Here is a 53,846-nt window from a genome sequence, read left to right as displayed (position 1 = left end):
GCGACGCCGAGGCGCGGCTGCGCAAAGGTGGGCCGCCGACGCAGCTCGGGCTGATCGAGGTTTCCGGCCTGCTGGCGCCGGACCTCCATGCCGCCATCGCCACCCGCGTCGGCCCCGCGGCGCTCACGGCCGAGCTGGGCCCGGGGCGCTTCGGCCTGCTGCCGGCCCTCGGCGACACGGGGCTCGATCTCGCCGCCGTCACCGAGCGGCTGGAATCGCTGCTGGCCCCGGGGGGCTCCATCAGTGGCTCGGTGCTGCCGCTCGATGCCGGCGCGCTCTCGCCGCTCCAGGCCGTGCGCGCGCTGCGCCACGGGCTCGCCACCTTCACGCGCGGCGGCCGCGAGCGGCTGGAGGGCGCGGGCTTCTCCGAGGGGCTGTCCGGCTTCGTCCACCAGATCACCCAGCGCGCGGGAAACATCCGCCGCGCCATCGCCCAGCGCCGCTTCCGGCTGGACTACCAACCGATCGTGGGTCTCGCGGACCGCCGGGTGCATCACTACGAGGCGCTGCTGCGGCCGGAAAAGGGGCTGCTCGGCCAGGGCGAGGGTCCCCAGGATTTCGTGACGCTGGCGGAGACCATCGGCCTCACCGAGGAGCTCGACCTCGCCGTGGCCGAGGCGGCCGCCGCCGACACGGGTGGCCTCGGCGCCGGGCAGCGGATCGCGGTGAATGTCTCCGGCCTTTCGATCCAGAGCGGGACCTTCCGCGCCGAGTTCCTGGCGCTTCTGGACGGCCGCCCCCAGGCCTCGAAGCGCCTCATGGTAGAGCTGACGGAGAGCGCCGAGATCGAGGACGAGGCCGCCGCCGCCCGCAGCATCGACGCGCTGCGCGAGCGCGGCATCCCCGTCTGCCTGGACGATTTCGGCGCCGGCGCGGCAGCCTTCCGCTACCTCAAGGCCTTCCGCGTGGATTTCGTGAAGGTGGACGGTGCCTTCGTGGAGGCCGCTCTGCGCACGGAAAGGGACCGCAGCTTCGTCGCCGCCATGGTGGACCTCTCCGTCGCCGTCGGTGCGAAGGTGGTGGCCGAGCGCATCGAGACGAAGGAAGCAGCCGAGATGATGCGCGGCCTCGGCGTGCATCTGGGCCAGGGCTGGTTCTTCGGGAAGCCGGGGCCACTGCCGAAGGTCGCGCCTGTGGCGGCCCGGCGGAGCGGCCAGTTGCAGGAGAGCTGGGGCTGACCCGGGGCGCATCTGCCGCTACAGCTTGGGGGTGATTGCGCGGGGAACGATGGGGATGCCCGACATCCTGGGCTGGCGGAAAAAATTCGGCGTGCTGGGCCCGTCCACCAACACCGTGGTGCAGCCCGATTTCGACATGATGCGCCCGGCCGGCGTCACCACCCATTACAGCCGCATCTTCACGCCCGACGCCGACGCCGTCAGCAACGAGACCTTCCGGGCCGGCGTGGAGGTCATCGGCAACAACACGCTCGACGCCGTGCGCAGCGTGATGACGGCCAAGCCCGACTACCTCGTGATGGGCATGAGCTCCGTCACCTTCTTCGACGGTGTCAAAGGCGCCGACCGCTTCGTGCGCAGCGTCGAGGAGGAGAGCGGCGTGAAGATCAGCGTCGGCTCGCATTCCAGCGCGGCCGCGCTGAACGCCTATGGCGGGATCCGGCGCATCGCGATCCTCTCGCCCTACTGGCCCAGCATGAATGCCGAGGTCATCAGCTATTTTTCCGAAATGGGCTTTTCCGTCGTGCGCGACCGTGCGTTGCAATGCGCGCGATGGACGGCCATCGCGGAGGTGCCGCCCTCCGTCCTCGTGAAGGAGCTGCGGGCCCTGGACGGCGACGACGTCGACGCCATCCTCCAGGTCGGCACCAACCTCTCGATGGTGCGCCTCGCGGCCGCCGCCGAGCTCTTCCTCGACAAGCCGGTGGTCGCGATCAACACGGCCACCTGGTGGCACGCGCTGCGCGCCAACGGCATCCACGACAAGCTGGACGGCTTCGGCCGCCTCATGGCGGAGTTTTGAGCATGCGTTTCGACGAGATCACCGCCCCCAGGCCGACCGCGGAATCCCTGGCCGCCGAGGCGAAGCATGTCGCCGAGCTGCTGCATGCCGGCCCTCGCGACAAGGCGGTCGCCGAATGGGATGCCTCGCGCCGCTCCACCGACACCTGGAGCGCGCTGGTCCACCTCCGCTTCGCGCAGGACACCAAGAGTGCCGAGGCCAAGGCCGCGCGCGAATATGCCGACGCCCTCGCCCCCGTCGCGACGGAGCACGAGGTCGCGATCAAGAAGCGCCTGATCGACGACCCCGATCGCGCCGGCGTGGAGGCGCTGGTCACGCCGCATGTGCTGAAGCTCTGGCAGACGGACATCACCACCTTCGACCCCGCTATCGCCGGCGATCTCGAGGAGGAGTCGAAGCTCACCGCCGTTTACACCGAGCTCCTGGCCTCGGCGAGCTTCGAGATCGACGGCGCGACGGTGAACCTCTCCGGCCTCGCGCCCTACGCCGAAAGCCCCGATCGCAACATGCGGCATCGCGCCGAATCCCTGCGCTGGGCCTTCTTCGAGAAGAACGGCGCCGAGCTCGATTCCCTCTACGATTCGCTGGTGAAGCTACGGCACGGCATGGCGCGCAAGCTGGGCGACGAGAGCTTCATCCCCCTCGCCTATCGCCGCATGCGCCGCACGGACTACGGCCCGGCTGACGTCGCGCGCTACCGCGACCAGGTGGCCGAGCATGTCGTGCCGCTCATCGCGAAGCTGCTGGAAGCGCGCCGTGCCGAGTTCGGCTGGGACAAGGTGATGTACTGGGACGAGGCGCTCATAGACCCCGCCGGCAACCCCAAGCCCATCGGCGACCACGACACGCTCGTCGCCGCCGCGCAGACCATGTTCGACCGGATGGACCCGCGCCTCGCAGGCTTCTACCGGATGATGGCGGCCGGCGGCTTCCTCGACCTGAAAAACCGTCCGGGCAAGGCCGGCGGCGGCTTCTGCACGAGCTTCCCGAGCGTCGGCCTGCCCTTCATCTTCGCCAACTTCAACGGCACGCATCACGACATCGGCGTCTTCACCCACGAGATGGGCCACGCCTTCCAGTGCTGGGAGAGCCGCAACCTGCCGGGCGTCGATCAGCTCTGGCCGACCATGGAGGCCTGCGAGATCCACTCGATGAGCCTCGAGTTCCTCACGCATCCGCAGATGGGCCTGCTGGTCGGCGACACCGCGGCCGACCGCTTCCGGCGGATGCACCTGATCTCCTCGCTGGCCTTCCTGCCCTACGGCGTCTGCGTGGATCACTTCCAGCACGAAGTCTTCGCCAATCCCGATGCCACGCCGGAGGAGCGCAACGCGATCTGGCAGCGTCTGGAGGCTCGCTACATGCCGTGGTCCGACTACGGCGATATCGCCTATCTCGCGAAGGGTGGCCGCTGGCAGGCCAAGCACCACATCTACAACAGCCCCTTCTACTACATCGACTACACGCTGGCGCTCTGCTGCGCGCTGCAGTTCTGGGTGAAGTCGCTGCACGACCCGAAGGCGGCGCTGGATGCCTATGTGGCGCTCTGCGAGCGCGGCGGCTCCGCGCCCTTCCAGGAGCTGGTGAGGTCGGCGGGTCTGGTCTCGCCCTTCGCGCCGGGCGCGCTCGCGGAGGTCGTCCACGAAGCCGAGGCCGTATTGGCGGGGTGAGCGCGATCCCCGAAGCCGTGAATCGCTCCCCCGGTCTTACGCCGCGCGGAACTCGATCGCCTTCGCGCCATCCCACAGCACCGAGCGGCCCACATTCGCCAGCCGCTCCAGGTCGTCGCGAATGGTCAAAAAGTGGTTGCCCGCGAGCTGCCCCGCCTTGCTGGCGAAGCAGCAGGGGCCATAGGCCACCAGGATCTCCGTCTCGCTCACGCCGCTGACATGGCCGGGATGCACGATCACTTGGCCAGGCGCGGGATAACTCGTCGCGTTCTCGTAGCCGATGGACAGGTCACGCTCGCCCATCGGGATCCAGCAGGCCTCGCCGCTCCAGCGGACATGGATGATCCTGTCGCGGTAGGGCAGCAGCGCGCGGAAGCGCGCGACAGTCTTCGGCGCGTCCTTGGCTTCGAACTCCGCCCGGAAGAGCTCGCCGCCGATGTCGATGATGATGTCCGTCACGTTGCCGTTCCCTCGCTGAGCGCCGCCCCAAAGCACGGGAGCCGCGTCACGTCGAGTCCGCGATCCAGGCCGTCACCCGGGCCGAAAGCTCCGCGGGATCGCCGGAGAGCTCCAGCAGCTTCAGCCGCGCCTTCTCCCCCGAGACGATCGCGATCTCGGATTTCCGCAGCCGCAGCGCCTTGGCCAGGAAGGCGACGAGTGCCGCATTCGCCGCCCCATCCACCGGCGGCGCGGACAGGCGGAGCTGCAGCATCCGCCGCCCGTCCGGCCCCTGCACCACCCCATCCACGCCCTCGCGCAAGGCGCGCGGCGTCAGGCGCACAGCGAGGCGGATCCCCTTCGCGACGAGCGTGACCGGCATCAAACCGCCTGGCCGACGAGCCGCCCGATCAGCGCCGTGAGACCCATGGCGAGCGCGCCCCAGAAGGCCACGCGCATCGCCGCGTACCGCATGTCCGCGCCGCCGGCCCAGGCGCCGACCGCGCCCAGCAGCGCCAGGAAGCCCAGCGAGGCCACCGACACCACCGGCCCGACGAAGCCCATCGGCGTGAGCAGCGCCGCCGCCAGCGGCAGGGCCGCGCCCACCGCGAAGCTCGCCGCCGAGGCCAGCGCCGCCTGGATGGGCTGCGCCGCGGTCAGGTCGGTGATGCCGAGCTCGTCGCGCAGATGCGCACCCAGCGCGTCCTTCACCATCAGCTGGTCCGCGACCTGCCGCGCCAGCGCCGCATCGAGCCCGCGATGCATGTAGATCTGCGCCAGCTCCTCGCGCTCGAAGGCGGGGTCGTCGCGCAGCTCCTGGGTCTCGCGGGCCAGCTCGGCCTTCTCGCTGTCCGACTGCGAGCTGACGGAGACATATTCGCCGGCCGCCATGGAGGTCGCGCCCGCGACCAGCCCGGCGAAGCCGGCGATGAGGATGCTGGATCGCGAGCCCTCCGCGGCCGCGACCCCGACGATCAGGCTCGCCGTCGAGACGATGCCGTCATTGGCCCCCAGCACGGCCGCCCGCAGCCATCCGATCCGATCGACCCGGTGGCGTTCGCGGTGCGGCAAGGGGCCTCCAAGGAAGGGTTAGATTCGTCCCATCACCATGAGCACGATGAGGATGATCAGCACAACACCCAGCACGCCGACGCCGCCATGGCCGAAGCCGTAGCCGTAGCCGCCGAAGCGGCCGCTGAACCCGCCCAGCAGGGCGATGATGAGGATGATGATCAGAATGGTTCCGAGCGACATGAAGCTTCTCCGCCGTTGATGCCGATCGGGTAAGGTCACCCCATCGCCGCCTCGCACGCGGCGAGGTGGTTGGCCAACGCGCGATCCCCTGCGGGGTTGCCCTGCCTGTCAGGGTCTCAGCGTGAAGCGCACCGGAACGACCAGCTCCACCGGGTCGCCCGGCATCTCCGCCGGCGGCGCGGGCAGCGGCGAGGCGCGGCGGATCATGGTGGCCACCGCCTGGTCGAGATCCTCATGGCCCGAGCCGCGCTCGATGCGCCAGTGGGCGACCGTGCCGTCGCGCCGCATGGCGAAGCGCAGCACGACGGTGCCCTCCGCGCGACGCGTGCGCGCCGAGAGCGGGTAGTCCTTGTGACGCTCCAGCGCGGCCATCAGCAGGCCGATGTAGCTTGCGGGCGGCCGGGCCGGTGCGGCCGGTGCCGAGACGGCAGGAGCGGGCGCGGCCGCCGCGGGCGGCGCCTCCTGCTGCACGGGGCGCGGAGGGGCGGCCGGCCGGGGACGCGGCGGTGGAGGCGGCGTCGGCGCGACGGCGCGCACGGTCTCCATGTCCGGCGTGGGCGGGGGCGGCGGTGGAGGCGGCGGCGTCTCGACGGCCTCCTCCGGCGGCGGAGGCGGCACGACGTCCTCGGAATCCGGGGGCTCGACGGCCAGCGGCTCGATCAGCGGGGTCTGCGCGATGGGCTCGGGCGGAGGCGTGTCGGGTGGCGGCGGCTCGGTGACTGCCTCGGGCGGGGGCGGAGGCGCATTGTCCGGCGGCGGGGGCTGGGCGGCGTCCGGCGGGGGCGGCGGGGCGTTGTCCGGCGGCGGAGGCTGCACCGCGTCCGGAGGCGGCGGGGGCGCGTTGTCGGGCGGGGGCGGCTGCACCGCGTCCGGCGGGGGCGGCGGCGCGGCCTCGGGCGGCGTTTCCGCCGGCGCCGCCTCGGGCTGCGCGGCCTGGGTCTCCTCGGTCACCTCGGTGGGCTCCGAGGCTTCGGAGGGCGCGGATTCCGCCAGAGGCGAGATCTCGATCTCGGCGGATTGCGGCTCGGGCGGCCTGGAATTCGTCCACCACACCATCGGGCCGACCACGGCCGCGTGGAGCAGGATCGCGGCGGCCGTCGGCAAGGCGAAGCGGCGCGCATGGCTCTGCTGCCGCACGAGCACGGCTTCCTCGGGCAGCAGGTGCTGGGCCGAGAAATCGGGCATGGGTCAGCGGGCCTGCACGGCGGGGCCGGAGGGCTCGGCCTCGGCGATGAGCGAGACGCGCGAGACGCCGGCCGCCGTCACCTTGCCCATGATGCGCATCACGTCGCCATAGGGAACGCTGCGGTCGCCGCGGACATAGACGGGCGCGTCGTTCGCCTCCGCCTCGCGCAGCGCGCGGATGCGGTCGGTGAGGTCGGCCTCGGCGACGGGCTCGGAGCGGAGGAAGACCTGGCCCTCGCGGCTCACGCTCACCACCACGGGCGGCGCGGTCTGCGCCACGCGGGCGGCGGAGGTGCGCGGCAGCTGCACGGGCACGCCGACCATCATCATCGGCGCCGCCACCATGAAGATGACGAGCAGCACCAGCATCACGTCGACGAAGGGCGTGACGTTGATGTCGGACATCGCCGTGCCGGTGCTCTCCTCGTCGTCGTCGCCGGACGGGCCCGAGGTGCTCATCGCCATGGCGCGCTACTCGGCCGGCTGCTGGCGCGGGGCGCGGCTGAGGCGCAGCGCGAGGTCGGAGGCCGCGCTCAGCGCCTCCTGCCGGGCGCCGGTCAGCCCGCCCACGAAGCGGTTGTAGGCCATGACCGCCGGGATGGCGGCGACCAGGCCGACCGCGGTGGCGAAGAGCGCCTCGGCGATGCCGGGCGCCACGACCGCGAGGCTCGTGTCGTTGCTGGCGGCGATGCCGGTGAAGCTGTTCATGATGCCCCAGACGGTGCCGAACAGCCCCACGAAGGGTGCGACCGAGCCGGTGGTGGCGAGGATCTGCAGCCCGGGCTCGGAGCGGCGCACGGCCTTCAGCACGGCCTTGCGCATGGCGCCGTCGAGCCGCGCACGGAACTCGCCGTCCGTCTCCTGCGCGCCCTGGCCGATGCGCCATTCCGGCAGGCCCGCGCGCAACGCGACGGAGGTGAGGTCCGCCGCGCCCTCGTGCAGGATCGAGGGGTTCACGGTGGCGGCGGCCAGGGCCTTCGCCTCGCGCCGCAGCCGGCCGAGGGCGAAGCTCTTCTCGATGATCACGGCCCAGCAGGCGATGGAGGCCAGCGCGAGGCCGATCATGACAGCCTTGACGACGGGGTCGGCCGCGAGGAACAGGCCGAGGGGCGAGAAGTCGTGCGGAACCGGGTTCATCCGTCGGCGATCACTTCTCGAAGGTCACGCCGCTCACGCGGGAGGCCAGCGCGGCCCGGGCGACGCAGGCGTTGCGCGCATCGGCCTCCTGGCTGCCGCAGGCGAGGATGTCGTTCAGCAGCACGCTGCCCACCGTGTCGCAGCCCTGGCCGGTGAGGTCGAAGAGGCGCACCACGGTGCGGCCGGCCGGCAGCGGGCCGGCGTCCACGGCCAGGCGGCGCGATACCACGCCGTCCTTGCCGAAGATCACGAGGTCGAGCCGCAGCGGGTCCACCGCCTCGCCGCCGCCGTTGTTCAGCACCATCCAGACCCGGCAGGCGCCCTCGCGCACCTCAAGGCGGTTCAGCTCGACGCGGAGCGGCGAGGCGGTCTGCGCCAGCGCGTTCCGGGCGGCCAGGGGCGAGAGCCCCGCGAGCAGGAAAAGGGCGGTGAGAAAGCCGCGAAGCATGGCGAGGGTCCTTCGGCCGGGCGGGTCGGCCGGCAGATAGCCTCAATTGCGAACCGATTGCAATTCGCCGCGCCGCAATATGACAGGCTATTTGCCGTTCCTTCAGTATTCGTATTCCCAGGTGACGCCGAGCCGGTCCCCGCCCGGGCCCGTGGAAGTCTGCGCGTCCAGCCTGAGCCGCGGCGTGAGCTCGACCTGCACGCCCACGCCGGGCGTGCCGCCGCTGGTGCCCTGCTGCACCCCGACATAGACGCCCGGCGCCACGTAGCGGCCGGCCTCGACCGAGGCGCCGCGGCCGCCGTCGCTGCCGACGCCGAGCCGGTCCAGCCCCGCCGCGCTGCGGAGACGGTCGAGCACGCCGCCGCCCGCCGGCATGACGCCCGCGAGCTGCGCCACCGCCTGCGCGATGCCGGCCAGCTCGAAGGGCGAGAGCCGGCTGGTCTCGCGGTCGAAGAGCAGCCGGGCCAGCGCGTCGTCCTGCGGCAGCTCGGGCTCGGCGGTCACCTTGATCTCGGGCGCGGCGGGCGTGCCGGTGACGGTGAGGTTGATGGTATGCGTGCGGCTGCGCGAGGTCGCGAGGAAGTCGAGGCTGGGCAGGAAGGTGCCGGTGTCGAAGCCGATATTGCCGCGCGTGAACTGGATCTGGCGGCCGATCAGGTCGAAGGTGCCGCGCCGCATGCGCAGGCCGCCGGAGGGGACGGGCGCCGCGACCGTGCCGCCGATGGTGATCTCGCCGCCCAGCTCCGCCTCCAGCCCGCGTCCGCGGACGAAGACGGCGCGAGGCGCTGATATCACGAGGTTGAGCGCCATCGGCAGCGCCGGCCGCGCGGGGGCGGCGGCCTGGCGCGGCGGCGGGGGCGGACGACGGCCGGGCGGCAGCGGCCCGATCTCACGCACGGGCCCGACGCTGGGGATGCTGCCGCCGAGGGTCTCGGGGATGCGGATCTCGGCGCGCTGGATGGTGACGCGGCCGGCGAGGCTGCCGCCGTCGGTGAGCGGGCCGCGGAGCGTGATGTCAGCGTCGATGGTGGCGTCGCCGGTCTCGCCCGTGACGGGCCGGGCGTTATGGGCGGACAGGCGGATCTCGGCGGGGATGCCGGCGCCCATCGGCTCCACCCAGCCCTGGGCCGAGATGGTGCCGCCGCCGACCGTGCGGCCGGAGAAGGAGGAGATGACCAGACGCTGGCCCTGCGCCGTCAGCCGGGCCGCCAGCGCGTCCAGCCGCACGCCGTAGAGCGGGTTGGAATAGCTGCCCTCCGACAGCACCATGGTCCCGGCCAGCTGCGGCTCGGCCGCGGTGCCGCTGGCGCGCAGGTCCAGCTGGGCGCGGCCGGCGAAGCGGTCGGCGCCGCCGGCCAGGAAGGGCCGCGCGAGCTGGCCGAGGTCCAGCCTTCCGCGCACCGCCGCTTCGAAGGGCGCGGCGGGGCCGAGGCCGCGCGACTGCGACGCCTCGACGTTCAGCTGCACGCTCGGGCCGGCATTCACCTGCGCCTGGGCGCGGAAGGCCTGGCCCTGCATGCGGGCGGTCGCGTTGATGTTCGCAGCGGGGATGGAGGCCATCGAGGGGTCGGCCGCCCGCAGCCCGGCCACGCGGATGGTCGCGTCCACCTGCGGCGCACCGCTCGGCCCCGCCGCGTTAACCTGGCCCGAGACGGTGCCGGTCACAAGGCCGGCGCTCAGCGGAGCGAGCGGGACATTGGCGATGTCGGCGCGGGCGGTCACGTTGCCACCGGCCAGCTGCCCGTTCAGCGCCAGCGTGCCGCCGCGCCGGCTGGTCAGCCGCGCCGGCTGGAGCGTGAGCTCGCCCGTCTCCGTCACGAGGATGCGCGCGGGCGCGGCGAGGCGCAGCGCGTCCTGCGCGGCGCGCGCCTCCAGCCGGGTCAGAGTGATGACGTTGAGCGCGCCCTCCTGCCCCAGGTTTCCCGCGAGATCGAGCCCATAGGCCGGCGCCGTGACGCCGAGGCGGAAGTTGAGCGCGGCCAGCGTCCCCGTCATCTCCACCTGCGCCGCGGCTCGGGTCGCGCCGACGCCGACGCCGGTGCCGTTCACGCGCAGCTCGACGCCCTGGGCGGCCATGCCCGTGGCCCCCGGGATGGCGCGCGCCCGGAGATCGACGGTCAGCCGCCCGGCGAGGCCCATGCCGAGCGGCGCGAGATCCGGCGCGTCGAGGTGCAGCTCGCCGTCGAAGGGCCCCGTCGGCAGCCCGCCCTCGCCGTTGCCGTTGAAGGCGATTCCGGCATAGCTGCCCTCCAGCCGCGACAGCCGCACGCGCTGGTCGTCGCGCGCCGCCTGGAGGGCCAGGTTCAGCGGCTTGCCGTCGAGCTGGCCGGTGGCCTGGGCGGTCACCTCCTGCAGGCTGGCCTGCGCGGTGAGGTCCAGGTTCTCCACCAGCCGCCCCGAGGCGACGAGGCGTTCGGTGCGGAGCCGCGCCTCGACCTGCGGCGCCTCGGCCGTGCCGGTGAGGCGCCCCTCGGCGGAGACGGTGCCCTGGACGGAGAGCGGGTCGCGCGCCTCCAGGGTGAAGGCGACGTCGAAGGGGCTGGCGGCCGGGCCGCGCACGGTGGCGCGGATGCGCTCCGCCTGGAGGGTGGCGTCCACCCGACGGTCGGCGCCGCGGACGCTGGCGGTGAGCGCGACGGCCTGGCCGAGCATCTCGTCCACCGCCCCTGCCCCGCGGAAGCCGGTGCCGGAGACGCGCAGGTCGAGCTCGGGCACGCTCACCGTGCCGCCGACATCCCCCTCCAGGGACAAGGTGGTCCAGCCGGTGCCCTCGGGCAGCAGGCCCGCGAAGGTCTCGGGCGGCGCAGGATCGACGCGGAAGCGCAGCGCGAGGGCCTGCGCGGCGCTGAGCGTGCCGCTGACCTCGGCGCGGCCGGCCGGCAGGGCGACAGTCAGGCGCTCGATGGTGATGGCGTTGTCCGGCGCGCGGCGCAGCGCGAGGCTCGGCGTGATGCGGTCCGCCAGGGCGCGCTTCGCCTCCGGCACGAAGGGGCCGGGCAGCACCGTGCCGTCCAGCGTGAGCGCGGCATTGCCGTCGGGCTGCACGGCGAGCCGGCCGCCCAGATCGGCGTGGGTCTCGCCCAGCGAGGCCGTCAGCTTCCACTCGGCGCCGGTGAGCGGGCCGTTCAGGTCGATCTTCCCGTCGAAGGGGGCGTCCGGCTGGCCAGCCAGCGCGGCGACCAGCCCGCCTGCCGGCTCGGAGGCCTCGACCCGCGCGGCCAGTGCCCCATCCTGCAGCGAGACATCGGCGGTGACGCTGCCGGGCCGGTCCAGCCGCGCCACGGCCAGCTGCGTCTGCAGGCGCTGCCCCTCCAGCGACAGCGAGCCGCGCAGCGATAGCGCCACCGCCTGCCCCGCCACCGCCTCGCCGATCTCGATGCGCTCCACCTCCAGCGCGTCGATCCGGATCGCGACGGGCAGCTGCGGCAGGCTCGGGATCGCGAGCGGCGTGGGCTCCGATGGCGGCGCGTTCGGATCGCTCGGCGGCGGGCGGTGCAGCGCGATGCGGCCGGCATGCACCGAGGTCAGCGTGGCGCGGCGGTCGAAGAGGTCGCGCCAGGCGAGGTCGATGCGGATGTCCTCGATCTCCACCCAGGCCCCTTCCGCGTCGCGCATGGCGATGCGCCGGGCCGCGAGATGCCCGGGCAGCGGTCCCGAGACGCCCTCCAGCTCCAGCCCCGGCACGAAGCGCATGGCGAGACCCGCCACGGCGTTCAGCCCGAAGGGCGTCGCCAGCGCTGATATCAGCAGGATCGGGATGAGGATCAGGACGCCGAGGAGGATCGCGAGCCAGCGCATCAGAAGGCCTGCCCGATGCCGATGTAGAAGCCGAAGGACCCGCTCCCCTGCTGACGGATCAGCGGGATCGCCACATCCGCCCGGATCGGCCCGATCGGCGTGTAGTAGCGCGCACCCACGCCGGCGCCGATGCGGATCTCGTCGGTCGGCGCCGCGGCGTTGGTGCCGACGGCGCCGGCATCCACGAAGGCCACCGCGCCGTAGGAGGAGCCGAAGCGCTGCCGCAGCTCGACCGAGGCCTCCAGCAGGCTCGCGCCGCCGGCCGGCTTGCCGCGGGAATCGCGGGGGCCGATGGACTGGTAGTCGTAGCCGCGCACCGAGCCGCCGCCGCCTGCATAGAAGCGCTGGGGCGGCGGCACCGTGCTGGCGCTGCCGTTCAGCAGGCTGCCGAAGGCGCCGCGCATCGCCAGGATCGTCCGCCCGCCGCCCGAGAGATCGAAATAGGTCGAGCCCGAGATCCGCAGCGGCACGAAGACCGTGCTCTCCGTGAAGGCGTAGGAGGGCGTGAGGCTGCCCACCGCGCGGATGCCCCGGCGCGGGTCCAGCGCGCTGTCCGTGCTGTCGTAGCGGAGCTGCCCGGTGAAGCCCGCGATCTGATAGGCCTCCAGCGGCGCCTCCGAGGGCGCGGATCGGCCCACCTCGCCCACCGGGCCGGTGGAGAGCGTCCAGCGGTCCGTCAGCCGGCGCTCGTAGAGCAGACTGATGATGGTGGCGTCGCGGTCGTAGCTGTCCAGCCGGTCGCGCACATAGGAGAGGCTGCCCACGAAGGAGCCATTGTAGCCGAGCGGCAGCGGCTGCCGCCAGATCACGGCGGCGCGGGCGTTCATCCGGTCCAGGTCGCTGCCGATCCGGCTGCCCTCGAGCTCCAGGCGCAGGTTCTCGGCCCCACCCAGCACGTTGCGGTGCTCCCAGGAGAGCCCGAGCCTCGCGCCGAAATTGGTCTCGTAGCCGGCCGTGGCGCTGATAGCGCGGAAGGGCCGCTCGCGGACCGTGACGGTGACGGGCAGCCGGCCCCGGGCGTCGAGGGAAGTGGCCTGGTCGACGCGCACCGAGGAGAAGGGACCAAGGGCGGAGACGTCGGCCCGCGCCTGGGTGAGGCGGGACGGCAGGTAGCCGCGCTCGGCGAGGCGCAGGGCGGCCACGCGGCGCACCACCTCGGGGTCCACGCGCTCGGTGCCGGCGACCTCGGGCATGGCGAAGGCGGCGCGCGGGCCGGGCTGCTCCGTGAAGGTGACGTCCATGGCACGGGCGCCGTGGTCCACCGTGACGGAGCGTTCGATGCGGGCGAGCGGGCGGCCGTCCTCGCGCATGGCGGTCCAGGCGGCCTCCTGGGCCGCGATGACCGTCTCGGCCCGGGCCGGTTCGCCGGGGGTGACGGCCACATCAGGGCCGCCGCCGACCGTCCGGATGTTGCGGAAGGTGTAGCGCGGGCCCGGCGTCACGCGGATCTCCAGCGCCAGCGGCGAGGGCTGGGCGGTCAGCGCGGCGGGATCGAGCGAGCCGCCGGGCGCCACGACCTCCACCTGGCCGGCCCAGTAGCCCTCGCTCTCCAAAGCGGGCCGCAGCTTGTCGGGCTCGGCGCCGATGCGTGAGATCACGCCCTCGGCGTCGGTCGGCGCGCGCTCCTGCAGGGCGATGAGGCCGGAGGCGAGGCGCAGCACGCGGTCGAGATTGTCGTCGCCCGTCGGCTTGACGGTCGCGCGATAGGGCAGGTTCGGGGCGTCAGCGGGCGCCGCCTCACTCTCCGGCTGCGCGCGAAGGGTCAGGGTCGCCGAGGCCAGCCAGGCCGCGAGGCCCAGAAGGGGCCAGAAGCGCGATACTCCGGAGGACAAGCACCTCTCCTCTCCCGACGCGCCTTGGGCACGCAGATTGCGGTCAACTTCCAACACCAGGAATGGTTCTGGGTTTCCCGCAAAGCGACAAGCCCATGATCCGCGGCGCGAGGAAAGACGCAAGCGCCGTCCCGTGGGAGGCCCGGGACGGCAGGGCCATCGGTGGCACGGGGCGCACGGCGGCGCCCCGGGCGATCAGTGCCCCTTAGCGCAGCGGGAAGCCCATGGCCTTGAGCACGCCGCTCAGCTTCTCGCGGCCGGCGAGGCCCCTGAGCTTGCCCATGCGGTTCAACACGCGGCCGCTCCAGGTGGTCTGCGCCATCTCGAAGCGGCCGGAGAAGTCGGAGAGCTTCTGATCGTAGGAGGCGACATGTGCCGGCTCCTCGACATGGTCATAGGTGCCGTGGTGCAGGATCGCGGCCTGCGGGAGGCGCGGCTTCACCTCGTTGGTGACGCCATCGGCCGGATAGCCCACGCAGAGGCCGAAGACGCCGACCACGCCCTGCGGCAGGTGCAGCAGCTCGCCTACGCGCGCGGGATCGTTGCGCATGGCGCCGATATAGACGGTGGACAGGCCGATCGCCTCCGCCGCGACCACGGCGTTCTGCGCGGCCATGGCGGCATCGATGGCCGCGATCATGAAGGTCTCGACATAGGGCAGCACCTCGAGCTCGGCGCCGTTGGCCTTGGCCAGCCGCTCGTTGCGCGAGAGGTCGGCCAGGAAGACCAGGAAGAGCGGGCACTGCTCGATGTGCTTCTGGCCCCCCGCGATCCGCGCGCATTCCGCCTTCACGGCGGGGTCGCTCACGGAGACGACGGACCAGGTCTGCATGTTGGAGCTGGTGGCGGCCGATTGCGCGGCGGCGATCAGCGTCTCCAGCGTGCCCTCGGGCAGCACGTCGGGCTTGTAGCCGCGGACGGAGCGGTGCGAGAGCAGCAGCGCGATGTGCTCGTTCCAGGGGCCGGCGGCGGGGATCGCGTCGGCGCCGTAGCGCAGCGCGAGCGCTTGTTCCTTCGACAGGTCGGCAGGGGCGTTCATGTCCATGGGCGTGTTCCCGGGGGGCTGAACCGCCAGTGTGGCGGCGCAGCATACTGGCGGCAAGATGGCAGGATCAGGCCAGCCAGCCGAGGCCCGGCTGCAAGGGCGCGTCCCAGGCGCGGGCGAGCAGCGCCGCGGCCTTCTCCGCGCCGAGCACCGGCGCGGCGAGGCCCGAGAACTTCCGGCCGAGCGCGTCGTCGGACATGGGGTTCTCCAGGCTGCCGAGAGGGGTGGTCGTCTCGGCGCGGCGCTCGCTGCCGTCGCGCATCCGCAGCACGATCTCGCATTGCGTGCGGCGGAAGCCCGGCTCGACCTGGGCGGTGACGCGGCGGCGCATCGCCACGACCTCGGGCGCGAGGACGCGGGCGTCGGAGAACTCGGTCTCGCCGCCATCGCCGTCCACCAGCGCCACGGCGGCGGCGTGGAAGATGCTGAACTTACCCTCCAGCCCGCTCATGGGCTCGCGCTTGCCGGTGAGGTCCATGACCAGCGGGTGCACGCGCAGGCGGACTTCCTCGATGGCGTCGAGCGCGAAGCCCGGCTCGGCGCGGAGCCGCATGCCGAGGTCGATGGCGGGGTGCACCACGAGGCCGCAGGCGAAGGGCTTGTAGGTGTTGCGCAGGATCTCCCAATTCTCGCCGAGGCCGTCGGTGATGCGGCTCTCGTCGAAGCTGGAGGACAGCACTTCGGCGAAGCCGCGCCGGCCCTCGATGCCGTCGGGCGCCGCATCGAAACCCTCGGCGGCGAGCAGCGCGGCCAGGATGCCGTTCTGCGCCGCGCGGCCGGGATGAAAGCTCTTCACCATCGAGCCGAAATGCACGCGCAGGCCCACGGGCTGCGTGGCGCCCATGCCGATGGCCCAGGCGGTGCGCTCGGCATCCAGGCCGAGCAGCCGCGCACAGGCCGCCGCGGCGCCGATGGAGCCGCAGGTGCCGGTGATGTGCCAGCCGGCGTCGTAATGCGCCGGCGAGATCGCCATGCCGGCGCGGCAGGCCGCCTCCACGCCGACGAGAAAGGCCTCCAGCATCGCCTCGCCGCTCGCGCCGCGGTCCTCGGCCAGCGCGAGCGCCGCCGAGAGCACGGGCGAGCTGGGATGGATCAGCGTGCCGTCATGCGTGTCGTCGAAGTCGAGCACGTGGGAGGAGATGCCGTTCACCAGCGCCGCCGAGACCGGATCGCTGCGGCGGCCGAGGCCGAGCAGCGTGGCCGTGGGCGGGCCGGCATAGGCGGTGGCCGCACGGACCGCGGCGGCCACGCCCGGATGCGGCGCGCCGCCCACGGCGCAGCCGAGCCAGTTCACGAAGGAGCGCACGGTCTCGTGCCGCACCTGGGCAGGGACATCCTGCCAGCGGGTCTCGGCGACGAGGTTGGCGAGGAGGCGCGTCACGCCTGGAGTCATGGCGTCCATGGTCAATCGATCCTCGCGCCGGAGGACCGCACGACGGGTCCCCAGCGGTCGCGCTCATTGCGGATGAGGGTGCCGAATTCCATCGGCGTGCTGGAGGCGGCCTCGGCGCCGAGGCCGCCCAGCCGCTCGCGCACGGCGGCATCGGCGAGGGCGTCGCGCGTGTCGGCGGCGGCGCGGGCGACGATCGCGGCATCGGTGCCCTTGGGCGCCAGCAGGCCGAACCAGACGCCCGCTTCCATCTCCTGTCCGAGCCCGGCCGAGAGCGTCCGCACGCCCGGCAGCACCGGCGACGGCGCGCGCGAGCCGATGGCCAGCCCGCGCAGCTTGCCATCGCGGATCAGCTCCGCCGAGGAGGCGGTGTTCACGAACATCGCCTGCACCTGGCCGGCGACGAGATCGTTCAGCGCCGGCGCGCTGCCGCGATAGGGCACATGGGTCATCTGGATGCCGGCGGCCGTGGCGAAGAGCTCCATGGCGAGGTGCGTGGCGCTGCCATTGCCGACGGAGGCGTAGGTGACCTCGCCGGGCCGCGCTTTGGCCAGGGCCACGAACTCCGCGACGTTCTGCGCGCGGACGGAAGGGTGCACCACCAGCACGAAGGCCAGCCGCGCGACGAGCGAGACGGGCTCGAAATCCGCGACGGGATCATAGGCCAGCCGGGCATAGAGATGTGGCGCCATGGCCATCGGGCCGACGTCGGAGATGAGGAAGGTGTAGCCGTCCGGCGCGGATTTCGCGCCGGCATCGGTGCCGAGCGTGCCGCCGGCGCCGGGCCGGTTCTCCACCACCACGGGCTGGCCCCAGGCCGCCTGGAGCTTCTGCGCCAGCACGCGGCCGACGATGTCGGTGCCCGAGCCGGGTGGATAGGGAATGATGAGCTTCACCGGGCGCGTCGGCCAGGACTGGGCCGCGGCGGGCAGACTCAGGGCCGACGAGCCCAGCAGGGCGGCGAGGATGGGGCGGCGATGCATGGCGTGCCTCCGTGGCATTGGGTTGTCCGGAGGGTAGGACAAATGGCGGCGCCAGCCTATCCAGGGCGGGTCGGCATATCCGGTCGACAGGTGTCCGCCTTGGCGCAATACTGGCCGCCGATGACGCCGGGATCGCTCGCAGCATTGGAACGGAGGGTGCGGGAGGAGCTGGCCTTGCTCGATCCGCAGGCCCGGCCGTGGCGCCCGGCCGAGGACGCCGTGCTGGACGCGCTGATCGTCGGCGCCGGCCAGGGCGGGCTTTCCATCGCCTTCGCGCTCCGTCGCCTCGGGATCGCCAACACGCTGATTGTCGACAGGTCACCCTCCGGGATGGAAGGACCATGGCGCGGCTTCGCGCGCATGCCGACGCTCCGGACCTACAAGCACCTCATCGGCCCGGACCTCGGGATTCCGAGCCTCACGCCGCGCGCGTGGTTCGAGGCCGTGCACGGCGCCGAGGCCTTCGCGGCGGCCACGCGGATCTCCACGCTGGACTGGGCGTCCTATCTCGACTGGCACCGCCGCATGACCGGCGCGCGCGTGCGCAACGGCGCCGAGGTCACCGGCCTGCGTCCCGATGCGGAAGGGGTCGCCGTGGAGACCAGCCAGGGCTCTCTGCGGGCACGCCACGTCGTGCTCGCCAACGGCATGGACGGCGCGGGCGCCTGGCATGTCCCGCCCGAGGTGGCGGCAGCCCTGCCCCGGCAGGCCTATGCCCATACGGCGGAGCCCATCGATCTTGCTGCGATGGACGGAAAACGCGTGCTGGTCCTCGGCGCGGGCGCATCGGGTTTCGATGCCGCTCTCGCGGCCGAGGCGGCGGGCGCCGCCACCGTGCGACTGCTGGCGCGGCGGTCGGAGTTGCGGCGCGCGAACCCCTTCATCTGGATGGAGCAGGACGGCTTCCTGAACTTCTTCCGCTCCCTCGACGACGCCACGCGCTGGCGCTTCGCGCGCCATTTCCACGCATTCGGCCAGCCGCCGACCGAGGCCACGCTGGAGGCGGTGGCCGCTTCGCGGAACGTGTCCATCCTCACCGGCGCCCAGGTCGCCCAATGGCGCTGGGAAGCGGGCGGAATCCGCGCCGAACTGGCCTCGGGCGACGTGATCGCCGCCGACTTCCTGATCCTGGGCACAGGCGTCGACTGGGGCCTGCACCTGCGCCCCGAGCTGGCCGAAATCGCGCCGGCGACCCTGCTCTGGCGCGACCGCGCTCCTGATAGCGAGGAGGAGCCGTCGCTCGGCGCGCAGCCCTATCTCGGCAAGTATTTCGAGCTGCTGGAGCGCGAGCCGGGCGGCCTGCCCGGCCTCTCGCGCATCCGCCTGTTCAACTACGCGGCCCTGCCGAGCATGGGCCTCACCGGCTCCGCGATCGCCGGGATCCGCTGCGGCGTGCCGCATCTCGCTGATGGCATCGGGCGCGACTTGTTCCGCGCGGAGGCCGGTGCTCAGCTTCGCTCGCTGGAGGCTTTTCTCCGCGGGGAGGAAGTTCCGCCGTTCGACTCCCCCGCCGCGACCATCGCCTTGGAGGCGAAGCCGCGGATGAGCCGGCCGATCTCCGCCTCGGCCCCCGCGCCGTCGCGCGCGACGATCCGCCCGATCAGCGGCGAATAGGTCCGCGGGTTCAGGAAGGAGGGATCCTGCTCCGACTGGCTGAGGCTGTGGATCAGCCGCAGCTCGGCGGCCAGCGGCTCGAAAGCCGCGGCCAGGCGGGCATTCCCCGTCAGCCGCACGAGGCCGACATGGAAGGCGAGGTTGGCCTCGATCAGCGCGCCGGGGCGCGGATTTGCGAAGGCCCGCGCGTAGTCCGCCTCCAGTGCAGCCAGCCGTTCGGCGAGATTAGGAAGGACGACATCGGGCAGCGCCACCAGCGCGCCCACGGCGAATTGCTGCAGGCAGCGCCGCAGCTCCGCCACCTGCCAGACATCCTCGGGCGTGTAGGCTCGGACGAAGACCCCCTGCCCCGGCACGGCGATGACGAGGCCCTGCGCCTCCAGCCGGCGTAGCGCCTCCCGCAGCGGCGCGCGGCTGATGCCCATCCGCTTGGCCGTGGCGGCCTCGAAGATGCGCTCGCCCGGCTTCAGCGCACCGCCGAGGATGAGCGCGCGCATCTGCGTCTCGGCGCGGTCGGCGAGGTTCGGCGGGAGTGCGTCCATGCCCCCTCATCGGCCATGTCCTTCGCGCCGGTCAAACGAAACCTGTCGACAGGTCGGTCATGATCCGCTTCACTGCGCGCCAGCGAATTCGAGGTGCCGATATGGCCGTGATGTCCCCCGGCGAGTTCAAGCTGGCGACCATGATGCAGCGCTTCCCCATGGAGCCGCTGCCCGTCTTCGAGGACCCCGGCGAGCAGACCTCCGTCTGGGGCGGCGCGTGGGGCTGCAACAGCGACTGGGGCCGGCTGCGCAAGGTGCTGATGCGCCGCCCCGGCGCAGAGATCGCCACCGTGGATACGGCCAAAAACCTCGATATCGGAGGCTTCGGCGACCCGGAGACCGGCTGGTACTGGATGGGCCAGGCGCCGCCCGACCTCGCCGCGATGCAGGAGCAGCACGACAGCTTCGCGGCAGCCTTGCGCGAGGAGGGCGTCGAGGTCGCCTATGTCGACGAGGTCCGCCCCCATCTCATGAAATCCATCTACACGCGCGATGCGATGATCGCCGTGCCCGGCGGCGCCATCGTCTGCCGCCTCGGCCCGCGCGTGCGCCGCGGCGAAGAGCTGGAGATGACGCGCGCCCTCGCCCGCCTCGGCATGCCTATCCTGCGCACGCTGCACGCCGATGCCGTGATGGAGGGCGGCAGCTTCGTCTGGCTGAACGCGAAGACGGCCGCGGTCGGCCTCTCCTGCCGCGGCAACGAGGCGGCGGCGACGCAGATCGAGGAGGTGCTGCGTCCCATGGGTGTGCGCCTCATCCGGGTGCAGTGCCCGGGCTATCGACTCCACCTCGACGGCGGGATCGTGATGTGCGGGAAGGATGCCGCCATCATCAACCAGAACCTGCTGCCCTTCACCTTCCTCGAGGAGGTCCGCGCACTCGGCATCCGCATCGTCGAGCTGCAGGCGGACGATCCGACGGATGCCGGGAATTGCCTCGCCATCGCGCCCGACCGCGTGATCATGTCCGCCGGCATCACCGACGCGACCTGCGAGGCGGTGGAGCGACTCGGCATCCGGGTGCGAAGGCTGGACTACCGCAAGGTCTGGGCGGGTGGCGGCGGCCTGCATTGCTCCACCGCGCCTCTGCTGCGCGATCGCGTTTAAGAAAGGGAGACTGATGAGGATCAGGATTCACCGCCTCGCGGCAGCGCTGCTGCTGACCGCGGGCATCGGCGCATCGGCGCAGGCCCAGGAAGCCGGAACGCTGCGCATCGCCATGACCGCGGCCGACGTGCCGACGACCAACGGCGCGCCCAACAACGGCTACGAGGGGCTGCGCTGGCTGGGCTATCCGGTCTTCGAATCCCTCGTGCTCTGGGACCTCTCGCGCTCCGACACGCTGGCGGGCGTGAAGCCCGGCCTCGCGGAATCCTGGGAGCAGGACGCGACCGACCCAACCAAATGGCGCTTCAAGCTGCGTGCCGGCGTCACCTTCCATGATGGCACGCCCTGGAACGCCGATGCGGCCATCTGGGGCCTCGACCGCTTCTACCGGCAGGATGCGCCGAACTACGACCCGCAGGGCTCCGCCTTCACGCGGCCGCGCACCGCCGGCTTCGCCAGCTACCGCAAGATCGACGACATGACGATCGAGATCAGCAGCGAGCGGCCGCTGAGCTACTTTCCTTACGTTGTCCCCTACATCCTCTTCTCCTCGCCGCGTGCTTTCGAGGCGGCGGGCCGCGACTGGGCGCGCGTCGGCCAGGCGCCGGCTGGCACCGGCCCCTTCCGCGTCACGCGCTTCGTGCCGCGCCAGTCGGTCGAGCTCTCGCGCAACGACAACTACTGGGACACCGCGCGCCGCCCGCGGCTGAACCGCGTGATCCTGCTGCCGGTGCCCGACGCCAACACCCGCGTCGCCGCGCTGCGCTCGGGCCAGGTGGACTGGATCGAGGCGCCGCCGCCGGATGCGCTGGCCCCGCTGCGCTCGGCCGGCTTCAACGTGGTGACGAACTCCTACCCGCATGTCTGGCCCTGGATCTTCGCGGCCGGCAAGCCGGACAGCCCGACCGCCGATGTCCGCGTCCGCCAGGCGCTGAACTACTGCCTCGACCGGGACGGGCTGGTCACCATGCTGAGCGGCATCGCCGAGCCCGCGGTGGGCTTCTACAATGCGAGCAACCCGCTCTTCGGCAGCCCGCAGAACCGCTACCGCCTGGATGCGGCGCGCGGCCGGGCGCTGCTGGCCGAGGCCGGCTACAACGCCCAGCGGCCGCTGCGCATCAAGGTCGGCATCTCGAGCTCCGGCTCCGGCCAGATGCAGCCGCTGCCGATGAACGAGGCCATCCAGCAGAACCTGCGCGAGAATTGCGGCGTGCAGGTCACCTTCGAGGTGGTGGAGTGGACCGTGCTGCTCGGCACGCTGCGCGTCGAGCCGACGGCGCCGGGCTGGCTGGGCGCGGATGCGTCCAATGTCAGCCTCGTCTCCTCGGACCCCTTCCAGATGGCGCGGTGGTTCCTCTCCTCCAACGCCTCGCCGCGCGGCAGCAATGCCGGGCACTGGAGCGATCCGCAGTTCGATGCGGCGATGGCCGAGGTCGAGCGGGCGCGCACGCCGGAGGAGGCCGCGCCGGCCATCCGCCGCGCGCATGAGCGGCTCGTGGATGGCGCGCCCTGGCTCTACATCGTGCACGACACCAACCCGCGCGCGATGAGCCGCCGCGTGAGCGGCTTCGTCTCGGCGCAGTCCTGGTTCCAGGATCTGGCGACCGTCGAGGTTCGCTGACGGCAAGGGTGGTGCCGAAAGTTTCGGCGCCACCCCTGTCCATCGCTCCCGGCCTTGGCGAGGATGTCGCCGGCAGTGGGAGACGGGATTTGAAACTTTCCGATGCGGTGTCCGCGCAGACGCCTCTGGTCCAGCGGCTTCTGGATGGCGTCGCCACCATCGGCGCCGACCCGCCGGGTATCACCCGCGACGCCTATGGGCGAGGCGAGAACGAAGCGGTCGCGCTCATCGCCGAGGCCGGGCGCGGGCTGGGCCTGACAGCCTCCGTTGACGCCGGCGCCAACCTCTCGCTGCGCTGGGTCTCGGGCCATGACGCGCCGCCGGTGCTGATCGGCTCGCACCTCGACAGCATCGTGCAGGGCGGGAATTTCGACGGCGCGGCGGGCGTGATCGCCGGGATCGGCGCCGTCGCCGCCCTGCAGGCCGCGGGCATCGCGCCGCAACGCGACATCGAGGTGCTGGCGCTGCGCTGCGAGGAATCCGTCTGGTTCGGCCTCGGCCTGATCGGCAGCCGCTGCCTGCTGGCCCGGCTGCCCGAAGGCGCGCTGGAGCTGCGGCATGCGCGCAGCGGCCTCACCTTGGCCGAGAGCATCGATGCCTGCGGCGGCGATTCCGCCCGCCTGCGCGAGAACGCGCCGCTGCGCGATCCCCGCTCGCTCGGCGCCTATCTGGAGGTGCATATCGAGCAGGCGCCGCAGCTCATCGAGGCCGGCGCGCCGGTGGCGGTCTGCCTCGCCAATCCCGGCAATGTCCGCCACCCCTTCATCCGCATCACCGGCGAGGAGGCGCATACCGGCCTGCCGCACCGCTTCCGCCACGACGCCGCCCTCGCGGGCGCGGACCTCTCGCTGGCGCTGGAACGGATGTGGCTGGAGGAGGAGGCGCAGGGGCGCTTCATGGCCGTCACCATCGGCCGCTTCCACACACCCGCCGGACGGCACAGCATGACAGCGGTCTCCGGCGGCTTCGAGCTCAGCCTCGATCTGCGGGCCTATAGCGCAGAGCACCTCGCCACGCTGGAGAAGCGGCTCGGCGAGATCGCCGCCGAGGTCGCCGCGCGCCGGAAGGTGGAGATTGTCCTGGGCGAGCGCAGCGCCGCGGCGCCGGGGCCGATGAATCCCGGCCTCATCGAGGGGCTCGCAGCCGCCGCCGCGCGGATGGGCATCGCGGCGCCGCCGCTCAACAGCCCCGGCACGCACGACGCCAACAACTTCGTCGCGTCCGGCGTGCCCGTGGGCATGCTGCTCGTCCGCAACCAGAACGGCAGCCACAACCCCTACGAGGCGATGGACACGCCGGACCTCATGGCGGCGATCGGCGTGCTGGCCGAGTTCATCGCGGCTAGCGAGGGGGGCAAAGCCCCCCTCAACAGCGCTACTTCACCGAGGAGAAGCTCGTCGGCTGCAGGATCAGGTTGCTGAGCGTGGCGACGATCGGGCCGTCCTTCTCCGTCTCGGCGCGCTTGGCGTGCCACTCCGGATCGGCCTGGAAGGCGCCCCACTTCTGCTCGCGCTCGGCCAGCGATTCCCACTCCAGCAGGTAGTAGAGATCCTGGTTGGAATCGCCGATCGCGACCGTCCAGAAGCCAGCCTGGCGGATGCCGTGCTTCTTCCAAAGCTCCAGCGTGATGGTCTCGAAGCGGCGTAGCAGGTTCGGCAGCCGGCCGGAGACGCAGTGGTAGATGCGAAGCTCGTGAATCATGCGGGTCCCTCCCAGGATCAGACCCTGACGATGCGGTCCGGAACAGGAGTTGTCGAGCCGGGGCGAAAGCATTTGGCCCCGGCCCGACCGCGCTGATAGGCTCGCGGCCGAAACGGTCCGATCACGGGAGAAACGTCATGACGGGATGGTCCGCGCTGCGGCGCGCCCTGTTGCCGGCCGGCCTCATCCTCGCCACCCTGCCGGCCCTTTCGGGTCACGCCATGTCCGCCGAATATCCCACGCCGCGCGAAGCCACCTGGATCGCCCGCGACTTCCGCTTCCACACCGGCGAGACGATGCCGGAGCTGCGGCTCGCCTACACCACCATCGGCGATCCCTCCGGCATTCCGGTGCTGGTTCTGCACGGCACGGGCGGCTCGGCGCGCAGCCTGCTGACGCCGGCCTTCGCCGGCGAGCTCTTCGGCGCCGGCCAGCCGCTCGATGCGACGCGCTACTTCGTCATCCTGCCCGACGCGATCGGCACGGGCGGCTCCGCCAAGCCCTCGGACGGGATGCGGGCCGGCTTCCCGCGCTACAACTACGCCGACATGGTGGCCGCACAGCACCTTCTCGTCAGCGAGGGGCTGGGCATCCGGCACCTGCGCCTCGTGCTCGGCAACTCCATGGGCGGCATGCACGCCTGGCTCTGGGGGACGACCCATCCGGAGTTCATGGACGCGATCGTGCCGATGGCCGCGCAGCCCACGCAGATGGCCGCCCGCAACTGGATGCTGCGCCGGCTGCTGGTGGAATCCATCCGGCAGGACCCCGCCTATATGGGCGGGAACTACCGGGAGCAGCCGCCCTCGCTGCGGCTGGCCAACGTCTTCTTCGCCACCGCGACCAATGGCGGCACCCTCGCCCTCCAGGCCGCGGCGCCGACCCGCGCGGCGGCCGACGCGCTGGTCGAGACGCGGCTCGGCGCCCGCGTCACGGCCGATGCGAACGACTTCGTCTACCAGTGGGACTCCTCGCGCGACTATGACCCCTCGCCGATGCTGGGCCGCATCCGGGCGCGCGTGCTCGCCATCAACGCGGCCGACGACGAGCGCAATCCGCCGGAGACGGGCGTCATGCAGGCGGCGATGCAGCGCGTGCCGAATGGGCGCCTGCTGCTGATCCCGGCCAGCGAGGCGACCACCGGCCACGGCACGACGGGCAATGCGCTGCTCTGGCGCGAGGCATTGCGCGAGCTCCTGCGCGCGCTGGAATAGGCACGCCCGGAAAAAAGGCAGCACATGCAAACCTGACGGCGTTGGAGCGTTTGCTGCAAGAGGCGGATGAGAAACCGCCTACGAAACAGGACAATGCCTGATGGACACGCAGTTGGACACCTTCACCCGCATCGTCTCGCCGCGGCAATGGATGGAGATCTATGCTGGGCGGCTCGTCGAGCTTTCCGCCGGGAAGTTCGAGCCGCCGATCTCCGACGAAGAATTGCGCGCCTTCGCTCTCCAATGTGCCCGCGGCGGCTACCCCGCCTTCCGGAACGACGACCCGGCGGAGTGCGCCGAGGCCGAGTTCCTGGAATGGCGGATGAACTCGCTTTGATTCAGCCGGCGAAGGCCGCCGGGATCAGCAGGAAGTCCGGCCCTTCGGGGCCCGTCGGCGGATAGAGCTGGTAGCGCCAGCCCGGCGGGGTGAGTTCGTCGAGGACGGCCCTCGTGATGTCATACCTGTCCGTCGCCGTGTCGCGCGAGCGGCGCTCCATTTCCGCGCGCAGCATCGTGACGATGGCCCGCGAGCGTTCCCAAAGATCCTGTTGCATGTCTGCCCTCCGGCGGCCGGAACGACGCCGGCACCGGAAGGTTTCCGATGTGATCCGGATTTCACGGGGGCGTCAGGCGGCCGGCGGGTAGTTGGATGGGAAGAGCGCGCGCTTCGCCTCCTCGTCGTTCACCTTCTTGAACGCATGGTCCGTGCCCACCGCACGTGCGCGGGCGACCGCCGGGCGCGCATCCACCAGGGCAAAGAAGCGCTTCAGGTTCGGATAGGGCGCGAGCGGGTCGCCCTCGCCCTTCAGCACCCGGGAGGCGCGGTCGAGCCAGCCCCAGGCCGAGATGTCGGCGATGGTGAAGCCGTCGCCCACGAGGAAGTCGCGGCCGGCCATGTGATCCTCCAGGACCTGGTAGTGGCGCTCGGCCTCGCGGCGGTAGCGGTTCACGGCGTAGCCGAGCCCCTCGGGCGCGGCGAACTGGAAATGCACCGCCTGGCCCGAGAAGGGCCCGAGGCCGGAGGCGATGAAGAGCAGCCAGGACAGCAGCTCGGGCCGGTCCTCCGGCGCGCCGAGGAGCGTTCCGGTCTTCTCGGCGAGGTAGAGCAGGATCGCGGTGGAATCGAAGACCCGCGCCTCCTTCCCGCCCGGCCCCTCGGTGTCGACGATGGCCGGCACCTTGCCGTTCGGGTTGACGGCGCGGAAGGCGGGCAGGTGCTGCTCGCCCTTGCTGGTGTCCACGGGGACCGTCTCGTAGGGCAGCCCCGTCTCCTCGAGGAAGAGCGCGACCTTCGCGGGGTTGGGCGTCGGGTGGAAGTAGAAGCGGATCATGGTCGTCTCCTGTTCTTCGAAGTGGACGAAGGGCGCGCCGCCAGCACCACGCCGCCGACGATGGCGGCAAGGGCGGCGCATTCGGCCGCCGTCGGCACTTCGCCGAGGACGGGAATGGCGAGCAGCGAGGCGACGCCGGGCAGCAGCGCGATGATGGCGGTCGCCGCCGCCGGCCCCAGCAGCGCGACGGCGCGGTTGAAGGTGACGATGGCGATCGCGCTCATCAGCACGCCCTGATACGCGGCCTGCAGCGCGATCTCGCCAGCCGAGGCGAGATGCAGGCGGCTCAGCCCGAGCAGCAGATAGGCCGGCAGGAAGAACAGCGCCGACCAGGTGCAGATGAGCGCGGCCGACTGGATCGGCGTCAGCCCGCTGCGGCGGAAGAGCAGCGTGTAGACCGCCCACATGGCCGCGGCAGCGGCGAGCGCGCCGATCCCCGCCGGGCTCGGCGCGCCATGGATCGCAGCCCCTGCCGCGACGAGGCCCCCAAGCCCCGCGACGATCGCCGCATGGCCCAGCCAGCGCACCGCCCCCTGCGGCTCGCGCAGGAAGGCCCAGGCGAAGAGGCCGGCGAAGACCGGCATCAGGGTGGGCGCGATCGAGGCCGCCTGCGCGGCCGAGGTCAGCCGCAGGCCGAGCGCGACCAGCAGCGCGAAGGGCGCCCCCCAGAGCAGCGCGAAGACCAGCCCTTCGCGCCAGGCACGCGATGGCAGCCGCGCGCCGCGGCGGAGCAGGACAGGCGCCAGCAGCAGGGCGCCGATGCCGTAGCGCAGCGCCGTCACGTCCCAGATGCGCAGCTCGCGAGTGACGCTGAACCGCGTCACCACGAACCAGCCGGAGAAGATGGTGACCGAGATCGCCGCCCAGGCGAAGCCGACGAGGAGGGAGCGGGGGAACCTTGCCGGCGCGGCAGGGCGATCGATGGTGGCCGCGGCTTCCAAGGTCTCAGGCCGCCCGTAGCGCGCTCAGCGCCGCCAGGATGTCCTCGGGCGCCAGGCGCCGGCGATAGTCGACGTCCAGGGAGGCGAGCGCCACGCGCCCTTCCGGCGCGATGACATAGGTCGCCGGCACGGGCAGTTCCCAGCTGTCGTCGCCGTTGATGCCGGGAAGAGCCTTGTTGTTGGAGGCCAGCGCGGCGCGCAGCTCGTCGGGCAGCGCGTAGACCAGGCCGAAGCTCCGTGCAGCGGCGTTGCCGAGGTCGCTCAGCACGTCGAAGGTCAGGCCGTTCCTCTCCGCCGTGGAGAGCGAACCGTCGGGCAGCTGCGGCGAGATCGCGACCAGCCGCGCGCCGAGCGCCGTCATCTGCGGCAGCACGGCCTCGTAGGCACGAAGCTGGATGTTGCAGTAGGGGCACCAGCCGCCGCGGTAGAAGGTCACGACCACTGGGCCGGCCCGCAGCAGCGCGGACAGGGTCACTGGCCGGCCCTGGGCGTCCGGCAGGGTGAAGTCCGGCGCGGCCGCATCCACGCCAAGCGCCGACCCGAAGGCGAAGCCGGCGCGCAGCTCCTCGATCTTGGCCTCGTAGAGTGCCGGGCGGCCGGCGGGCGCGGTGCGCACGAACTCCGCCCTGAACTCGGCGAGCTGCTGTTCCAGGCCCATCCCCCGCTCCATCGCTTGAGTTTTAGTTCGATCGTTCTAGAATGCGCCGCAAGCGCGGACGTGGCAAGATGCCGGTCTCGCTGTCACGGAAGACGGAATGGCCAGGCCCAGGGAATTCGACGAGGCGACCGTGCTCGACGCCGCGGTGCAGTGCTTCTGGGCGCGCGGCTACGAGGCGACCTCGGTGCGCGACCTCATCGGGGGCACGGGCATCACGGGCGCCAGCCTCTACAACGCCTTCGGCGACAAGCGCGCGCTCTACCAGCGGGCGCTGGACCATTATGTCGCGGGCAGCATCGCCGACCGCATCCACCGCTGCGAGGAGCTGCCGCCGCGCGAGGCCGTCGCCGCTTTCTTCGCGGAGCTCCTCGCGCGCTCGCTCGGCGATCCCCAGCACAAGGGCTGCATGCTGGTGAACGCGGCGCTCGACGTGGCGCCGCACGATCCGGGCTTTCGCGAGGCCGTCGCCGGCGTGCTGGAGCGGATGGAAGCGTTCTTCCTTCGGTCGGTCGAGGCCGGCCAGGCCGATGGCAGCATCGCCGACGCCCATCCCGCGCCGGTGCTGGCGCGCCACCTGCTGGGCGTGCTCATGGGACTGCGCGTGCTGGCCCGCGTCCGGCCGGAACGGGCGCTGCTGGAGGGCGTGGTCGCCCCCGCCCTCGCGATGCTGGAGCCCCGCGCATGAGACGCTTCGCCACCATCTTCGCGCTCGCCGCCAAGCGAAAGGGCGGCGACGCCGCGCTGGAAGCCCTGCTCGCCGGAACCGCCCCGCGCAGCCCGGCCGAGATCGCCGCGACGCCGGACGACCGCATCCTCGCCGAGATGACGCGGCGCATCTTCTACGCCGGCTTCTCCTCCAAGGTGATCGACGGCAAGTGGCCCGGCTTCGAGGCCGCCTTCGACGGCTTCGATCCGCGCGCCTGCGCCTTCATGACCGATGCGCGCTTCGATGCGCTGACGAAGGACACGCGGATCATCCGCAACGGCGCCAAGATCCGCTCGGTCCAGGTCAACGCCGCCTTCCTGCTCGAGCTCGCGGCCGAGCATGGCAGCGCGGCCCGCTTCTTCGCGGACTGGCCGGACAGCGACCATGTCGGCCTGCTGGAGGTGCTGAAGAAGCGCGCGAGTCATCTGGGCGGCGACGCCGCGGCGCGCTTCCTGCGCGCCATCGGCAAGCCCGCCTTCATCGCCAGGCCGGACGTGGTGGCGGCCCTGATCCGCGAGGGCGTGCTGGAGCGGCCGCCGGGCGGCAAGCGCGACCTCGCCGCGATCCAGGCGGCCTTCAACCGCTGGTCCGCGGAATCCGGCCGCGACCTCACCTCCATCAGCCGGGTGCTCGCGATGAGCATCGGCGAGCAAGCGTCCGGCACGCCGTACTGAGGGCTCCTACGCCCGGCGCGGCGGCCCTTCGGGAGCGACACGCGCGACAATCTGGACGTGCGGCGCGATCATCCTGCGACGATGCATCGGCATCCTTCCCCCGTCAGCCCGTGGAATGCGGGAGAGGAGAAGGACGCCGCACATGCGCGAAGCACTGATGACCGCAGCCAACGAGGCCTATGCCGACCATTTCGAGGATGCGCAGCGGAGCAAGCCGGCCCGCGCGGGCTTCGACGGCTGGCTGACGGCGGTCCGGGCGTTTTTCTTCCTCATCGCGGGCATGCTGTTCATCAGCCTGTTCACGGCGATCTGAAGACTCCGATGCACAGCACGTCATGGCCGTCCGGCCGGAATCTCTGGGGCGCGCTGCGCCAGGACTGGCTCCGAAGCGGCCTGGACGCTGCCGGGTTCGCCGCCCACGAAAGGCGCGACGGCTGCAGCGCATCCTGGGAAGGAACCGGCGGAAGGGATGCCGGCCAGGGCGGGGCTCGCGCCCGCTCCCCGGAGACCGACCTGCAGGCGGCGAGGCTCCTGCACGCCGTCTGAATACCGGGTGCATGCAGTCGCCCGGCCGCTGTGTCGCCCCGCATGGCCGGCCCTTCATCGGCCAGCCGGGAAGGCCGACCGAAAGGTTCCGGAACCTGTCCGATGGGTCCGGGCCTTGGCGAGGCAGCATCAAATTCCGCAACCGCCTCGCCCCAACTTCATGCAAGTATCGAATCGTCCGCAGGAATGAATTTCTTGCCGCGCGGGGGTCCGGTTCATGCTGGAGATCATGTCCACCCAGGATCTGCCCGGAAGGCGGCAATTCGACGCGTGGAGAAGCTGGCTGGAGGGCGTCTTCGACGTCGATCCCCCCACCCCGGAGCATGCCGCGGGATTCTGCGCCGAGAATCGCTTCTGGACGACGGCCGGCTTCACCGTTGCGCTCGCCACAGCCCCCTCCCTGAAGGTCACCCGGTCCCTCGAGCTGGTCCGGCGCAATCCGATCGATCACTGGGTCCTCAGCCTGGCCCGGAAGGACACCCAGGTCACGACGGGGGCCGCGAGCCACCTGGTCCGCGGCCAGATCCCTTTCCTCAGCTCGCTGGCTCACTCCTTCAGTGCCGAGCGGCCTTCCGACCACCGCCTCCACGTCTATCTGCCACGCGACCAGTTCCGGAACCTGGCCCTGCTGGACACCAGGTCCGGGATGGTCCTGGACACGCCGCTCGGGAAGCTACTCGCCAGCTTCCTGCGCAGCTTCGCATCCCGCCTCCCTGAGCTGTCGGAGGTCGAGCTGCCGCACGCGAGCGAGGCGTTGCGCGTCATGGTGAACGCCTGCATCGCGCCCGATGCCGACCGCCTCGCCGAGGCGGCGCAGCACATCCACGAGACACGCCTGCTGCGCATCCGGAGCGTCGTCCGCCGGTACCTGACCTCCGCCGAACTGGACATCGCCATGCTGTGCCGCGCGGCCGGCATTTCCCGGACACAGCTCTACCGCCTGCTGGAGAGCGAAGGCGGGGTGATCCGCTACATCCAGCGCCAGCGGCTGGAAGCCTGTCATGGTCGGCTAGCGGACTCGGCCGACGCAACGCCGATCCACCGGATCGCCATCGAGCACGGCTTCGACGATTCCTCGCGCTTCAGCCGCATCTTCCGGCGGGAGTTCGGCCTGAGCCCAAGCGAAGTCCGCGCAGCCGGACGCCCGGACGACCCCGTCGCCAGACCGCGGCATGATCCTTCGGGCTATGTCCGCCCGTCGCTCAGGGACCATCTGCGGCATCTTTGAGGGACAGGGCCTGAGACGCTTCGGAGCAGGCATGCCCGCGGCGAGACAGCGAACCTCCGTTGGCCGCAGATCAGCGCGCGCCATGCTTTCGAACTCCGCTGCCGACAGGCATCGGGGCCATGGGCCGAGTTGCCGGCAGAGCTGCCTGGGTGCTCTTGTACCGCCGGACGTGATCGAGGGAATGAAACTTGCCAGAACACGGCGCGCCGCTCATCGCGATCATCGCCGCGGGCATGGTCCTCGCCTTCGCTTTCGGTCTCCTCGCCCACCGCGTGCGTGTCTCGCCGCTGATCGGCTACCTGCTAGCGGGGATCGTGGTGGGCCCCTTCACGCCGGGCTTCGTCGCCGACCAGGCGCTGGCCGACCAGCTCGCGGAGATCGGCGTCATCCTCCTGCTCTTCGCCACGGGCCTGCATTTCTCGCTGGCGGATCTGGTCTCGGTCAGGAACACCGCGCTGCCCGGCGCCCTGGCGCAGCTCACGGTGTCGACCCTGCTCGGCATAGCCCTGGCCTGGGGATTCGGCTGGAGCCTCGGGGCCGGCCTGCTGTTCGGCCTCGCCCTCGCCTGCGCCAGCACGGTCGTCCTCACGCGGTCCCTGCAGGAGCATCGGCTCCTCGAGACCGATCGCGGCCGCATCGCCATCGGCTGGGTGATCGTGCAGGACCTCGTCATGGTCGTCGCCCTCGTGCTGATCCCCACCTTGGGCCCCTCGACGAACGGCGCGACATCCTGGGCGCAGCTCTCGACGACCCTCGGCATCACCGTCGCCAAGGTGGCGGCTTTCGTGGCGATCATGCTGGTGGGCGGCCGGCGGATGATCCCGTGGATCCTGCACTACGCGGCCCATACCGGCTCGCGCGAGCTGTTCCGCCTCGCGGTCTATGCGATCGCCCTCGGGGTGGCCTACGGGGCCGCCTCGCTGTTCGGCGTCTCCTTCGCGATCGGTGCCTTCTTCGCGGGCATGGTGCTGGCCGAGAGCCAGCTGAGCCAGCGCGCCACCGAGGAGGCGCTGCCGCTGCGCGACGCCTTCGCGGTGCTGTTCTTCGTCTCGGTGGGGATGCTCTTCAATCCCGCGGTCCTGATCGAGCGGCCCTGGGCCGTGGTCGCCACCCTGGCGGTGATCGTCGGCGGCAACGGCTTCGCGGCCTTCGCCGCGATCCGGTTGCTTGGGCAATCCCAGCCGACCGCCCTCACCGTGGCCGCGAGCCTCGGGCAGATCGGCGAGTTCTCCTTCATCCTCGCCGGATTTGGGGTGTCGCTCGGGCTACTGCCGCCGGATGGGCGCGACCTCATCCTGGCCGGCTCCATCCTGTCCATCCTGCTCAACCCCTTCCTGTTCGCCGCCGTGGAGCGCGGCCAGGTGCGCGTGCTGCCGCGCCCGGCGCCCATGGCCGCGAGAACGGCTGCACCGGTGCCGGACAGGGCGTCGCAGACAGTTCCGGCCCCAGCGCCCGAGGTGGCTGCCGTCGAGCCCGTGGCCGTCACGACGCTGGAGGCCCATGACGTCCTGGTGGGCTATGGCCGCGTCGGCTCGCTTCTCGGTAGCCGCCTGTTGTCGGAGGGCCGGCCGGTGCTCGTCTTCGAGGAGCGCGAGGCAGCAGTCGCCGCGGCCCGGAAGGATGGGGCTGAGGTGGTGGTCGGCAACGCCGCGGATCCGGAAGTGCTCGGAGCCGCCAACCTGCCCGCGGCCCGGCAGCTCTTCGTCACCATTCCCGAGGCGTTCGAGGCGGGCCAGGTCATCCAGCAGGCCCGCGCCGCCAACCCGGACCTTCCGATCGTGGCGCGGGCGCATACGGATGCCGAAGTCGATCACCTCACGCGTCTGGGCGCCGATCTGACGGTGATGGGGGAGCGCGAGATCGCCCAGCGCATGATCGAGCACGCGCAGCGTAGCCATGGGGCGATGAAGGCGGCCCCCCCAACCGGACGGATGATGCCAGCTCCTGAAAGGGCGCGATCCGCGAGTGCAGCGGAGCCGGCCATGCCTTAGATGAGCGTCGGCATGGCCTTCGGATTCCGGGGAGAACACGCATGCGCCTTCCAGCCCTCCAGCGACGCCACCTGCTGACGGCGGCCCTGCCGTCGGCCCCGCCGCTGGCCGCCTCGCCGCCCGCCGCGGCGACCTCCGCGGCGCCGATGCGCCGTGCCGCCCTGGCCCTGCAGGAGGGTGTCGGCGCGGAACGCCGCGCCCAGCTCTGCCTTCCCTTCGACAGTCCGGAGCGGCATCGCTGGTCCTATCTGCCGGGCCGCCGTCGCGCGGGGCTGATGATCGGCACGATGCCGGAGGCCGAGCAGGCCGTGGTCTTCGCCCTCCTCGCGGTCGCGCTGAGCGAGCGGGGCTATGCCAAGGCCGCGGGCGTATTACGCCTGGCCGATGTCCTGCGCCGGACGCGGAGCTTCGGCGGCGAAGGCTCGGGCATCTACGCCGTCGCACTCTTCGGCGACCCCGCGGCGGCGGGCCCCTGGGGCTTCCGCTTCGAGGGGCATCACCTCTCGCTCAACTACACGCTGATCGGCGAGGCGCTCGTCTCCGCCACGCCGCATTGCGTCTGCGCCGATCCGATGTGGGTGCAGGGCGGCCCCGATGACGGCCTCGCGCCGCTCGACCGCGAGGACTACATGGGGCGGGCGCTCGCCCTCAGCCTGGATGCCGGGCAGCTGGCCCGGGCGAGGCGGTCGGGCCGCGTGCCGACCAACATTCTCGCCGGCCCCGGCGAATCGCCTCCCGAGCCGGAAGGGATCGCCTATGCGCAGCTCACGGACGATGCGCAGACGCACCTGATCCTGGGCCTGGCCGAGACCTACCTGTCGAACCTGCCTTCGTCCTACGCGCGCCAGGCCATGTCCCGGCTCCGCGGCGGCGCACGCGACGCCCTGCATTTCACCTGGGCGGGCGGCCTCGAGAATTCGGACGAGCACTATTACCGCCTGCGTGGCCCATCCCTGCTGATCGAGTATAGCACCCGCCACCGGGCCGATCACGTGCACACCGTCTGGCGCGAGCCGGGTCAGGATTTCGGCCGCGCCGCGCTGGAGCAGGCTGGGCTCGGCCCGTTGCCGCCGGTCGGGGCCTGAGGTTGTAAAGTGTTTCGGGCCTTCCGCGATCAAGCGGGAGGCTGCGATCCGGATGAAGGCGCCGTCGTGGCGCGCTTTCCGGCCCGCGCCGCCCCGGAAGGAGCGGCCTCCGCAGTGCCGGCGGCGCCCTCGTCCCTGGGCCGCTCGCGCGCTCCACCGGCATCGGCCTGCGCGACGGAGCGAAGCAGGCGCTCGGCGTTGCGAGGGCTTCGCAGCAGATGGATCGTCTCCGTCATCCCCTCGTGCTCCTCCACCGAGAGGATCACCACATCGCCTCGGCCTTCAGGACGCGTCACCAGCAGGGGGACGCGGCTGCTCACCGTGGCGACGAGATGACGGGCCGGGTTCTGGCGCAGGCCGGTGACCGTGACAGAGGCCATGGGTGCGGCTCCCATAACATGTACGGGATCATGTACGTATTTCCGCAGAGAATGGCAGGCCGCCGCTCCGTCCCATCCCCCGCCGGTGGCATGAACTGCGCGTTAGGTTTAAGAACTTACCCAGCGCATTCCATTCGGAGGAATCCATGGCCATCGCAGACCTGTTCTCCGCGGCAGATGGCATCCTGACCCTCTCGCCCTCGGGCAAGAAGGACCTGCTCGACATGCTGGCGGCCGAGGTGTCCGCCCGGCTCGGCCAGCCCAAGGAGAAGGTTCTCGACGCCATCCTGGCCCGCGAGAAGCTGGGCTCGACCGCCCTGGGCCGCGGCGTGGCGCTTCCGCACGCCCGGGTGGACTGGCTGGACACGCCCGTCGCGATCCTCGCCCGCCTGACCCGCCCCATCGACTTGGAAGCGCGCGACGGCGAGCCGGTGGACCTCGTCTTCCTGGTCCTCTGGCCCGAATCCGCCTCGGAAGGGTTTCTGCCGGCCCTGTCGAGCATCTGCCGCGTCCTGCGCGACAACCAGCTGCCCCGGCAGCTCCGCCAGGCGCGATCCGCCGCCGAGGCGTTGCAGACACTTCAGGCGGCAGACCGCCCCCCTATCTGATCCGGCCGCTATAAGGTCCGATGCCGCCCGGCGCCCCCCTCGGCCGAATCCTGGCCGACGGGGCGCCGCACCCGAACCTGACGGAGAGCCCGGCAAGGATGCCAGACACCCTCTACCTCATCGCCGCGGTCCTGCTTCCCTTTCTCGGTGCCCTGGTCGCGACGATGCTGCCCCAGAGCGCCCGGCTGGAGGCCTGGCTGGCCGGGGCCGTGGCGCTGCTGACGCTGGTGATGGTGATCCTGGCCTATTCGTCCACGGCGGCCGGACGGATTCCGCGCTTCGAGATCCCCTGGGTGCCGGAGCTCGGCCTGTCCTTCGTCCTGCGGATGGACGGCTTCGCCGCCGCCTTCGCCATGATGGTCTCGGGCATCGGCTTCCTGATCGTGCTCTACGCCCGCTACTACATGTCACCGGACGATCCGATCCCGCGCTTCTTCGCCTTCCTGCTCGCCTTCATGGGCTCGATGATGGGGCTGGTGCTCTCGGGCAACCTGATCCAGCTGGTCTTCTTCTGGGAGCTGACCAGCCTCTTCTCCTTCCTGCTGATCGGCTACTGGCAGAACAACGCCGCGGCCCGCGACGGCGCGCGCATGGCGCTGACCGTCACCGCGGGCGGCGGCCTCGCCCTCTTCGCGGGCATGCTGGTGCTGGGCCACATCGTCGGCAGCTACGACCTCGACGCCGTGCTGGGCGCGGGCGACGCGATCCGCGAGCATCCGCTCTACCTGGTGGCGCTGGTCCTGATCCTGCTGGGCGCCATGACGAAGAGCGCGCAGTTCCCCTTCCACTTCTGGCTGCCGCACGCCATGGCGGCGCCGACCCCGGTCTCGGCCTACCTGCACTCGGCAACGCTGGTGAAGGCCGGCATCTTCCTCATGGCGCGGCTCTGGCCGGTCATGGCCGGGACGGATGCCTGGTTCTGGATCCTCTGCCCGGTCGGCCTGATCACCCTGCTGCTGGGTGCCTATGTTGCCATCTTCCAGCATGACCTGAAGGCGCTGCTGGCCTATTCGACCATCAGCCATCTGGGCCTGATCACGCTGCTGCTGAGCCTGAACAGCGACCTCGCCATGGTGGCCGCCGTCTTCCACACGATGAACCACGCGACCTTCAAGGCCTCGCTCTTCATGGCGGCGGGGATCATCGACCACGAGACGGGCACGCGCGACATCCGGCGGCTCTCGGGCCTCAACCAGTCGATGCCCTTCACCGCGCGCCTTGCGCTGGTGGCGGCCGCCGCCATGGCAGGCGTGCCGCTGCTCAACGGCTTCATCTCCAAGGAGATGTTCTTCACCGAGGCGCTCACCGCGACGACCATGCCGGTCATGGTGCAGGTCATCCTGCCCGCCGCGGCGACCATCGCGAGCATCTTCGCCGTCACCTATTCGCTGCGCTTCATCCACGGCGCCTTCTTCGGCCCCGAGACGGACGACCTGCCGAAGCACCCGCACGAGCCGCCGCAGTTCATGCGCGTGCCCGTCGAGGTCCTGGTCTTCACCTGCATGGTCGTCGGCATCCTGCCGGCCGCGACCATCGGCCCGCTGCTCGACATCGCGGTCCGGTCGATCCTCGGCGACGCCACGCCGGAGTACAGCCTCGCGGTCTGGCACGGCTTCAACCTGCCGCTCGCGATGAGCCTCGTCGCACTGGCCGGCGGCGTCGCGCTCTACCGCCTGCTGTTCCGGCACCTGAACGCCGGCATCGACGGCACCCCGCTACTGAGCGGCCTGGACGGCCGCCGCGTCTTCGACCAGGTGATGGTCTTCCTCTCCTGGCGCTTCGCCCGCGCGCTCGAGCGGTGGATGGCCACCGACCGGCTGCAGATGCAGCTGCGCCTCATGGTCTGCGTCGCCTTTCTCGCCGCCGCCCTGGCGCTGCTGCCGCATGGCCTGAGGGCGGGCGAGGTGAGGCTCACCCCCGTCGATCCCGTGGTCGCGCTGATGTGGCTGGTCGGCGGCGCCTGCGCCGTCGCCGCGGCCTACCAGGCCAAGTACCACCGGCTCGCCGCGGTGGTCCTGCTGGGCGGCACCGGGCTGATCACCTGCCTCACCTTCGTCTGGTTCTCCGCGCCCGACCTCGCGCTCACCCAGCTGCTGGTCGAGATCGTGACCGGCGTGCTGCTGCTGCTCGGCCTGCGCTGGCTGCCGCGGCGGATCGAGGCCGCGAGCTCCGGCGAGCTGCTGGCCCGGCTGCGCCGGCTGCGCGACTTCGTCATCGCCGTCGCCGCCGGCGCCGGGCTCACGGCGGTCTCCTACGCCACCATGACCCGCGCCTCGCCCGAGGGCATCTCCCGCCATTTCCTGGAGCGCGCCTATACCGAGGGCGGTGGCACCAACGTGGTGAACGTGATCCTCGTGGACTTCCGCGGCTTCGACACGCTGGGCGAGATCACCGTGCTCGGCGTCGTGGCGCTGACGGTCTTCGCCCTGCTGCGCCGCTTCCGCCCCGCCCCGGAGAGCGTCGGCGTGCCCGACCAGCAGCAGGGCGAGGCGCGCGACTGGCTGCTGATCCCGGCCGTGACCATGCGCCTGCTCTTCCCGGTCATCCTCGCGGTCGCGATCTACCTGCTGCTGCGCGGGCACGACCAGCCCGGCGGCGGCTTCGCGGCCGGGCTCATGCTCGCGATCGGCATCCTGCTGCAGTACATGGCCGGCGGGACACGCTGGGTGGAGGACCATCTGCGCGTGCTGCCGCTGCGCTGGATGGGGATCGGGCTGCTGCTCTCCGCCGGCACGGGGGCCGCGGCGATCGCCTTCGGCAAGCCCTTCCTGACCTCCTACTTCGCCTATGCGGATCTTGGCGTGCTCGGGAAGCTGCCGCTGGCGAGCGCGGTCATCTTCGACCTCGGCGTCTTCGCCTTGGTCTTCGGGGCAACGGTGCTGATGCTCATCGCGCTCGCGCACCAGTCCGTGCGCAGCCAGCGCGCGGCGCCGCCCCTGCCGCCCGAGACCCTCGCCCGGGTGGGAGAAGACTGATGGAACTCATCCTGGCGCTCGCCATCGGCATCCTGGGCGGCTCGGGCGTGTGGCTGCTCATGCGGCCCCGCACCTTCCAGCTCATCATCGGGCTCTCGCTGCTTTCCTACGCGGTGAACCTCTTCATCTTCAGCATGGGCCGCTTCCCGATCGGCGCGCCGCCCATCCTGGAGCCGGGCACCTCGGGCGATCCCGCCGTCTTCGCCGATCCGCTGCCGCAATCGCTGGTGCTGACGGCGATCGTGATCGGCTTCGCCACCACGGCGCTGTTCCTGGTCGTCATGCTGGCAGCCCGCGGCCTGACCGGCGGCGACCATGTGGACGGGAGGCCGCCACGATGACCGGCTGGCCGCAGCACCTCATGATCCTGCCCATCGCGCTGCCGCTGATCGTCGGCGCGATCATGGTCGCGCTGGACGAGCACCGGTCGCGGCTGAAGGCGGCGATGGGCATCGCCTCCATCCTCGCCATGCTCGGCGTCGCCGTGATCCTTGCGCTCAAAGCGCATGCGGGCGGCACGGCGATCGGCGTCTACCGCCTGGGCAACTGGCCGGCGAGCTTCGGCATCGTCCTGATGCTGGACCGGCTCTCCGCCCTGCTGCTGGTCCTGACCTCGCTGCTGGGCCTCGCCGCGCTGCTCTACGCCCTGCCGCGCTGGCAGCGGATGGGCGCACATTTCCACGCGCTGCTGCAGTTCCAGCTGATGGGGCTGAACGGCGCCTTTCTGACCGGCGACCTCTTCAACCTCTTCGTCTTCTTCGAGGTGCTGCTGGCCGCCTCCTACGGGCTCGCGCTGCACGGCTCGGGCGTGGCGCGGGTGAAGGCGGGGCTGCACTACATCTCGATCAACCTGGCGGCGTCGCTGCTCTTCCTGATCGGCGTCAGCATGATCTATGGCGTGGCCGGCACGCTGAACATGGCCGACCTCGCCGCCCGCATCCCCGCCATGCCCGCCGCGAACCGGCCGCTGCTGGAGGCGGGCGCGGCCATCCTCGGCATCGCCTTCCTCGCCAAGGCCGCGATGTGGCCGCTCGGCTTCTGGCTGATGCCGACCTACGCGGCCGCCAGCCCGCCCTCGGCCGCGATCTTCTCCATGATGAGCAAGGTCGGCATCTACGCCGTGCTGCGGCTCGTGCTGCTGCTCTTCGGGCCGGAGACCGGCGCCTCCGCCGGCTTCGGCGGGACCTGGCTGATGGCGGGCGGCATCGCGACCATCGTCTTCGGCGCGGTCAGCGTGCTCGCCACGCAGGACCTGCCGCGGCTGGCCGGCGGCAGCGTGCTCATCTCCTCCGGCACGCTGCTCGCGGCCATCGGTGCGGGACAGGTCGCCGTGACAGGCGGGGCGCTCTTCTACCTCGCGAGCTCGGCGCTCGCGATCGGCGCCTTCTTCCTGCTGATCGAGCTGCTGGAGCGGGGCCGCGAGGTGGGCGCCGACGTCCTGGCCGTGACGCTCGAGGCCTTCGGCGACGGCGAGGAGGAGGACGAGGACGACGACGCGACCGGCGTCCCGATCCCCGCGACCATGGCGGTGCTGGGCGCCTGCTTCCTCTGCTGCGCGCTGCTGCTGGCGGGGCTGCCGCCGCTCTCGGGCTTCATCGCGAAGTTCGCGATGCTGAGCGGCATCCTCAACCCGGCGGGGCTGGCCGAGGGCCCGGCCCTGGTCCCGCTCGGCGGCTGGGCCCTGCTGACCGTGCTGATCCTCTCCGGCTTCGCGACCGTCGTCGCGATGGCCCGCGCCGGCATCCGCAACATCTGGGCCACCTCGGACCGCGCGGTGCCGCGGGTCGGCGCCGTCGAGATCGCGCCGGTGCTGCTGCTGCTCTTCGCCTGCATCGCCATGACCGCGGCGGCGGGGCCGGTGATGCGCTATATGCAGGCGGCCGCGGTCTCCCTGCACACGCCGCAGGACTATGTGCGCCAGATCGTGGAGCGCGGGCGATGAGGCGGGTGCTGCCCCACCCCTTCGTCTCGGGGAGCCTCTTCCTCCTGTGGCTGCTGCTCAACCGGACGGTCGCGCCGGGGCCGGCCCTGGTCGGCCTGGCCGCCGCGCTGCTCGGCGGCTGGGCGCTGGCGCTGCTCGACCCCGGCCGGCCCAGGCTGCGGCGCCCGGGCGTCGCGCTGCGGCTGGCCGGGGTGGTGCTGGTGGACATCGCCCGCTCCAACCTCGCCGTGGCGCGCATCATCCTGGAGCGGCGCCGGGACCGGCAGGCGGGCTTCATCCGGATCCCCCTCGCCCTGCGCGAGCCCCAGGCCCTGGCCGTGCTGGCCTGCATCCTGACCGCGACGCCGGGCTCCGCCTGGGTGGAGTTCGACGCCGAGGAGGGCTGGCTCCTGCTCCATGTGCTCGACCTCGGCGACGAGGCGGAGTGGGTGCGCTTGGTCCGGGACCGCTACGAGCAGCCGCTGATGGAGATCTTCGCATGACCGTGACCCTGCTGAGCTGGTCGCTCCTCCTGGCGCAGCTCATGCTCGGCGCCGCGATGCTCTGCGCGGCTTGGCGCGTGCTGCGCGGGCCGCGCGCGCAGGACCGGGTGGTCGGGCTCGACACGCTCTACGTGAACGCGATGCTGCTGCTGGTGACCTTCGGCATCCGCGCCGGCACGGCGGTCTATTTCGAGGCGGCGCTGGTGATCGCGCTGCTCGGCTTCGTCAGCACGGCGGCGCTGGCCAAGTTCCTCATGCGCGGCGAGGTGATCGAATGATGACGCAGGCGGCCGAGCTTCCCTGGTTCGCGGCGGTGCCGGTGGCGCTGCTGCTGCTGGCCGGCGCGGGCCTCACGCTGGTCGGCTCGCTCGGCCTGCTGCGGCTGCGGAGCTTCTACGGGCGGCTGCATGCGCCGACCCTCGGCACCTCCTACGGCATGGGCTGCATCCTCGTGGCCTCGATGATCTTCTTCACGGTGCTGCAGACGCGGCTCGTCGTCCACGAGGTCGTGATCGGCATCTTCGTGGTCCTGACCACACCGGTGACGCTGATGCTCGTCGCCAGGGCGTCCCTGCACCGGGACCGGCTGGAGAAGAGGGGGGAGATCCCCGCCAGCGCGCGGCCGGAATGAAGCGGGCGCCGCCCGCGGCAGGGCCCGTCCCCGGCGCTACTGCCGCGGCAGGCCGGCGGTCTCCACCACGGTGATCCAGCGCTCTGCATCCGCCGCGATGCGCGCGCGGAGCGCCTCCGGCCCGCGCTCCTCCGGCGCCGGCGCAATGGCGGCCAGCTCTCCCAGGCGCCGGCGCAGCTCGGCATCCCCCAGCGCCGCCTCGATCGAGATGGCGAGCCGGTCGACGATGGGCGGCGGCGTGTCCCGCGGCGCGGCGATGGCGTTCCAGACCACCAGGTCGAAGGCGGGCACGCCCGCCTCCGCGAAGGTCGGCACGTCCGGGATCTGCGGCACGCGCTGCGCGCCGCTGACTGCGAGCGCCACGGCGGTGCGGCCGCGATGCGCGGGGATCATCGTCACCGTCTGGTCGATCACGGCATCCACGACGCCGGCCGCGAGGTCGTTCATCGCCGGCCCCGCGCCGCGATAGGAGACGAGGGTCGCCCTCAGCCCCGTGAGCTGGAGCAGCAGCGCCGGGGCGAGATGGCTGGTCGTGCCGAGGCCGGCGGTGCCGAAGGTCGCGCCCTCCCGCCGCTCCCGGATGCGGTCGAGCAGGCCCTTCAGGTCGGTCACCCCGCCGCGCGGGCTGGTCGCGAGCACCATCGGCACATGCGCCGTCAGGCCGATGGGCGCGAGATCGCGCCGGGGGTCGTAGCCGGCGGTCGGGTTCAGCGCGACGAAGGCGGCCAGGATGCCCATGTTGCCGAAGACGAGAGTGTGGCCGTCGGGATCGGCGCGGGCGAGGCGCTGCATGCCGATGAGCCCGCCCGCGCCGCTGACGTTCTCCACCACCACGCTCCGCCCGAGCGACGGCCCCATCGCCTGCGCGAAGAAGCGGGCGAGCGCGTCGAGCGTCCCGCCCGGCGCGGATGGAACGATCAGCGTGACCGTGCGCTGCGGCTGCCAGGCCGTCCCCTGCGCATGGAGGCGCAGGGCCGGGGCCGAGATGGCCGTGAGGGCGAGGAGCGCGCGCCTGTGCAGGCGCCACCGTTGTGGCGGTCGATACGTCACGGCCGGTTCCTCCCGATCGGGCCTCAGGCCCGTTGATTCCTTATAGTTATCGATATCATGCGCCTTCGCCGGCCGGATGCAACCAATTCCAGGCGGTCACGCCTGGACCGGCCATCGGAACGGGCGACGGGTCAGCCCAATGCGGCCTTGCGGACCTCTTCCCGGATCTCGCCCATCAGCTGCGCCTTGAGCGCCGCGAATTCGGGCGTGGTCTTCATCGTCCAGTCGCGCGGATAGGCCAGCGGCACGGTCACGTCGGCCTTGATGCGCCCCGGCCGCGCCGACATGACGATGACGCGGTTCGCGAGGAAGATCGCCTCGTCGATGTCGTGGGTGACGAAGAGCACGGTCTTCCGATCCGCCTCCCAGATCTCCAGCAGCAGCTCCTGCATCAGCTCGCGCGTCTGGTGGTCGAGCGCGCCGAAGGGCTCGTCGAGCAGCAGGATCTCGGGGTCGTTCGCCAGCGCGCGGGCCAGCGCGCAGCGCTGCTGCATGCCGCCCGAGAGCTGCCGCGGCCAATGGTTCTCGAAGCCCTTGAGGCCGGTGCGGCCGATGAAGCGCGCGGCGATGGCCTGCTGCTCGGCCTCGGGCAGGCCGCGCTCCGCCAGGCCGAAGCGGATGTTCTGCTCCACCGTCAGCCAGGGGAACAGCGTGTAGGACTGGAACACCATGCCGCGGTCCGGGCCGGGGCCGGTCACCTCGGCGCCGTCCAGCGTCACGCCGCCCGCCGTCGGCTGGTCGAGCCCCGCGACGATGCGCAGCAGCGTCGACTTGCCGCAGCCGGAGGGACCGAGGATGGCGACGAACTCGCCGGGCGCGGCGGAGAGGTCCGTCGGCTGCAGCGCGAGGGTCGGCCCGGCCTTCCCGCGGCCGGGAAAGGAGCGCGTGACCCCGGCGACGCGAAGGATCTTGCGGCTCACAGGACGGCCCAGGGGAAGAGCGCCCGGTTCAGTGCCTTGAACAGGAAGTCCGTGATGAGCCCGATCAGCCCGATCACCACGATGCCGAAGATCATCTGCCCCGTGTCGAGCAGCCGCTGGCTGTCCATGATCATGTGGCCGATGCCCGAGGTCGCGCCGATGAGCTCGGCGACGATCACATAGGTCCAGGCCCAGCCGAGCACGAGGCGCAGCGTCTCCATCACCTGCGGCGCGGCGGAAGGGATGATCACGCGGCGCACGATCCCGCGCGACCGCGCGCCGAGGGTATAGGCCGCCTCTACCAGGTCCATTCGCGTGGCGCCGGCGATCAGCGCAACCATGATGACGATCTGGAAGAAGGAGCCGATGAAGATGACGGACAGCTTTTGCGCCTCCCCCACCCCGGCCCAGAGGATCAGCAGCGGGATGAAGGCGGAGGCCGGCAGGTAGCGGGCGAAGGAGACGAAGGGCTCGAAGAAGGCCTCGACGGGCTTGAAGGCGCCCATCATCAGCCCCAGCGGCACGCCGATCGCCGCCGCGATCAGGAAGCCGCCCACCACGCGCCAGATGGTGATGGCGATGTCGCCCGCGAAGCCAAACTCCGTCAGCAGCGACCAGCCGGCCACCAGCGTCTTGCCCGGCGAGGCCAGGAAGAGCGGCGGCACCCAGCCGGAATAGGTCGCCGCCGCCCAGATCGCGATGAACACGGCGAAGAAGCCGGCGCCCAGCAGGATCCGGGCGCCGGCGGAGACGGGGACGAGAGGCTTCACCCGAGGAAGGACGTGTTCAGCAGCGGGCCCAGGTTCACGTCCTGCCGCACCACGCCGGTCTCGCGCTGCACGAGATGCGCCTTCTGCATGAACTGCGGGAGGCCGTCGGCGACGTAGGCCTTGTTCATCGCCTGGTCCTGCCATTCGATGAACTGCGCGCTGGCCTTGAACTGCTCGCCGGTCTGGTTGATGCGGCGGCCCATGATCTCGAAGGAGCGGTCGGGCTCGCTCTTGATCATCGCCAGCGCGTCGTACCAGGACTTCACGATGCGCCTGACAGCCTCCGGATTGGCCTGGATGAAGGCGGGCTGGAAGGCGAGGGTGTCGACCACGCAGGGGTGGTCGAGCGTGGTCGCCAGGATCTTGCCCTTGTCGGCGCCCATGGCCCGCACCTGGGAGAGATAGGGCTCGTAGGTCGAGCAGCCGTCGAACTGCCCGGCCACGAAAGCCTGGGCAGCCGGCTGCGGGGCGAGCGTCGCGGCGGTCACGTCGCGGATGGACATCCCGTTCTCGCGCAGCATGTAGGCCAGCACGAAATAGGGCGTGGTGCCCGCGCCATCCACGGCGATGGTCTTGCCCTTGATGTCCGCCCAGGAATTGATCGCCGGCCGCACCGCCACGCCGTCGCCGCCGCGCGAGCGGTCGAGCACCAGCACCTGCTGCAGCGGCGCCGCGCTGGCCCAGAGGATCATGGTGTCGACTGTCGTCACGACGCAGTTCAGCGACCCGCCGACGAGGGCGAGGTTGCGCTCGCGCTGCGGGACGAACTTCGTCTCCACCTCGATCCCGTTGGCGCGGAACAGGCCGGCCTGCTCGGCCAGGGTCAGCGGCGCGAAGCCGGTCCAGCCGGACATGCCGATGGTGATCTTGGGCAGGCTCTGCGCGCGCAGGGCGGCGGGCGCGGCGAGAAGCCCCGTGCTGGCGGCGCTGAGGAAGAGGCGGCGGTCCATCTGTGTCGCTCCGGTAACGGGATGTTCACAGACTATCCAAGCGGCGCCCCGGGGCAAAGCGCGACGAAGGCGCCCGGCCGGTCGATGCCGCCCGGAATGCCGCGCCCGGCGGCAGCGGCGCCGCGCCATGCGCGCCCCACGGGCAGGCAACCCGACCTCAACCGCCCGGCAGCATCCGCCGCAGCAGCCCGTCGCGCAGCACCAGCACGTGCCGGAGCACGACCGCCAGATGCGCCGCCAGCGCAAATCCCAGCAGGATCGCCGTGGCCACGTGGACGATCCGCGCCGCCCCGCCCAGCGCCTCCCACCGGCCGATCGGGTTGGGCAGCGCCACCGCCCCGGCGAACTCGATGCCGTAGCCGGCCGCCATGGTGAAGACGAAGCCGCTCACCGGCATCAGGAACATCGAGAGGTAGAGCAGCTGTTCCGCGCGGTGCACCAAGCGCTTCTCCGCCTCGGTCAGGGTCGGCGCCCAGTCCGGCAGCGTGCCGGCCCGCCGGACCCAGATCCGCCCCACCGCCACCAGCAGCGCCACGAGGCCGAGGGTCTTGTGCCAGTTGTACCAGTCGTCGCGCCGCAGGCCGATCACGACCCCGCCCTCGTCCATCCGCACCATCAGCAGGGCGGAGAGGAGCTGGAAGGCGAAGATCGCGACCGTCGCCCAGTGGAAGGCCTTGGTCAGCCCGCCATAGGCCAGGGGCGTGTTCAGCAGGGGCATGACGCGAGGCTGCCTCGCCAGACCCCGCGAGAGGAAGCGGATTCGCTGCCAGGCCCGCACGACAGACGCGACACATGGCGCAGCGCAGTGCGATCAGCCGGCGACCCGGCTCCCCCAAAAGACCCTCACCGAAGCCCAGCCGGAGAGACCGAAATGCGCCGCATCCTGCTCACCGCCGTCCTGCTCCTCTCCGCCGCCCCGGCCTTCGCCGCGCCGCCGGCCTTCGACCGCCAGGCCGCCGCCGCGCAATCCTGCCGCGACGCCTGCCGCACCCAGGCCTCGCGCTCCGGCGCCGCCCCGGCCGCGGCCCAGGCCTGCTTCATCCGCTGCGGCGGCGGCACCACCGCCGTCATGGCCCGCCAGGAGGTCCGTCCGCAGCCGCAGCAGTTCACCGGCGTCGGCCGGCCGGTGCAGGCGGTGGCGATGGCCCAGGGCACCTACGGCGTCATCTTCGCCGCCCGCTCGCCCTCGGGCGCCTACGGCATGGTCATCGGCGAGGGCGACCGCCTCGCCGCCCATCGCACCGCCGAGCAGCGCTGCGCCGCCGGCGGTCCCGGCTGCCGCGTGATCGCCGAGTTCACCCAGGCCTGCGGCGCGGTGGCCCAGGGCGTGCGGCGGGCGCAGGGCGCGCTCTTCATGACCTCCGACCCGAACACCTACACGGTCACCTCGGTCAGCGGCGGCGCGGGCGCCAGCCAGGCCGCCGCCGAGGCCGATGCGGTCGCCGAGTGCCGCTCCAAGGACCCGCAGGGCACCTGCCGCGTCGTCGCCGCCCGGTGCGGCGACCGCATCTGAGCCGGCGCAGCGGCCGCCCGGCGCCGGGGAGCCCGCCATGGCGCTGCCGTTGAAGGTCGCCCTCCTCGCGGCGGCGCTGGCCGCCATGACCGCCTCCCCGAGTTGCCGCCCCGCCTGCTGCCGCGGCTTTCCCGGACCCTGCTTCACCTGCTGAGGCGGCCGGCCCCGGCCCGATCGCCTCCTCACCCGCGCCTTGCCCGGCCGCATCCTTGCCCCCTCCGCCGCCGCGAGACCAATAGGCTCTGCCTTTCGCGCCGATCGGTCCTGATAATGATGGGTGCGGGAAAGGGTTCCCGCCTCCGCCGAATGGTGGTTCCCTGACGGCTGGCGCGCAGGCGCAACGATCCCAGGGAACCGCTTCCATGACCAACTTCCCTCCCCGTTTCGGCATCTGGGCCCTGGTCCATGGCAGCCGCGCCGCGCGCCAGGATCCCGAGGAGCCCTTCGACTCCTCCTGGGAGCGCAACAGGAACCTGATCCTCGAGGCCGAGCGGCTGGGCTTCGACAGCACACTGGTCGCGCAGCACACCTTCAACCCGCACAACCCCGCGCTGGGCGAGCTGGAGGCCTGGACCGGCTCGGCGGCGCTGGCCGCGCTGACCAGCCGGATCGAGATCATCGCGGCCATCAAGCCGCTGCTCTACAACCCGGTCGTCCTCGCCAAGATGGCGCTGCAGATCGAGGAGATCAGCGGCGGGCGCTTCGCCATCAACCTGGTGAACGCCTGGAACAAGGCCGAGATGGACAAGTCCGGCCTGCCCTTCCCCGAGCACGACGCGCGCTACACGCTGGGCGACGAGTGGCTCTCCGTGGTCGAGCCGCTGATGCGCGGCGAACGGGTCGACCACCAGGGCGAGCATTTCCAGGTCCAGGGCGCGCAGATCGTGCCGAAGGCGGCGACGCGCTCACGGCCGCGCATCTACATCGGCGGCGAGTCGGAGCCGGCCCGGGCGCTGGCGGCGGCGCAGGGCGACGTCTGGTTCATCAACGGCCAGCCGATCGAGGACGTGAAGGCGCTGATCGCCGACCTCGCGCGGCGCCCGCGCAGGGACCAGCCGCTGCGCTACGGGCTGTCCGCCTTCGTGATCGCGCGCAAGACGGAAGCCGAGGCCGAGGCGGCCTATGAACGGCTGGCCATGCTGGCCGAGCTCGACAAGCCGCAGCTCGCGAAGATGGCGGTCCACACCGACAAGGCCGTGGTGATGAAGCAGACCATGGCGAAGTCCGCGCGCGTCGGCACGAACGGCGGCACCGCGGCGGGGCTGGTCGGCACCTACGACCAGGTGGCCGAGCGCCTGAAGCGCTTCCACGAGGCCGGCATCGAGACCTTCATGCTGCAGTTCCAGCCCTTCGAGGCCGAGATGCGCCGCTTCGCCGAGGAGGTGATGCCGCGGGTGAACCGGGCGAAGGCAGCTTGAAGCCATGGCAGGGTGGAGCCTGAGCGGGCTCCCGTCCGGACCCGCGGGCTGCGCCCTTCAGAGGTCGCAGCCCATGGTGGCCCGGAACGGAGTTCCGCTTCGCTGACGCTCACTCCAGCGTGATGTTCGCGCTGCGGATGACATTGCCCAGCTGCTCGATCTCGCGCTTCGCCAGCGCGTCGAGCTCGGGGATGGTCATCGGCACCACCTGCGCGCCGCCCTCCTCCGCGCGGCGGCGGACGCCGGGATCCTGGGCCAGCTTGCGCAGCTCGCCGTTCAGCCGCTCGAGGATGGGCTGCGGCACGCCCATCGGCGCGAAGAAGGCGAACCAGGCGTCGATGGTGAAGCTCGGCAGCCCAGCCTCGGCCGTGGTGGGCACGTTGGGCAGGCCCGGGCTGCGCCGCGCGCTCGCCATCGCCAGCGCCTTCACCTGGCCGCCCTGGATGAGGCCGATCGCCGAGGAAGGCGTGGTGATGAAGATTTCGACGCGGCCGCCCGCCACGTCCTGCAGGGCCGGCGCCGCACCGCGATAGGGCACGTGCACCATCTGCGCGCCGATCTGGCGCGCCAGCACCTCGCCGGCGATGTGCTGGATCGAGCCGTTGCCGGAGGAGGCGAAGTTCACCTTGCCGGGATTGGCGCGGGCATAGGCGATGAACTCCTGCAGGGTGTTGGCCGGCAGGTTCGGCGCGCCGACGATCACGTGCGGCGCCATGGTCCCCATGCCGACCGGCTGCAGGTCGCGCACCGGGTCCCAGGTGAGGTTGCGCATCATCGCGGGGTTGCCGGCGTGGTAGCCGGAATACTGCATGAGCAGCGTGTAGCCGTCGGGCGCAGCGCGCACCGCGGCCTGGATCGCGATATTGCCGTTGGCGCCGGGGCGGTTGTCGATGACGACGGGCTGGCCAAGGGCCTGGGTCAGCCCCTCGACGAAGAGCCGCGCCGCGAAGTCGCTGCCGCCGCCCGGGGGATTCGGGACGAGGATGGTGATGGAGCGCGTCGGCCACGTCTGCGCGCGGGCGACGGCCGGAAGGGCCAGGGCCGGCGCTGATAGCAGCAGGCGGCGGGGGATGCGGAGCGTCATGTCGTGTCCTCGGCGTGATTCGTTGGCGCGCAGTCTCGCCATAAGGCGCGCGAGGACAAGACAGGTCAGCGCTTCTTCAGCTCGGCGGGCTTGTGCGCGGCCTCGGCACCGGTCCTGTCGCTCTTCACGAGGAATTGCGGCGTCTCGGGCGTCGGCCTGGCGACGTGGCCCTTGATGCGGGTCTCGCGGGTGAGCTTGCGCACGACCTTGCCGGAGGTCTCGCCCTGCGGTGTGTCCCAGCGAACGGCATCGCCGGCCTTCGGCTCTTTCATTGCGGGGCCTCTAGTTCACGAGTTGGCGGATGCGCTTCAGATCCGCGAGGAAGGCCGCATAGGCCTCGCGCCTCCCCTCCGCATCCGGGATGCGCAGCAGCATGGAGGGATGCACGGTGATGTAGCCGCGGCGCTCGCCGAAGCGTGCCTCGCCGCGCGCCTTCATGACCGGGATCGGCTTTCCGGCCAAGGCGAGCGCGGCGGTGGCGCCCAGGGCTACGACGAGGCCCGGATTCACGAAATCGAGCTCGAGGTTCAGCCACCAGCGGTAATGCGCGACCTCACCCATGGAGGGCTTGGCATGGATGCGGCGCCTGCCGCGCAGCTCGAACTTGAAGTGCTTCACGGCATTGGTGATGTAGGTCCGCTTCTCGTCGATGCCGGCTTCGCGCATGGCCTGCCGCAGGAGCTGCCCCGCCGGGCCGACGAAGGGGCGGCCCTGGAGATCCTCCTGGTCGCCCGGCTGCTCGCCGACAAAGGCGATGGCCGCGCCGATGGGCCCCTCGCCCAGCACCGCCCGGGTCGCGCCGGGCACGAGCGGCGGCGATTCCGCGATCAGGCGGTTGAGCTCCTCCAGGCTGTGCGGCGCGGTCCGGTCCATGCCCGCATAACGCTTCAATCGAGCCTGACGTTGGCGCTCCGGACGATCTGCTCCCAGCGCGTGTTCTCATGCGCGAGGAAGGCGGGGAGTTCCGGCCGCGGCGTGCGGAACGGCGCCGCGGCCACCGTGGCGAGTCGCTCCGCGAAGCTCGGATCCGTCACCGCCGCATCCACCGCCGCGGCGAGGCGCGCGGTGATCTCCGGCGGCGGGCTGCCGGTCGCGACCATCATGAACCAGGAGGGGATGTCGAAATCGGTGATGCCGAACTCGCCGAAGGTGGGGGTGTCGGGCAGCAGGCTCGTGCGCTCGGGCAGGCCCACCGCGAAGGCCTTGAGCGAGCCCGCGCGCACCAGCGGCAGGCAGTTGGGCACGAGATCCACCATGAGCTGGATCTCGCCCGCGACCAGCGCCGTCACCGCCGGGCCGGCGCCGCGATAGGGCACGTGCACCATGTCGCCGCCGGCGATCTGCGCGAAGATATGGGTGGCCAGGTGCATGCCGCTGCCCATGCCGGAGGAGCCGTAGTTCACCTTGCCGGGATTGGCGCGGGCATAGGCGATGAGCTCGGTGACGTTGCGCGCGGGGACGTGCGGATTCACCGACAGCACATAGGCGACGGAGGCGATGGTGCCGAGCGGCGTGAAGTCGCGGTCCGGGTCGTAGTTGAGGCGGTTGTAGAGGTATTTGTTGAAGACCTGGGTCGCCTGGGTGCCCTGGAAGAGCGTGTAGCCGTCGCCGGGCTGGCGGGCGCAGTACTCGGCGGCGATGAGGCCGCCGGCGCCGCCGCGGTTCTCCACGACAACGGGCTGGCCGAGGAAGTTGCCGATCCGCTCGGCCATGAGGCGGCCGAGGAGATCGGAGGCGCCGCCCGGCGGGAAGGGAATCACGAGGCGCAGGGGGCGGGACGGCCAGGCCTGGGCGCGCAGGACCGAAGGGTTGAGCAACGGGGCCGCGGCCAGACCGGCAAGGGCCGCACGACGGGAGAGCGTCATGTCACATTCCTGATAAGGACCTCGGCATTTCAGCGCGGGCAAGACGCGTCGCCAAGGGCGAAGACGGGGGCGCGGGGAGCGCCGGTCCATGAGCTGGGCGGCGATGCGGCAGGTTCGGCGCGGACGGCGCTTTCGCAGGCAGCCGGTGGCGGGCTGCGATTATGTTAACATAGATCACATTGGCATTTAAGTTTACATTGTAAATATAGGCCAGGGAGCATCCCGACATACTGTTCTTCGCCTTCCTCGCCCTCGTCACCGGTCTTGCCTCCCTGGCCGGCCGCCTCGGCGTCCCTGGCCTCGCGGACGGGCCAAGCCGCATGCGCTGGGGCATGGCGGCCGCCCCGCTCTGCTTCGGGACGGACCAACTGCTGATGCCCACGCGCTACCTGTCTATGCTGCCGGAGGCCCTGCCCGGCCCGGGCGCCATCATCCTCTTCACCGGACTCTGCGAGATCCTCGGCGCGCAGGGCCTGCTCATCCCGCGGCTGCTGCACCTCGCGGGGATCCTGCTCGCGACCTATTTCGTCTGCGTCTTCCCCGCGAATATCCGCAACGCGCTGCAGGGGCTGAGCGTCGACGGGCTGCCAGGGGCCGGCTGGTACTACTGGGTCCGGCTCGCCTTCCAGCTTCTCGCCGTCTGGTGGGCGCTGCGGGCGGCCGAGGTCATCCCCGCCGCGGGCCCTGCCCGCCGGCCTCAGCCTGCCTGAGAGGGATCGACGTGATCGGCCCGCCGCATGAGCCGCGGGCCGACCAGCGCGCCCACCGCCGTCACGGCCAGCACCGCGATCCCGTGCCAGACCAGCACCATGATCGTCACTCTCAGCTCGTGCACCAGGGTCAGGCCGATGCTCGCGAAGGCCGCCGCCGAGAGCCCGCCGAGCGCCGCGACCGGCACCGGCCGCAGCAGCGCCGCATGCCGGGTCAGCCACATGATGCCTAGCGCCATCGGCAGGCCGAGGCCGAGGATGAAGAAGAGGCAGGGCAGGCTCACGCCCAGCCGCAGCCCGGCCCAGCCCATCCGCGCGACGTCGGATGCGCAGCCCCAACCCATCGTCGCGAGCCAGGCCGCCACCGCCGGCAGCGGCAGCAGCGCCCAGCGCCGGTCGCGGTCCGGCAAGGCGAGCTGGAAGGCCGCGAAGCCGGAGAGCAGCGCCACGCAGCCCGCCGTCAGGATGTGCAGCAGATCCACGCGACCCATGGCGTCGCGCAGCAGGTCGTGCCGCATGCCCAGCACCCAGAGCGCCAGCAGGATCACGCCGAAGCAGAAGCCGGTCCACAGCCCCAGCAGCACCAGCGGCGAGGGCAGCCGGCGCACCGGCCGAAGCCCGCAGGCAAGGCGCGAGACCAGCTCTTCCGTCGGCTCAGGGGGCGGCTGCGTCATGGCTCGCCTCCGAGCTTGCGCCGCAGCGACTGCACGGCACGGTGCGTCGCGACCTTCAGGGCCCCGATCGACATGCGCGAGCGCTCGCTGGCCTCGGCCAGCGATAGCGCCTCGATCTTGGTGAGCTGCAGCGCCGTGCGCTGGGATTCGGGCAGCTCCTTCACCGCGCCGCGCAGGTCGGCCGAGAGCAGGCGCGCCTCGGCGTCGCCCGCCACGCCCACATGCTCGGCCGCGTCGAGATCCGCCTCGCGGCCGCGCCGCCGCGCGAGGGCGCGCAGCCGGTCCAGGGCGCGCCGGTCGGCGATGGCGGCGATCCAGGGGCGGAAGGGGCGCGCGGGATCATAGGTGTGGCGCACGCGGTGCAGCGTGAGCAGCGTGTCCTGCACGGCATCCTCTACTTCGGCCGGCTCGCGCAGGCGCTGGCGGCAGATGGCGCGCAACAGGGGCAGGCACTCGCGCAGCAGCGTCTCATAGGCACGCGAATCGCCGCCCTGGGCGGCCTGCATGAGACCCGCCCAGCGGGCGTCGCGTGCCGGGCGATCGTCCGCATCGCTCACGCGGCGGAGCGCCAAATTCGGGAACGGGAGGGAAGCCAGCGACATCGCACATCCAGATAGGCCGCGCCGCAGCCAGGCGCGGGCGGATGGCATGCCCCGCCTGGGTGCCAGGATCGACGCGGGCCGGACATCTGCTCCCTCTACGATGGACCGGCTGCGAAAGTTACTCTGCGGCCGGGCGGTCCCACGATGTTCGCGCCGCAGGCCAGTCGCGTCCAGCGGCTTCGTGCAGGGGCGGATTTTCCGGCGACGGCGCTTGCCCCCGGGCGGCAGTGCCCCTATGGAAGCGGCCGCGCTGGATGGGTGGCCGAGTGGTCGATGGCGCGCGCCTGGAAAGTGCGTATAGGTCAAAAGCCTATCGTGGGTTCGAATCCCACCTCATCCGCCAGAGCCTCCCCCTAACAATCTGAATTCTCTTATATTTCGTCAGCGGCGGCGGCGTCGGTCCACAAATGGGTCCACAAGGCACATCATGGCCGGTCTTCCGCGGTTTCGTCCGGGAGTGAGCTTGTCCGTGCGAAAGCCTGAACCCGGGTGCAGAAATTGCCGTCACATATGCCGGGCGCCGCGGGATTTCCCGAAAAACGAATCAGCCTAATTTCAGGGAGATAGGGCGGCCGCGACGCCAGTTTCCCAATCAAAAATCGTCAACGTCTACTTGCGAGCCGGCCTGTCAGGCGCTCGACACCCGCCACGAACAGGTCGTCCAGAAGCACCATCTCGTCTTCCCACTCGGTGACCATTCGGTCGTAAGTCCGCCACCTCATCCATTTTGGCTTCTCGGAAGGAACATTTTCGGGCCCCGCATAGGCGCCCGCTGCCCTTGCTATCACCACCACTGCCGCAGCCCCTGCCGGACCGCTTTACTGGCCTCGGCCGCCTCCCGCACTATTTGCGGCCAGCCATTCCTCTTCCGTCTCACATGGCTTCGGCCCCACCAGCACCGGCCCGCGATAGCCCGTCCGCTCCTGGTGAGCCCGGATGGCGGTGGCCGTCACCTGTTCCAGGTGCTCATTGCCGTGGGCCCAAGCATCAGCTGGCAGCTCCACGAAGTAAGGCGGCGGCCCTGACCGCCCGCCCTCCATCTTGGCGAGCCGCTGGTCCAGCCTATGCGCCATGGCTCGCGCCCTCCGCGATGGAGCGCACCACGTCCTCGTTGAGATCGGCGAGGGACGGCCCGACATCCAATCCCGTCGTCT

General features: G+C 71.5%; 55 protein-coding genes, 1 tRNA gene and 1 pseudogene (1 of these 57 running past the window's edge). 26 read left to right on the top strand and 31 right to left on the bottom strand.

Going from position 1 to position 53,846, the window contains the following annotated elements; genetic code table 11:
- The 3 genes in view from AC1ROY_RS23090 to AC1ROY_RS23080 are tightly spaced (at most 55 nt apart) and all read left to right on the top strand, a layout consistent with a single transcriptional unit that may run on beyond the window.
- A protein-coding gene (locus AC1ROY_RS23090; RefSeq protein WP_493151248.1) for an EAL domain-containing protein crosses the window boundary here: on the top strand, positions 1-1,178 show its 3' portion. 439 nt of this gene lie to the left of the window's left edge; the window shows 1,178 of its 1,617 coding nt (coding positions 440-1,617); the start codon falls outside the window, past its left edge; it ends in the stop codon at positions 1,176-1,178.
- 55 nt (positions 1,179-1,233) lie between these two features.
- Entirely contained in the window at positions 1,234-1,980 is a 747-nt protein-coding gene (locus AC1ROY_RS23085; RefSeq protein WP_493151247.1) for a maleate cis-trans isomerase family protein, read from the top strand.
- Positions 1,981-1,982: 2 nt separating this feature from the next.
- Positions 1,983-3,650, top strand: coding sequence for a M3 family oligoendopeptidase (locus tag AC1ROY_RS23080; RefSeq protein WP_493151246.1), 1,668 nt, complete (start codon positions 1,983-1,985; stop codon positions 3,648-3,650).
- Positions 3,651-3,686: 36 nt separating this feature from the next.
- Here the strand turns inward: AC1ROY_RS23080 and AC1ROY_RS23075 are convergent, their stop codons facing one another.
- The 13 genes from AC1ROY_RS23075 to AC1ROY_RS23015 all read right to left on the bottom strand — a co-directional run bounded on the left by AC1ROY_RS23075 (position 3,687) and on the right by AC1ROY_RS23015 (position 17,160).
- Positions 3,687-4,109 (bottom strand): DUF3830 family protein, encoded by a 423-nt coding sequence (locus tag AC1ROY_RS23075; protein ID WP_493151245.1) that lies wholly within the window; start codon positions 4,107-4,109, stop codon positions 3,687-3,689.
- A 46-nt stretch (positions 4,110-4,155) separates the two neighbouring features.
- On the bottom strand, positions 4,156-4,470 hold the full coding sequence (locus tag AC1ROY_RS23070) for a DUF167 domain-containing protein (protein WP_493151244.1): 315 nt from the start codon (positions 4,468-4,470) through the stop codon (positions 4,156-4,158).
- On the bottom strand, positions 4,470-5,159 hold the full coding sequence (locus AC1ROY_RS23065; protein WP_493151243.1) for a VIT1/CCC1 transporter family protein: 690 nt from the start codon (positions 5,157-5,159) through the stop codon (positions 4,470-4,472). The genes AC1ROY_RS23070 and AC1ROY_RS23065 overlap by 1 nt, the downstream gene beginning before the upstream one ends.
- A gap of 18 nt (positions 5,160-5,177) precedes the next feature.
- Positions 5,178-5,342, bottom strand: a complete 165-nt coding sequence (locus AC1ROY_RS23060) for a DUF3309 family protein (RefSeq protein WP_131546881.1) — start codon at positions 5,340-5,342, stop codon at positions 5,178-5,180.
- A 108-nt stretch (positions 5,343-5,450) separates the two neighbouring features.
- Complete coding sequence (locus AC1ROY_RS23055; protein ID WP_493151242.1) at positions 5,451-6,527, bottom strand: energy transducer TonB family protein; 1,077 nt, start codon at positions 6,525-6,527, stop codon at positions 5,451-5,453.
- Between the two features lie 3 nt (positions 6,528-6,530).
- Positions 6,531-6,992 carry a protein TolR gene (gene tolR, locus AC1ROY_RS23050; RefSeq protein WP_493151241.1) on the bottom strand — a complete coding sequence of 154 codons (462 nt, stop codon included), beginning with the start codon at positions 6,990-6,992 and terminating at the stop codon, positions 6,531-6,533.
- Between the two features lie 6 nt (positions 6,993-6,998).
- Positions 6,999-7,664 carry a MotA/TolQ/ExbB proton channel family protein gene (locus tag AC1ROY_RS23045; protein ID WP_493151240.1) on the bottom strand — a complete coding sequence of 222 codons (666 nt, stop codon included), beginning with the start codon at positions 7,662-7,664 and terminating at the stop codon, positions 6,999-7,001.
- Between the two features lie 10 nt (positions 7,665-7,674).
- The gene (locus AC1ROY_RS23040; RefSeq protein ID WP_493151239.1) at positions 7,675-8,112 is read right to left on the bottom strand and encodes a Tat pathway signal protein; all 438 of its coding nucleotides are present in this window, start codon (positions 8,110-8,112) and stop codon (positions 7,675-7,677) included.
- Positions 8,113-8,214: 102 nt separating this feature from the next.
- Positions 8,215-11,910, bottom strand: coding sequence for a translocation/assembly module TamB domain-containing protein (locus tag AC1ROY_RS23035; protein ID WP_493151238.1), 3,696 nt, complete (start codon positions 11,908-11,910; stop codon positions 8,215-8,217).
- Complete coding sequence (locus AC1ROY_RS23030; RefSeq protein ID WP_493151237.1) at positions 11,910-13,742, bottom strand: autotransporter assembly complex protein TamA; 1,833 nt, start codon at positions 13,740-13,742, stop codon at positions 11,910-11,912. The genes AC1ROY_RS23035 and AC1ROY_RS23030 overlap by 1 nt, the downstream gene beginning before the upstream one ends.
- A 205-nt stretch (positions 13,743-13,947) precedes the next feature.
- On the bottom strand, positions 13,948-14,787 hold the full coding sequence (locus tag AC1ROY_RS23025; RefSeq protein WP_493151236.1) for an NADPH-dependent oxidoreductase: 840 nt from the start codon (positions 14,785-14,787) through the stop codon (positions 13,948-13,950).
- Between the two features lie 67 nt (positions 14,788-14,854).
- Complete coding sequence (locus tag AC1ROY_RS23020; protein WP_493151235.1) at positions 14,855-16,189, bottom strand: MmgE/PrpD family protein; 1,335 nt, start codon at positions 16,187-16,189, stop codon at positions 14,855-14,857.
- Between the two features lie 2 nt (positions 16,190-16,191).
- The gene (locus AC1ROY_RS23015; RefSeq protein WP_493151234.1) at positions 16,192-17,160 is read right to left on the bottom strand and encodes a Bug family tripartite tricarboxylate transporter substrate binding protein; all 969 of its coding nucleotides are present in this window, start codon (positions 17,158-17,160) and stop codon (positions 16,192-16,194) included.
- On the opposite strand from AC1ROY_RS23015, the pseudogene AC1ROY_RS23010 reads away from it, so the two are divergent.
- Positions 17,155-18,027 (top strand): annotated as a pseudogene (locus AC1ROY_RS23010) (NAD(P)-binding domain-containing protein); the annotation flags it as partial. The gene AC1ROY_RS23015 and the pseudogene AC1ROY_RS23010 sit on opposite strands and share 6 nt — an antisense overlap.
- Before the next feature lie 581 nt (positions 18,028-18,608).
- Here the strand turns inward: AC1ROY_RS23010 and AC1ROY_RS23005 are convergent.
- On the bottom strand, positions 18,609-19,316 hold the full coding sequence (locus AC1ROY_RS23005) for a GntR family transcriptional regulator (protein ID WP_493151233.1): 708 nt from the start codon (positions 19,314-19,316) through the stop codon (positions 18,609-18,611).
- 101 nt (positions 19,317-19,417) lie between these two features.
- On the opposite strand from AC1ROY_RS23005, the gene AC1ROY_RS23000 reads away from it, so the two are divergent.
- The 3 genes from AC1ROY_RS23000 (at position 19,418) to AC1ROY_RS22990 (ending at position 23,464) form a co-directional block, all read left to right on the top strand.
- Complete coding sequence (locus tag AC1ROY_RS23000) at positions 19,418-20,422, top strand: dimethylarginine dimethylaminohydrolase family protein (protein ID WP_493151232.1); 1,005 nt, start codon at positions 19,418-19,420, stop codon at positions 20,420-20,422.
- 13 nt (positions 20,423-20,435) lie between these two features.
- Entirely contained in the window at positions 20,436-22,043 is a 1,608-nt protein-coding gene (locus AC1ROY_RS22995; protein ID WP_493151231.1) for an ABC transporter substrate-binding protein, read from the top strand.
- Positions 22,044-22,132: 89 nt separating this feature from the next.
- Complete coding sequence (locus tag AC1ROY_RS22990) at positions 22,133-23,464, top strand: hydantoinase/carbamoylase family amidase (RefSeq protein WP_493151230.1); 1,332 nt, start codon at positions 22,133-22,135, stop codon at positions 23,462-23,464.
- Here AC1ROY_RS22990 and AC1ROY_RS22985 read toward each other — a convergent pair.
- Complete coding sequence (locus tag AC1ROY_RS22985) at positions 23,418-23,744, bottom strand: NIPSNAP family protein (RefSeq protein WP_493151229.1); 327 nt, start codon at positions 23,742-23,744, stop codon at positions 23,418-23,420. The genes AC1ROY_RS22990 and AC1ROY_RS22985 overlap by 47 nt on opposite strands.
- Positions 23,745-23,881: 137 nt before the next feature.
- Here AC1ROY_RS22985 and AC1ROY_RS22980 point away from each other — a divergent pair, with 137 nt between their 5' ends.
- Complete coding sequence (locus tag AC1ROY_RS22980; RefSeq protein ID WP_493151228.1) at positions 23,882-24,958, top strand: alpha/beta fold hydrolase; 1,077 nt, start codon at positions 23,882-23,884, stop codon at positions 24,956-24,958.
- Between the two features lie 100 nt (positions 24,959-25,058).
- Positions 25,059-25,295 carry a hypothetical protein gene (locus tag AC1ROY_RS22975; RefSeq protein ID WP_493151227.1) on the top strand — a complete coding sequence of 79 codons (237 nt, stop codon included), beginning with the start codon at positions 25,059-25,061 and terminating at the stop codon, positions 25,293-25,295.
- A gap of 1 nt (position 25,296) precedes the next feature.
- Here the strand turns inward: AC1ROY_RS22975 and AC1ROY_RS22970 are convergent, their stop codons facing one another.
- From AC1ROY_RS22970 to AC1ROY_RS22955, 4 genes are all read right to left on the bottom strand, one after another.
- Positions 25,297-25,512 (bottom strand): hypothetical protein, encoded by a 216-nt coding sequence (locus AC1ROY_RS22970; RefSeq protein ID WP_493151226.1) that lies wholly within the window; start codon positions 25,510-25,512, stop codon positions 25,297-25,299.
- Positions 25,513-25,584: 72 nt separating this feature from the next.
- The gene (locus AC1ROY_RS22965) at positions 25,585-26,289 is read right to left on the bottom strand and encodes a glutathione S-transferase family protein (RefSeq protein WP_493151225.1); all 705 of its coding nucleotides are present in this window, start codon (positions 26,287-26,289) and stop codon (positions 25,585-25,587) included.
- Complete coding sequence (locus AC1ROY_RS22960; RefSeq protein WP_493151224.1) at positions 26,286-27,230, bottom strand: DMT family transporter; 945 nt, start codon at positions 27,228-27,230, stop codon at positions 26,286-26,288. Before AC1ROY_RS22960 ends, AC1ROY_RS22965 begins: the two co-directional genes overlap by 4 nt.
- Before the next feature lie 4 nt (positions 27,231-27,234).
- Entirely contained in the window at positions 27,235-27,888 is a 654-nt protein-coding gene (locus AC1ROY_RS22955; RefSeq protein ID WP_493151223.1) for a peroxiredoxin-like family protein, read from the bottom strand.
- A 97-nt stretch (positions 27,889-27,985) separates the two neighbouring features.
- Here AC1ROY_RS22955 and AC1ROY_RS22950 point away from each other — a divergent pair, with 97 nt between their 5' ends.
- The 6 genes from AC1ROY_RS22950 (at position 27,986) to AC1ROY_RS22925 (ending at position 34,118) form a co-directional block, all read left to right on the top strand.
- Positions 27,986-28,573, top strand: coding sequence for a TetR/AcrR family transcriptional regulator (locus AC1ROY_RS22950; protein WP_493151222.1), 588 nt, complete (start codon positions 27,986-27,988; stop codon positions 28,571-28,573).
- Entirely contained in the window at positions 28,570-29,268 is a 699-nt protein-coding gene (locus tag AC1ROY_RS22945; protein WP_493151221.1) for a DNA-3-methyladenine glycosylase I, read from the top strand. The genes AC1ROY_RS22950 and AC1ROY_RS22945 overlap by 4 nt, the downstream gene beginning before the upstream one ends.
- Positions 29,269-29,410: 142 nt before the next feature.
- A complete protein-coding gene (locus AC1ROY_RS22940) occupies positions 29,411-29,581 on the top strand; it encodes a hypothetical protein (protein WP_493151220.1) in 171 nt (56 codons plus the stop codon).
- Positions 29,582-30,031: 450 nt separating this feature from the next.
- A complete protein-coding gene (locus AC1ROY_RS22935; RefSeq protein WP_493151219.1) occupies positions 30,032-31,042 on the top strand; it encodes a helix-turn-helix transcriptional regulator in 1,011 nt (336 codons plus the stop codon).
- A gap of 188 nt (positions 31,043-31,230) precedes the next feature.
- Positions 31,231-33,033, top strand: a complete 1,803-nt coding sequence (locus tag AC1ROY_RS22930; RefSeq protein WP_493151218.1) for a cation:proton antiporter domain-containing protein — start codon at positions 31,231-31,233, stop codon at positions 33,031-33,033.
- 41 nt (positions 33,034-33,074) lie between these two features.
- Positions 33,075-34,118, top strand: coding sequence for a DUF3500 domain-containing protein (locus AC1ROY_RS22925; protein ID WP_493151217.1), 1,044 nt, complete (start codon positions 33,075-33,077; stop codon positions 34,116-34,118).
- A 29-nt stretch (positions 34,119-34,147) separates the two neighbouring features.
- Here AC1ROY_RS22925 and AC1ROY_RS22920 read toward each other — a convergent pair whose 3' ends face one another.
- Entirely contained in the window at positions 34,148-34,498 is a 351-nt protein-coding gene (locus tag AC1ROY_RS22920) for a type II toxin-antitoxin system Phd/YefM family antitoxin (RefSeq protein WP_493151216.1), read from the bottom strand.
- Between the two features lie 146 nt (positions 34,499-34,644).
- On the opposite strand from AC1ROY_RS22920, the gene AC1ROY_RS22915 reads away from it, so the two are divergent.
- The 7 genes from AC1ROY_RS22915 to mnhG all read left to right on the top strand — a co-directional run bounded on the left by AC1ROY_RS22915 (position 34,645) and on the right by mnhG (position 41,136).
- The gene (locus AC1ROY_RS22915; RefSeq protein WP_493151215.1) at positions 34,645-35,106 is read left to right on the top strand and encodes a PTS sugar transporter subunit IIA; all 462 of its coding nucleotides are present in this window, start codon (positions 34,645-34,647) and stop codon (positions 35,104-35,106) included.
- A 98-nt stretch (positions 35,107-35,204) separates the two neighbouring features.
- A complete protein-coding gene (locus tag AC1ROY_RS22910) occupies positions 35,205-38,081 on the top strand; it encodes a monovalent cation/H+ antiporter subunit A (protein WP_493151214.1) in 2,877 nt (958 codons plus the stop codon).
- Entirely contained in the window at positions 38,081-38,422 is a 342-nt protein-coding gene (locus tag AC1ROY_RS22905; RefSeq protein ID WP_493151213.1) for a Na+/H+ antiporter subunit C, read from the top strand. The genes AC1ROY_RS22910 and AC1ROY_RS22905 overlap by 1 nt, the downstream gene beginning before the upstream one ends.
- Positions 38,419-40,023: a monovalent cation/H+ antiporter subunit D gene (locus tag AC1ROY_RS22900; protein WP_493151212.1), complete on the top strand. Its 1,605-nt coding sequence runs from the start codon at positions 38,419-38,421 to the stop codon at positions 40,021-40,023. Before AC1ROY_RS22905 ends, AC1ROY_RS22900 begins: the two co-directional genes overlap by 4 nt.
- Positions 40,020-40,505 (top strand): Na+/H+ antiporter subunit E, encoded by a 486-nt coding sequence (locus tag AC1ROY_RS22895; protein WP_493151211.1) that lies wholly within the window; start codon positions 40,020-40,022, stop codon positions 40,503-40,505. Before AC1ROY_RS22900 ends, AC1ROY_RS22895 begins: the two co-directional genes overlap by 4 nt.
- Positions 40,502-40,783 carry a K+/H+ antiporter subunit F gene (locus tag AC1ROY_RS22890; protein WP_493151210.1) on the top strand — a complete coding sequence of 94 codons (282 nt, stop codon included), beginning with the start codon at positions 40,502-40,504 and terminating at the stop codon, positions 40,781-40,783. Before AC1ROY_RS22895 ends, AC1ROY_RS22890 begins: the two co-directional genes overlap by 4 nt.
- On the top strand, positions 40,780-41,136 hold the full coding sequence (gene mnhG / locus AC1ROY_RS22885) for a monovalent cation/H(+) antiporter subunit G (RefSeq protein WP_493151209.1): 357 nt from the start codon (positions 40,780-40,782) through the stop codon (positions 41,134-41,136). The genes AC1ROY_RS22890 and mnhG overlap by 4 nt, the downstream gene beginning before the upstream one ends.
- Positions 41,137-41,172: 36 nt before the next feature.
- On the opposite strand, the gene AC1ROY_RS22880 is transcribed toward mnhG, so the two are convergent.
- The 5 genes from AC1ROY_RS22880 to AC1ROY_RS22860 all read right to left on the bottom strand — a co-directional run bounded on the left by AC1ROY_RS22880 (position 41,173) and on the right by AC1ROY_RS22860 (position 45,544).
- The gene (locus AC1ROY_RS22880) at positions 41,173-42,186 is read right to left on the bottom strand and encodes a Bug family tripartite tricarboxylate transporter substrate binding protein (protein WP_493151208.1); all 1,014 of its coding nucleotides are present in this window, start codon (positions 42,184-42,186) and stop codon (positions 41,173-41,175) included.
- A 131-nt stretch (positions 42,187-42,317) separates the two neighbouring features.
- Positions 42,318-43,106 (bottom strand): ABC transporter ATP-binding protein, encoded by a 789-nt coding sequence (locus AC1ROY_RS22875; protein ID WP_493151207.1) that lies wholly within the window; start codon positions 43,104-43,106, stop codon positions 42,318-42,320.
- Complete coding sequence (locus AC1ROY_RS22870) at positions 43,103-43,876, bottom strand: ABC transporter permease (RefSeq protein ID WP_493151206.1); 774 nt, start codon at positions 43,874-43,876, stop codon at positions 43,103-43,105. Before AC1ROY_RS22870 ends, AC1ROY_RS22875 begins: the two co-directional genes overlap by 4 nt.
- Complete coding sequence (locus tag AC1ROY_RS22865; RefSeq protein WP_493151205.1) at positions 43,873-44,826, bottom strand: ABC transporter substrate-binding protein; 954 nt, start codon at positions 44,824-44,826, stop codon at positions 43,873-43,875. Before AC1ROY_RS22865 ends, AC1ROY_RS22870 begins: the two co-directional genes overlap by 4 nt.
- Before the next feature lie 157 nt (positions 44,827-44,983).
- Positions 44,984-45,544, bottom strand: a complete 561-nt coding sequence (locus AC1ROY_RS22860; protein WP_493151204.1) for a cytochrome b — start codon at positions 45,542-45,544, stop codon at positions 44,984-44,986.
- 153 nt (positions 45,545-45,697) lie between these two features.
- Here AC1ROY_RS22860 and AC1ROY_RS22855 point away from each other — a divergent pair, with 153 nt between their 5' ends.
- Positions 45,698-46,339: a DUF4189 domain-containing protein gene (locus AC1ROY_RS22855; protein ID WP_493151203.1), complete on the top strand. Its 642-nt coding sequence runs from the start codon at positions 45,698-45,700 to the stop codon at positions 46,337-46,339.
- A 362-nt stretch (positions 46,340-46,701) separates the two neighbouring features.
- Entirely contained in the window at positions 46,702-47,757 is a 1,056-nt protein-coding gene (locus tag AC1ROY_RS22850; protein WP_493151202.1) for an LLM class flavin-dependent oxidoreductase, read from the top strand.
- Positions 47,758-47,866: 109 nt separating this feature from the next.
- On the opposite strand, the gene AC1ROY_RS22845 is transcribed toward AC1ROY_RS22850, so the two are convergent.
- From AC1ROY_RS22845 to AC1ROY_RS22830, 4 genes are all read right to left on the bottom strand, one after another.
- Complete coding sequence (locus AC1ROY_RS22845) at positions 47,867-48,841, bottom strand: Bug family tripartite tricarboxylate transporter substrate binding protein (protein WP_493151201.1); 975 nt, start codon at positions 48,839-48,841, stop codon at positions 47,867-47,869.
- A 65-nt stretch (positions 48,842-48,906) separates the two neighbouring features.
- A complete protein-coding gene (locus AC1ROY_RS22840; RefSeq protein ID WP_493151200.1) occupies positions 48,907-49,113 on the bottom strand; it encodes a hypervirulence associated TUDOR domain-containing protein in 207 nt (68 codons plus the stop codon).
- A gap of 10 nt (positions 49,114-49,123) precedes the next feature.
- Positions 49,124-49,714, bottom strand: a complete 591-nt coding sequence (locus AC1ROY_RS22835; protein WP_493151199.1) for a UdgX family uracil-DNA binding protein — start codon at positions 49,712-49,714, stop codon at positions 49,124-49,126.
- A gap of 14 nt (positions 49,715-49,728) precedes the next feature.
- Positions 49,729-50,706: a Bug family tripartite tricarboxylate transporter substrate binding protein gene (locus AC1ROY_RS22830; protein WP_493151198.1), complete on the bottom strand. Its 978-nt coding sequence runs from the start codon at positions 50,704-50,706 to the stop codon at positions 49,729-49,731.
- A 320-nt stretch (positions 50,707-51,026) separates the two neighbouring features.
- Here AC1ROY_RS22830 and AC1ROY_RS22825 point away from each other — a divergent pair, with 320 nt between their 5' ends.
- Entirely contained in the window at positions 51,027-51,416 is a 390-nt protein-coding gene (locus AC1ROY_RS22825) for a DoxX family protein (protein WP_493151197.1), read from the top strand.
- On the opposite strand, the gene AC1ROY_RS22820 is transcribed toward AC1ROY_RS22825, so the two are convergent.
- Both AC1ROY_RS22820 and AC1ROY_RS22815 read right to left on the bottom strand, forming a co-directional pair.
- On the bottom strand, positions 51,404-52,090 hold the full coding sequence (locus AC1ROY_RS22820; protein ID WP_493151196.1) for an NrsF family protein: 687 nt from the start codon (positions 52,088-52,090) through the stop codon (positions 51,404-51,406). The two genes, AC1ROY_RS22825 and AC1ROY_RS22820, sit on opposite strands and share 13 nt — an antisense overlap.
- Positions 52,087-52,647 carry a sigma-70 family RNA polymerase sigma factor gene (locus tag AC1ROY_RS22815; protein ID WP_493151195.1) on the bottom strand — a complete coding sequence of 187 codons (561 nt, stop codon included), beginning with the start codon at positions 52,645-52,647 and terminating at the stop codon, positions 52,087-52,089. The genes AC1ROY_RS22820 and AC1ROY_RS22815 overlap by 4 nt, the downstream gene beginning before the upstream one ends.
- A gap of 297 nt (positions 52,648-52,944) precedes the next feature.
- Here AC1ROY_RS22815 and AC1ROY_RS22810 point away from each other — a divergent pair.
- Positions 52,945-53,035 (top strand) — tRNA-Ser (locus tag AC1ROY_RS22810).
- Positions 53,036-53,846 lie beyond the last annotated feature (811 nt).

The organism is Roseococcus sp. GW821-FHT12F05, assembly GCF_058806835.1.
The sequence above is the reverse complement of the archived record's forward strand: the minus strand, read 5'-3'. Positions and strand labels throughout refer to the sequence as shown.

Coding starts and splice junctions, on each gene's coding strand:
- AC1ROY_RS22920 (WP_493151216.1), bottom strand. CDS start 34,498: ATGGCCTCTGTCACGGTCACCGGCCTGCGCCAGAACCCGGCCCGTCAT.
- AC1ROY_RS23085 (WP_493151247.1), top strand. CDS start 1,234: ATGCCCGACATCCTGGGCTGGCGGAAAAAATTCGGCGTGCTGGGCCCG.
- AC1ROY_RS23000 (WP_493151232.1), top strand. CDS start 19,418: ATGGCCGTGATGTCCCCCGGCGAGTTCAAGCTGGCGACCATGATGCAG.
- AC1ROY_RS22915 (WP_493151215.1), top strand. CDS start 34,645: ATGGCCATCGCAGACCTGTTCTCCGCGGCAGATGGCATCCTGACCCTC.
- AC1ROY_RS22975 (WP_493151227.1), top strand. CDS start 25,059: ATGGACACGCAGTTGGACACCTTCACCCGCATCGTCTCGCCGCGGCAA.
- AC1ROY_RS23015 (WP_493151234.1), bottom strand. CDS start 17,160: ATGCATCGCCGCCCCATCCTCGCCGCCCTGCTGGGCTCGTCGGCCCTG.
- AC1ROY_RS22860 (WP_493151204.1), bottom strand. CDS start 45,544: ATGCCCCTGCTGAACACGCCCCTGGCCTATGGCGGGCTGACCAAGGCC.
- AC1ROY_RS22835 (WP_493151199.1), bottom strand. CDS start 49,714: ATGGACCGGACCGCGCCGCACAGCCTGGAGGAGCTCAACCGCCTGATC.
- AC1ROY_RS23035 (WP_493151238.1), bottom strand. CDS start 11,910: ATGCGCTGGCTCGCGATCCTCCTCGGCGTCCTGATCCTCATCCCGATC.
- AC1ROY_RS22980 (WP_493151228.1), top strand. CDS start 23,882: ATGACGGGATGGTCCGCGCTGCGGCGCGCCCTGTTGCCGGCCGGCCTC.
- mnhG (WP_493151209.1), top strand. CDS start 40,780: ATGATGACGCAGGCGGCCGAGCTTCCCTGGTTCGCGGCGGTGCCGGTG.
- AC1ROY_RS22820 (WP_493151196.1), bottom strand. CDS start 52,090: ATGACGCAGCCGCCCCCTGAGCCGACGGAAGAGCTGGTCTCGCGCCTT.
- AC1ROY_RS23020 (WP_493151235.1), bottom strand. CDS start 16,189: ATGGACGCCATGACTCCAGGCGTGACGCGCCTCCTCGCCAACCTCGTC.
- AC1ROY_RS22945 (WP_493151221.1), top strand. CDS start 28,570: ATGAGACGCTTCGCCACCATCTTCGCGCTCGCCGCCAAGCGAAAGGGC.
- tolR (WP_493151241.1), bottom strand. CDS start 6,992: ATGGCGATGAGCACCTCGGGCCCGTCCGGCGACGACGACGAGGAGAGC.
- AC1ROY_RS22830 (WP_493151198.1), bottom strand. CDS start 50,706: ATGACGCTCTCCCGTCGTGCGGCCCTTGCCGGTCTGGCCGCGGCCCCG.
- AC1ROY_RS22985 (WP_493151229.1), bottom strand. CDS start 23,744: ATGATTCACGAGCTTCGCATCTACCACTGCGTCTCCGGCCGGCTGCCG.
- AC1ROY_RS22825 (WP_493151197.1), top strand. CDS start 51,027: ATGCGCTGGGGCATGGCGGCCGCCCCGCTCTGCTTCGGGACGGACCAA.
- AC1ROY_RS22970 (WP_493151226.1), bottom strand. CDS start 25,512: ATGCAACAGGATCTTTGGGAACGCTCGCGGGCCATCGTCACGATGCTG.
- AC1ROY_RS23080 (WP_493151246.1), top strand. CDS start 1,983: ATGCGTTTCGACGAGATCACCGCCCCCAGGCCGACCGCGGAATCCCTG.
- AC1ROY_RS23070 (WP_493151244.1), bottom strand. CDS start 4,470: ATGCCGGTCACGCTCGTCGCGAAGGGGATCCGCCTCGCTGTGCGCCTG.
- AC1ROY_RS22845 (WP_493151201.1), bottom strand. CDS start 48,841: ATGACGCTCCGCATCCCCCGCCGCCTGCTGCTATCAGCGCCGGCCCTG.
- AC1ROY_RS22850 (WP_493151202.1), top strand. CDS start 46,702: ATGACCAACTTCCCTCCCCGTTTCGGCATCTGGGCCCTGGTCCATGGC.
- AC1ROY_RS22905 (WP_493151213.1), top strand. CDS start 38,081: ATGGAACTCATCCTGGCGCTCGCCATCGGCATCCTGGGCGGCTCGGGC.
- AC1ROY_RS22890 (WP_493151210.1), top strand. CDS start 40,502: ATGACCGTGACCCTGCTGAGCTGGTCGCTCCTCCTGGCGCAGCTCATG.
- AC1ROY_RS22910 (WP_493151214.1), top strand. CDS start 35,205: ATGCCAGACACCCTCTACCTCATCGCCGCGGTCCTGCTTCCCTTTCTC.
- AC1ROY_RS22865 (WP_493151205.1), bottom strand. CDS start 44,826: ATGGACCGCCGCCTCTTCCTCAGCGCCGCCAGCACGGGGCTTCTCGCC.
- AC1ROY_RS23055 (WP_493151242.1), bottom strand. CDS start 6,527: ATGCCCGATTTCTCGGCCCAGCACCTGCTGCCCGAGGAAGCCGTGCTC.
- AC1ROY_RS22895 (WP_493151211.1), top strand. CDS start 40,020: ATGAGGCGGGTGCTGCCCCACCCCTTCGTCTCGGGGAGCCTCTTCCTC.
- AC1ROY_RS23005 (WP_493151233.1), bottom strand. CDS start 19,316: ATGGACGCACTCCCGCCGAACCTCGCCGACCGCGCCGAGACGCAGATG.
- AC1ROY_RS22935 (WP_493151219.1), top strand. CDS start 30,032: ATGCTGGAGATCATGTCCACCCAGGATCTGCCCGGAAGGCGGCAATTC.
- AC1ROY_RS23040 (WP_493151239.1), bottom strand. CDS start 8,112: ATGCTTCGCGGCTTTCTCACCGCCCTTTTCCTGCTCGCGGGGCTCTCG.
- AC1ROY_RS22950 (WP_493151222.1), top strand. CDS start 27,986: ATGGCCAGGCCCAGGGAATTCGACGAGGCGACCGTGCTCGACGCCGCG.
- AC1ROY_RS23025 (WP_493151236.1), bottom strand. CDS start 14,787: ATGGACATGAACGCCCCTGCCGACCTGTCGAAGGAACAAGCGCTCGCG.
- AC1ROY_RS22855 (WP_493151203.1), top strand. CDS start 45,698: ATGCGCCGCATCCTGCTCACCGCCGTCCTGCTCCTCTCCGCCGCCCCG.
- AC1ROY_RS22995 (WP_493151231.1), top strand. CDS start 20,436: ATGAGGATCAGGATTCACCGCCTCGCGGCAGCGCTGCTGCTGACCGCG.
- AC1ROY_RS22940 (WP_493151220.1), top strand. CDS start 29,411: ATGCGCGAAGCACTGATGACCGCAGCCAACGAGGCCTATGCCGACCAT.
- AC1ROY_RS22955 (WP_493151223.1), bottom strand. CDS start 27,888: ATGGGCCTGGAACAGCAGCTCGCCGAGTTCAGGGCGGAGTTCGTGCGC.
- AC1ROY_RS22965 (WP_493151225.1), bottom strand. CDS start 26,289: ATGATCCGCTTCTACTTCCACCCGACGCCCAACCCCGCGAAGGTCGCG.
- AC1ROY_RS23060 (WP_131546881.1), bottom strand. CDS start 5,342: ATGTCGCTCGGAACCATTCTGATCATCATCCTCATCATCGCCCTGCTG.
- AC1ROY_RS23045 (WP_493151240.1), bottom strand. CDS start 7,664: ATGAACCCGGTTCCGCACGACTTCTCGCCCCTCGGCCTGTTCCTCGCG.
- AC1ROY_RS22840 (WP_493151200.1), bottom strand. CDS start 49,113: ATGAAAGAGCCGAAGGCCGGCGATGCCGTTCGCTGGGACACACCGCAG.
- AC1ROY_RS22900 (WP_493151212.1), top strand. CDS start 38,419: ATGACCGGCTGGCCGCAGCACCTCATGATCCTGCCCATCGCGCTGCCG.
- AC1ROY_RS22925 (WP_493151217.1), top strand. CDS start 33,075: ATGCGCCTTCCAGCCCTCCAGCGACGCCACCTGCTGACGGCGGCCCTG.